The following is a 57,671-nucleotide window of genomic DNA, read 5'->3' on the forward strand; positions in this document are numbered from 1 at the left end:
GGCTCTACCAAAACACCATCACCGGACACATCTACTACGTGAAGGTCCGTTGACCCCCCAGAACAAACAGGGCCACCTCCCACAAGGAGGTGGCCCTGTTTTCTATGTACTCAGCCGAGCAAATCCGAGATCGGCGCTTTGGCAGCGATTTTCGCGCGGGTCTTCATGACCTTGCCGGGGAATCCGCCGCCGACCACCGCGACCACCACGCCGTCGCGCTCGTAGTAGGCGAGGAACTTGCGCCCGTCGTCCTCGACGATGTGCACGGTGTCGGTGGCCTCCGGCTCGCCCAGCGCCTGGATCTTGACGTCGTACTGATCGCTCCAGAAGTACGGAACCGACACCGCCGCAGGCGGTTCCTGACCCAGCATCGCCGGCACCAGCACCCGCGCCTGGTCGGCGACGTTGCTCCAATGCTCAACGCGCACTTGATCTCCGACATGGTCTCGCCACGACGCGACGTCACCGATCGCCCAGACGTGCGGTGCGCTGGCACGTCCGGTCTCGTCACACACCACACCGTTGTCCAGTTCGAGGCCGCTGCCCTCCAGCCATCCCGTGCCGGGATGGCTACCGATACCGACGATCACGATGTCCGTGTCGAGTTCAGTACCGTCGCTCAGTGTCACCTTGCGCACCCGGTCGTCACCGCCGACCTCGGAAACGCCGACGCCGCAACGGACGTCGACACCCTCGGCACGATGCAACCGGGTGACCAAATCGCCGATCTGCTGACCCAGGATCGACGCGAGCGGAGCGGGCTGCGGTTCCACGAGGGTGACCTCGACGCCCAGTTTGCGCAGGCTCGCCGCGACCTCGCAGCCGATGAACCCGGCGCCGACCACCACCGCGTGGCGCGCCGACTTCGCATCCTGGCGCAGCGCGAGGCTCTCGTCGAAGTTACGCAGGACGTGGATGCCCGGCAGGTCCGGGAACGACGGGATGCGCTTGGGCACCAGGCCGGTAGCGATGACGAGTTCGTCGTACGAAAGCTGGGATCCGTCGGCCAGTGTCAGGGTCCTGGAGTCGGTGTCGACCGACTTCGCGCCGTTGCCGAGCAGCACCGTGATGTTGTTCTCGGCATAGAACTCGGCCGGCTTCAGGGTGACGTCGTCGGTCTCGGCGCGCAGCACTTCCTTCGACAGCGGCGGCCGGTCGTACGGCAGATGGTCCTCGTCGCTGACGATGGTGATCGCGCCGGGGTACTCGGCGCGGCGCAACTGCTCGGCCGTCCGCGCGGCGGCCAGGCCGCCGCCCACGATGACGACGCCGGGCCCGGAAACCTCTGATGTGGTCACGTGGGCTTTCTACACGATCCCGCAGTGAGAGTGTGCGCCACCCCGCGGGTACGCGCTCAGCCCGGAGCGCGCTCGATGAGGTTCGAGAGCACGACGATGCTCTCGCTGCGTTCGACGTCGGCGCTCGCCCGGATCCGCTCCAGCGCTTCCTCCAGGTGACGCATGTCGCGCGCCAGCACATGCAGCATCGCGTCGGCGGTCCCCGTCACGGTCGCGGCGCTGACCACCTCCGGGATGTCACGCCAGGCGGCTCTCAACTCGGCGGGGGCGATCGTGCCGTGGCAGAAGACCTGCACGTAGGCCTCGGTGGTCCACCCCAGCGCGCTGCGGTCGATGACCGTGGTGAATCCCCTGATCACACCGCTGTCGAGCATCCGGTCGACCCGCCTCTTCACCGCGGGCGCCGACAGGTTCACGGCCAGCCCGATCTCGGCGAATGTGGCCCGCGCATTGTCGGCCAGTTCGGCGAGAATCCGCTCGTCGGTCTCGTCCAGACGCTCCATACCTCTCCTCGCGCAATAAAACGCTGCCAAACAGCAGATAGCGCAATATACCTAGCGTAGACACGCATGAAACGTCGATTGATTGCGCGAGAGGCCGTTCCTATCGTGGGCTTATGACGATGGACATCGCCGCGACCGAACCGCGGGCCGGCTTCGCCCCGATCCGCACCGCCCGGCCCCGGCGTTACCTCATGACGGCACCGACGTTCTTCACCGTCGAGTACGTCATCAACCCGTGGATGGACGCCTCCTCTCCCGTCGACACCGCCCGCGCCGTCACCCAGTGGGAGACGCTTCGGCAGACCTACCTCGCCCTCGGTCACAGCGTCGAGGTCATCGACCCGATTCCGGGGCTGCCCGACATGGTCTACGCGGCCAACGGCGGGACCGTCGTCAACGGCAGGGCCGCGGTCGCACGGTTCGCGCATGCCGAGCGCGCCGGCGAAGCCGTCGCCTACGCCGACTGGATGCGCCGCAACGGCTACGAACCGTTCGAGACGCGGCACGTCAACGAAGGCCAGGGCGACTTCCTGACCGTCGGCGACGTACTTCTGGCGGGGTACGGCTTCCGCACGGACCGGCGCGCCCACGACGAGGTCGCCGCGCACGTCGGGCTGCCGGTGGCCAGCCTGCAACTCGTGGACCCGCGGTTCTACCACCTCGACACCGCGCTCGCCGTGCTCGACGACGCCACCGTCGCGTACTACCCGCCCGCATTCTCGGAGGAATCCCGCGCGGCGCTCGCGCGGATGTTCCCCGGCGCGATCCAGGTCGCCAGCGCCGACGCGTACGTCCTCGGTCTCAACGTCGTCTCGGACGGCCTCAACGTGGTGCTGCCCGCCGCGGCGACGGGCTTCGCCGAAGAACTGACGCGCGCGGGTTTCCGGCCCGTCGGGGTCGACCTCTCCGAACTGCTCAAAGGTGGCGGTTCGGTGAAATGTTGCACGCTGGAGGTGTTCTCATGACAGCAATGCACACGATGGCCGACGCACTGATCGCCACCGAGAACCGGTATGTCGCACACAACTACGCCCCGCTGCCCGTCGTGGCCGCCAGTGCCCAGGGCGCGTGGATCACCGATGTCGAGGGCCGGCGCTATCTCGACTGCCTCGCCGCGTACTCGGCGGTCAACTTCGGGCACCGCCACCCGGAGATCATCGCGACGGCGCACGCTCAGCTCGATGCGGTGACGCTGGTCAGCCGCGCGTTCCACTCCGATCAGCTCGCACCGTTCTGCGAGGCGCTCGCCGGCTTGTGCGGCAAGGACATGGTGCTGCCGATGAACTCCGGCGCCGAGGCCGTGGAGAGCGGGATCAAGGTCGCCCGGAAGTGGGGTGCCGACGTCAAGGGAGTCGACGGCCCACGCATCCCCAACATCATCGTGGCGCACAACAACTTCCACGGCCGCACCACGACGATCATCAGCTTCTCCGACGACGACACCGCGCGGCGCGGCTTCGGCCCCTACACGCCCGGATTCCGGTCGGTCCCGTTCGGCGACGCCGATGCGCTGGCGCGCGCGATCGACGACGACACCGTCGCCGTTCTGCTGGAACCGATCCAGGGTGAGGCCGGCATCATCGTGCCGCCCGACGACTACCTGCCTCGGGTCCGAGCGCTGTGCACCGAGCGCAATGTGCTGATGATCGCCGACGAGATCCAGTCCGGACTGGCCCGCACCGGCCGAACCTTCGCGTGCGACCACTGGGGTGTGGTGCCCGACGTCTACCTGCTGGGCAAGGCGCTCGGCGGCGGCGTGATACCGGTCTCCGCGGTGGTCGCCGACCGTGACGTCCTCGGGGTGTTGCATCCCGGCGAACACGGCTCGACGTTCGGCGGCAATCCGTTGGCCTCCGCGATCGGGCGCACCGTCGTCGGGATCCTGGAACGCGGCGAATTCCAGAGGCGCTCAGCCGAACTCGGTGCGCACCTGCACGCCAGGCTGACCGCTCTGACCGGCAATGGTGTCCTCGCGGTGCGCGGCCGAGGTCTGTGGGCCGGCGTCGACGTCGACCCCGCGCTGGGCACCGGTAAGCAGGTCGGCCTGCGCCTGGCCGAACGAGGCGTACTCGTCAAGGACACCCACGGATCGACGTTGCGATTCGCGCCGCCGCTGGTGATCACCGCCGACGAAATAGACTGGGCTGTAGACCGATTCGCCGAAGTGCTGAGCTAGTACTTCATGGTGCCGCGGTCCACGGCGATCTGGGATCCCGAGATCGTCATCGACGAATCCCCTGCCAGCCAGGCCACCACGTCGGCGACCTCCTCGACTGTCATGAACTCCTGAAGCCCCGGCTTCCCGTCGCGGGCAACGGGTTTGAACGGCATCGGCGCGAAGCTGTGCAGGTACGTCGGGTATTTCGAGAAGATCTCCATCATCGCGTCCTTCTCGATCATCGGGGTGTCGATCGAGTACGGGTGGATGGAGTTGACGCGGATCCCGAACTCGCCGGCCTCCAGCGCCAGCGCGTTGGTCAGCGCGACCAGGCCGTGCTTGGACGCCGCGTAATGCGCGTTGCCGGGAGTCGCCTTCAGGCCGGCCGAGGAGCTGACGATGACGATCGAGCCGCCGTTGCCCGCCTCGATCATCGCGGGCACCGCGGCGCGAATCGTGCGCCAGGTGCCGTTGAGGTTGACGTCGACGACGGTGTCCCACTGCTCTTCGGACATCTCCCAGATGCGGCCCCAGCTCAGCACCCCGGCATTGGCGACGACGATGTCGAGGCGGCCGAACTGCTCGACGCCGTCGGCGACCACCTGCTGCTGAGCGGCCAGGTCACGGATGTCGACCTCGCGGGCGAGCACCTTGCGGCCCGTCGCCTCGACCTGGCGCACCGTTTCGGCCAGGTCTTCCGAAGTCGGCATCGGGTAGGTGATCGACTCGGCGACCGGGTTGCACACGTCGATCGCGATGATGTCCGCTCCGTCGGCGGCCAGCCGGACCGCGTGGGCACGCCCCTGGCCCCGGGCGGCTCCGGTGATCAATGCGACGCGGCCTTCGAGGGGTGCACCAGAGGACATGGGCACCAGGCTAACAGCAGAACTAGAACGCGTTCTAGATATTCGTCCCGTCCACCGGGTCACGAATGATCGGGCACGTCATGCAGTGGCCGCCCCCGCGGCCCCGCCCGAGTTCGGCACCGACGATGGTGATGACCTCGATTCCGGCCTTGCGGAGCAGCGAGTTCGTGTGGGTGTTGCGGTCGTAGGCAAAGACCACCCCCGGTTCGACCGCGACGAGGTTGTTCCCACTGTCCCACTGCTGACGCTCGGAGTCGTACCGGGATCCCCCGGTCTCCACGACGCGCAGTTCCGCCAGCCCCAGCGCATGCGCGACGACCTCGACGAACGGCTTGGTGTCCTCGACCACCTCCACGCCGACCGGATTGTCCGCCGGCAGCAAGGTGAAAGGCGCGATGCCGTCGACGATCTCGGGATAGACGGTGACGACATCACGGTCGGCGAAGGTGAACACGGTATCGAGATGCATGGCCGACCGCAGTTTGGGCATGCCCGCGACGATGACCTTCTCGGCACCGCCATTTCGGAACAGTTCCGCGGCGACCTGCGTAATCGCCTGGCGCGACGTGCGCTCGCTCATCCCGATGAGCACCACGCCGTCACCGGGAACCAGCACATCGCCGCCCTCGATGGTGGCCAGACCCCACGACCGCTCGGGGTCGCCCCACCACACCGTCGACCCCACGAAGTCCGGATGGAACTCATAGATCGCCTTCATCAACAGCGTCTCGTCGTGGCGGGCCGGCCAGAACAACGGATTCAGGGTCAGGCCGCCGTAGATCCAGCAGGTGGTGTCGCGGGTGTACAGGGTGTTGGGCAGCGGCGGCATCAGATACTCGGTGACACCGTTGTCCTCGCGCGCGAGCGCCCGGTAACCGGCGCCGAGGTCGCCCGGCAGGTCCAGGATCGACATGCCCCCGATCAGCAGTTCGGTCAGGCGCCCGGAGGGCAGCGAGTCCAGGAACCCGCGCGTCTCGTCGACCAGACCCGGCCCCACCTCGTTGGCCACGATCTTGCGGTCGAGCAGCCAGGCCTTGGCCTCGGGGATCTCCATGGTCTCGCCGAGCAGGGCGTGCAGTTCCACCACCTCCACTCCGCGGTCGCGCATCTTGTCGACGAAGTCGAAGTGATCACGACGCGCGTTCTGGACCCACAGCACGTCGTCGAACAACAGATCGTCACAGTTCGACGGCGTCAACCGCTCGTGAGCGAGGCCGGGTGAGCACACCAGCACCTTGCGTAGCCTGCCGACCTCCGAGTGGACGCCGTAGCCGGCTGATGTTCTCGACACGTGGAGTTCCTTCCGTCAGATCTGGATCGAGCCCGTCAGCAGCGACACGACGGCGGCAACCGCCCCGAGGACGACGGCGCCGAACAACGCGGCTTCGGCCGGCCGGAAGACCCGCAGGCCCCGCTCGCGGCGAGCCTTCACGTACAGCGCTGCAGCGGGGGCGTAGAGCAGGCAGGACAACAGCAGCTTGTCCAACCCGGCGGCGAAGACCAGAAAGACCGTGTACGCCGTTGCCACCCCGGCGATGACCATATCGGCGCGGAGTGACCTTCGGTCGTCGTAGGTTTCGCGTGTCACCGTCAACTTCAGCGCATAGGCGGCCGCGAGGAGATACGGGATCAGGGACAGCGCCGCGGTCAGATCGAGCATGAAATCCAGTGCGTTGGCTGCGAAAAGCAAGGCGACGAGCAGAAGCGATGTCAGGCACGCCGCCATCACCAACGCCACCACCGGCGCGTCGTGGCGGTTCGTGCGAGCCAGGAAACGCGGCATATCCTCGGATTTGGCCGGGATGAACAGGACCTCCGCAGCCATCAGCGTCCACGCGAGGTAGGCGCCCAGCACCGAGATGATCACGCCCACCTTGATGAAGATCGAACCCCACGGTCCGACAATCGATTCGAGGACCGCCGCCATCGAGGGCTGCGACACTCCGGCGAGCTCGTCCTGCGGCATCGCCCCGTAGGACACCAACGTGACCAGCGCGAACACACCGAGCACCCCGAGAAAGCCCATCACGGTCGCGCGCCCGACGTCCTCGCGCCTGCGGGCCATCCGCGAGTACACCGCCGCACCCTCGATACCGAGGAAGACGAACACCGTGATCAACATGGTGCCGGTGGCCTGATCCCACACCGCCGCGAACGAGTAACCGCCACCGCCCCAAAGGTTGTCGGTGAACACATCGGCCTGGAAGGCGATGATCGCGATCAGGATGAACACCAGGATCGGCACCACTTTGGCAATGGTGACGATGTAGTTGATCACCGCCGCGTCCTTGACGCCGCGCATCACCAGAAACGCGAACAACCATGCCCCGACGACAGATGCGGCCACCGCGGCACCAGTGTCGCCGTCCCCGAACGCCGGGAAGATCGCCCCCAGCGTCGCGGTGATCAGCACCCAGTACGACACGTTGCCCGCACAAACCGACGCCCAGTACCCGATCGCGGAGTTGAATCCGACATAGTCGCCGAATCCCGCCCTGGCGTAGGTGAAGATGCCCGCGTTGAGGTCGGGCTTGCGGATCGCCAGTCGCTGAAAGACGAAGGCCAACATCAACATTCCGGCGCCGGCGATCGTCCAGGCGATGACCGCGCCCACGACGCCGGTCTCGGTGCCGAACCGGCGCGGCAACAGGAACACCCCGGAGCCGATCATCGATCCGACCACCATCGCGGTCAGGGTGGGCAGGCTGACCGTCTGGTCGGCCTGTCCGGCACGGGCTTCGGTCGCCGTCACGTCCACCCGAACTGGAGAACAGCGGCAGGTATCCGCGGGCCCCGAGCCGCCGGCTGCGCTCGTCCGTCCGTCATCGCAACACGCCGTTTCCGGCTGTGACGCGGCACCCAACGACGGTAACACCGTCGCACGGCCGCTACCAGGATTCAGAGATCGGCGATGATCTCCTGGCGTTTGGCGGCGTACTCGGCGTCGGTGATCGAACCGGTAGCCCGAAGCGTGTCCAGCTGTTGAAGGCGTTGCGCAGCGGTGGGTTCCGTCGCCGGCACCAGCGGCGGATCCTGCGCGGCGGCGCGCCGGACGACGGCCTGCACCTGCTGGCGGGCGGCCGGGTGGGAGTGCAGGTCGATCATGCCGTTCAGGCCGATCCCATGGGTCTTGAGCACCTGCAGGATCTCCATCAGCGGCTCGGCCTGACCCGTCAGATCGTAGGACCGGCCGTCCTCGGCGATGGTGAACGTGGCCGGCATCATTCCGCTCACCAAAGCGCTTCGCTCCCAATCGATCTGGTAGTCGTTGGTGACCGGGTCGACCAGGGCAGCGAGCGTACGGTTCGTGATCATCGGCAGCCGGCTCACCGACGCCACGACCTGATCCTGCGTCGCGAACGGCGTGATCCCGGGCCCGGACACCTGCAGGTCGAGCTTCACCAGCGGTTGATCGTTGATCCGGGTGTTCGTCTCGTGGATACCGACGACCCTGGCCAGCGCCAGTACACCGGTGGCCTCCAGCGCCTGCTTCTTGGCCGCCGAGCGGGCACCGAAGCCCGTGATCAGCAGCGCGATCAGGACGTCGGCCGCGGTGATCAGCAGGCCCGTCCAGAACATCCACTTCATCGTCGGGTCGGCACCCAGCGCGAAGTAGGCGACCAGGAAAATCGGACCGACGAGGCCGCACAGCAGCACGAAGAGCTGAATCTTCACATAGCGCCAGAAGGTGGCCATGCGGTGATTATGGCCGACAGGCGGCCTACGGACCGGCGGTTACCTGCAGCGGAAGCGCGGGATTGGGCGCGGAACGCTGCGTGACGAGCTGGTACAGCGGCGGGGTCCACGCATCCATCGCAGCGACCTTGCGGGCGTAGCTGGTGTGCACGGCCACTGCCGCCGGGTTCATCTCGTCCTCGGCGTCCGGGTCGTAGTCGCACACCGCGTCCCCGATATTGCAGACGCTGATCGTGCGAACACCCATCGTCACCGGCAACGGCGCGGGTGCGTGCGCGAGGATCGGCCAGTCCTGGGCGACGCCCTTGCCGGCGCCCGGCACGTTGACGACCGAGCCGATGTTGATGGTCGGGTCCTGTGGCAACCGGTCGCCGTCGGCGATCAGCAGCGCCGCGGCGAGGTTGGGGCTGGGATCGAGCGCGTGCAGGTTCCGGTGGACGACCATCGCGCCCTGCGAATAGCCGGCGAGCACGACTTGCGAGGTCGGGCACTGCGCGACGAACGCCTGATACTGCTGACCGAGCGCGGCGGCACCGGTGTCGACGCTGCTCATGAAGCCCGCCCAGTCCAGGATTCCGCCGTCTTCGGGGACCTCCACGGCCGGGTAGTTCACGGCCTCTGCGGTGATGGTGCGCCCACTCTGCTGGATCAGCGCGGCGAAGTCGCTGTAGGACTTGGCGACCACACGGCCCATCCCGCCGTCCGCGGCGGACGCAACCGTCCGCTCGCCGGAACCGGCGGCACCGATCCAGTGCACATCCGGGCAGCCGGGTTGCGCAGGCTGCGCCGTCGCGACCCCGGCGGACAGGCCGAGCATTGCCGCGCCGCCCGTCAGAACCGACGCCGCGAGCGCGGCCGCGCCCTTCGCAATAACACTGGTGATGCTTCTCAAAACGTGAACCTTTACTTCCCGGCCGACCCCTCGACAGCCGTCGCCAGGTACATCGCGGCCCTTCCCGAGGCCGTTACAGGGCCGGAAAACGAAAGTGGCGCCCACCCTTTCGGGTGAGCGCCACTTCCTGGCTGAGTACCTAGATCACTTGATGATCTTGGTGACGCGGCCGGCGCCGACGGTACGGCCGCCCTCGCGGATCGCGAAGCGCAGGCCCTCGTCCATGGCGACGGGCTGGATCAGCTTGACGGCGATGTCGGTGTTGTCACCGGGCATCACCATCTCGGTGCCCTCGGGGAGGGTCACCACGCCGGTCACGTCCGTGGTACGGAAGTAGAACTGCGGACGGTAGTTGTTGAAGAACGGCGTGTGGCGGCCACCCTCGTCCTTGGACAGGATGTAGACGCTGCCCTCGAACTCGGTGTGCGGCGTGGTGGTGCCGGGCTTGACCACAACCTGGCCACGCTCGACGTCCTCACGCTTGATGCCACGGACCAGCAGACCGACGTTGTCGCCCGCCTGGCCCTGATCGAGCAGCTTGCGGAACATCTCGACACCGGTGACCGTGGTCTTGGTGACGGTCGGACGGATGCCGACGATCTCGACTTCCTCGTTCACGTTGATCACGCCACGCTCGACGCGACCGGTGACCACGGTGCCGCGGCCGGTGATCGTGAAGACGTCCTCGACGGGCATCAGGAACGGCTTGTCGGTCTCGCGGACCGGGTCCGGGATGGACTCGTCGACAGCAGCCATGAGCTCCTGGACCGACTTGACCCACTTCTCGTCACCCTCAAGCGCCTTCAGGGCCGAAACCTTGACGACCGGGGCGTCCTCGTCGAAGTCCTGGGCGGCCAGCAGTTCGCGGACCTCCATCTCGACGAGCTCGATGAGCTCTTCGTCGTCGACCATGTCGGCCTTGTTCAGCGCGACCAGGATGTAGGGCACGCCGACCTGGCGGGCCAGCAGCACGTGCTCGCGGGTCTGCGGCATCGGGCCGTCAGTGGCGGCGACCACGAGGATTGCGCCGTCCATCTGGGCGGCACCGGTGATCATGTTCTTGATGTAGTCAGCGTGACCGGGGGCGTCGACGTGCGCGTAGTGACGCTTCTCGGTCTGGTACTCCACGTGGGAGATGTTGATCGTGATACCGCGCTGACGCTCCTCGGGCGCATTGTCGATCTGGTCGAATGCGCGCGACTCGTTCAAATCGGGGTACTGGTCATGCAGCACCTTGGTGATTGCTGCAGTGAGAGTGGTCTTGCCGTGGTCAACGTGACCGATGGTCCCGATGTTGACGTGCGGCTTCGTCCGCTCGAACTTCGCCTTCGCCACTTCTGTGTCCTCCTGGACTTGTTGGTGCTTTTACTTAAGCAGGTGTGTTGATGTGTTCAGTTGTGCAGTCTGCGAACTTACCGGTTACTGACCCGTCGCCTTCGCGTCGCTCGTTGCTCGGCTCCGGCTCAGTGGCGCGCCTCGGCCGCAAGCGGCCTTCGATGCTCTACTGACCCGTCGCCTTCGCGATGATCTCCTTCGACACGTTCGCCGGAACTTCTGCGTACGAGTCGAACACCATGGAGTAGTTGGCCCGGCCCTGGGTCTTCGACCGAAGGTCTCCGACGTAGCCGAACATCTCCGACAGCGGAACCTGCGCCTTCACGACACGGGCACCACTGCGCTCCTCCATGGCCTGGATCTGACCACGGCGGGAGTTCAGGTCGCCGATCACGTCACCCATGTAGTCCTCAGGGGTGGTGACCTCGACGGCCATGATGGGCTCCAGGATGACAGGCTGGGCGGCCTGAGCGGCCTTCTTCAGCACCTGAGAGCCGGCCACCTTGAACGCCATTTCCGAGGAGTCGACCTCGTGGAAGGCGCCGTCGAGCAGGGTGACCTTGAGGTTCACCAGCGGGTAGCCCGCCAGCACGCCGTACTGCATCGCGTCCTGGCAGCCCGCATCCACCGACGGGATGTACTCGCGCGGGATGCGGCCACCGGTGACCTTGTTCTCGAACTCGTAGGTCGCACCGTCTTCGCCGATGAACGGCTCGAGGTCGATGAGAACCTTCGCGAACTGGCCGGAGCCACCCGTCTGCTTCTTGTGGGTGAACTCGACCTTCTCGACCTTGCGCTTGATGGTCTCGCGGTAGGCGACCTGCGGCTTGCCGACGTTGGCCTCGACCTTGAACTCGCGGCGCATGCGGTCGACCAGGATGTCCAGGTGGAGCTCGCCCATGCCGCCGATGACGGTCTGGCCGGTCTCCTGATCCAGGTGCACCTTGAAGGTCGGGTCCTCTTCGGCGAGCTTCTGGATCGCGGTGCCCAGCTTCTCCTGGTCGCTCTTGGTCTTGGGCTCGATGGCGACCTCGATGACCGGATCCGGGAACGTCATCGACTCGAGGACGATCTGATCGTTCGCATCCGACAGGGTGTCACCGGTCGTGGTGTCCTTCAGACCGATCACGGCGTAGATGTGGCCGGCCGACGCACGCTCGACAGGGTTCTCCTTGTTGGCGTGCATCTGGAACAGCTTGCCGAGGCGCTCCTTCTTGCCCTTGGTCGAGTTCACGACCTGCGAGCCGGACTCCACGGTGCCCGAGTACACGCGCACGTAGGTCAGCTTGCCGAAGAACGGGTGCACCGCGATCTTGAACGCCAGCGCCGAGAAGGGCTCGTCGGTCGACGGCTTGCGGGTGATGATCTCGTCTTCTTTGTTGGGCACGTGGCCCTGCACGGACTCGACGTCCAGCGGCGACGGGAGGTAGTCGATGACCGCGTCGAGCATGGGCTGCACGCCCTTGTTCTTGAACGCGCTGCCGCACAGCACCGGGTAGAGCTCGCTGGACACGGTCAGCTTGCGGATCGCGCCCTTGATCTCGTCGATCGAGAGTTCCTCGCCACCGAAGTACTTCTCGAGCAGCGCCTCGTCGGTCTCGGCGACGGTCTCGATGAGCTTGGTGCGGTACTCCTCGGCCTTCTCGGCGAGGTCGGCCGGAATCTCCTCGACCTCGTACTTCTCGCCGAGGGCGGTCTCGCCACGCCACACCTTGGCCTTCATCTCGACCAGGTCGATGATGCCGATGAAGTCGTTTTCGGCGCCGATCGGCAGCTGGATGACCAGCGGCCGGGCTCCGAGGCGCTCCTCGATGGTGCGCACGGTGAAGTAGAAGTCCGCACCGAGCTTGTCCATCTTGTTGACGAAGCAGATGCGCGGCACGTCGTACTTGTCGGCCTGGCGCCAGACCTGCTCGGACTGCGGCTCCACGCCCTCTTTGCCGTCGAACACCGCAACGGCACCGTCGAGAACGCGCAGCGAACGCTCCACCTCGACGGTGAAGTCGACGTGGCCCGGGGTGTCGATGATGTTGATCTGGTTCTGGTTCCAGAAACAGGTCACCGCAGCCGAGGTGATCGTGATACCCCGCTCCTGCTCCTGCTCCATCCAGTCCGTCGTGGAGGCACCGTCGTGCGTCTCACCGATCTTGTAGTTCACACCGGTGTAGTAGAGGATGCGCTCGGTCGTCGTCGTCTTGCCGGCATCGATGTGCGCCATGATGCCGATGTTGCGGACCTTGCTCAGGTCGGTAAGCACGTCCTGTGCCACGGCTAGTTTCCCACTCTTTCGCTTGCTTGGTTGGTTTGTTCGGACGCCGGCGCAGCTACTTCACGAACGCCGGCGCCTGTGATCACCAGCGGTAGTGCGCGAAGGCGCGGTTCGCCTCGGCCATCTTGTGGGTGTCTTCGCGCCGCTTGACGGCGGCACCGAGACCGTTGCTCGCATCGAGGATCTCGTTCGCGAGGCGCTCGATCATCGTCTTTTCACGACGCTGCTTCGAGAAGCTGACCAGCCAACGCAGCGCCAGGGTCACCGAACGGTCCGGGCGGACCTCGACGGGAACCTGGTAGGTCGCGCCACCCACGCGGCGGCTACGCACCTCGAGCGACGGCTTGACGTTGTCCATGGCCCGCTTGAGGGTGACCACCGGATCGGTGCCCGTCTTCTCACGAGCCTGCTCGAGCGCGCCATAAACAATGCGCTCCGCCAGCGATTTCTTCCCGTCAAGCAGAACTTTGTTGACCAGCTGGGTGACCAGCTGCGACCCGTAGACCGGGTCGTTGACCAACGGACGCTTGGGCGCGGGTCCCTTGCGCGGCATCAGCTCTTCTCCTTCTTCGCGCCGTAACGGCTGCGGGCTTGCTTACGGTTCTTGACGCCCTGCGTGTCCAGAGACCCGCGGATGATCTTGTAGCGCACACCGGGGAGGTCCTTCACACGACCACCGCGCACCAGCACCATCGAGTGCTCCTGCAGGTTGTGGCCCTCACCCGGGATGTAGGCGGTGACCTCGACCGCGCTGGTCAGGCGCACGCGCGCGACCTTACGAAGCGCCGAGTTCGGCTTCTTCGGGGTCGTGGTGTACACGCGAGTGCACACGCCGCGACGCTGCGGGCTGCCCTTGAGGGCCGCCGTCTTCACCTTGGCGATCTTGTCGCGGCGACCCTTGCGGACCAGCTGGTTGATGGTTGGCATGTACCGGCTTTCTGTGTTCCTCGTCAGTCTGTCGACTGTGGTGCTGCTTGCTTCTTAAGTTCTCTGTACTGCTGTTATGCCCTCGACGGTTCCCCCGCGTCCGGGCGTGTCGCACGCGGCCGCCGCGGTTTCTCGGATAATTTCCAAGGCACCCCACGAGGGCGGGACATGCGAATCAGCCCGGCGTGCAGGCATGCTGATGCCCCGCGAAGGACACAAGCGCCCTATTTGCCAGGCACGAACGTCCACAATACCAGGGCTGCATACCTCAACAAAACCCGCTGACCTGCGGATCCCCGAAAAGTTCAGCGCGAGCGCATGCCGGTGGCAAGTCGCATGACCATATCGGAGAACACCGCATCGGTGTCGATCCCGGCCATCGCGCCCGTCATCTCCAGCAGGACGAATCCGTGCATCGCCGACCAGAACTCCAGCGCGGCGTAGAAGCCGGCTTCCTCATCGAGGCCGTAGCTGGCCAGCACGGCGATGATCGGCGCGGCCGCCGCCCTGGTCGCCTCGGTGAACTCGGGGTCGTCGCCACCCAGCGGCATCCGGGTGAACGCGGAGTACCGCCCGGGGTGGTGATGGGCGTAGCTGCGATACGCCCCGGCCATGACCATCACCGCGTCGTCGGGGCTGCGGCCCTGCCCGACCGTGTTGAGCATGTTGATGATGTCGCCGACGACGCGCATGCGCACCGTGCGGCGCAGGTCGTCGAGGCTGTGCACGTGGTTGTAGAGCGACGGGCCCTTGGTGCCGAGCTGGTTGGCCAGCGCGTTGATCGTCAGCGCGTCCCAGCCTTCGCGGTCGAGGAACGTCAGCGCGGCGTTGACGATCGAGTCACGGCTCAGCTTCGCCGTCCGCGGCGGCCGAGCTGCCATGTATCCGCCCCCCGATCGATGGTGACCCGGTGGCGGGTCAGCGAGTGACTCTAGTTCACGCGGTCCTGGCTGAGCCGTGCCAGTTGCTCGATCATCGGGCACAGGTCGGGCATCGTCTCGGAGTTCATGGTCTGCACCGACCAGGTGATCACGTCCCCGCCCTTGGCGACATAGATGCTGCAGGCGGTGTCGTCGTAGGCCTTGAAGCCCTGGTTGTCATCCATCGACAACTCGACGAGCGTACGGCCGGCGAGCTCCTCGAGTCCGCGCTCGGTGGCCATGTCGCTGCCGCGGTACCACCACGTGGAGATGCCCATCCCGGCGCCGAAGTCGTCGATCATGGTGTCCTCCTGCCAGAAGCAACCGGCGTCGCTGACCACCGCGGACCGGTACAACCCCGGCCCGGCGACATCGGTGATGTCGGCGTCGGTGACCCCGTTGCAGTCCACGCTCCGGAAGCCCTCCCCCGTGGCGCCCGGCCCCGGTGTCGCCGACTCCTCGGCGGTCTCGCCGTCCTCGGCGCACCCGGAGAGCAGCACACCGAAGGCCAGCACCGCGGCGAGGCGGGCGGTGAATCTCGCGGGCATGTCTACAGATCCGAGCGCAACGTGGCCGCGAGAAGTTTCTGGGCTTCGGCACACGGGTCCCCGGCCGCCTGGCCGCGGTACTGCACCCACCAGCTCAGCACGCCGGTGCCTGCGGCGGCGCTGGCCGAGCAGGCCGCTCCGGTGACGTCGCGGCGGGCCAGGAACGCCGGATGGCGCTCGACGACGACGTCGGTGACGACGGCGCCGCGCGCGACGGCGACGTCACGCTCGCGGTCCAGCGCGCCCATGTCGAACCACGAGTAGACGACGTCGACGGTCGCGGCCGGGGATTTACGGGACAGCACGTACTGGCAGACCGCTCCGCTGTAGGGCCGTGTCACCGACTCGGCGCCGATCAACTCCTGCACGGTGGTGTTCTCCAGCAGCCCGCACCGGTCGTCGACGTAGCCGTAGCTGCGGTCCGGATCGGGGACTCCGGCATCGGCCCGCTGCGCGGCCCCGGAGACGGTCTGCGCGCAGCCGGCAGCGGTCGCCGTCACCATGACCGCCACCATGAGGATCCGCATGCGATCCCGTACCACACGTTGACGCATCGACGCTCACGGTACTCGTCCGCGTGATCCCCGACAGCGCGAGCGAGCGACGTCGTAGGCTTCCGGTGTGACTGCTACCGCCGCGAGACGAGTACTGGCCGTGAGCGCATTGGCGGCCTCTGCCGCGCTGATGTCCACGTCACCGGTGGCGCAGGCCGAGAACGGCGACACCCACATCACCGGCGTGGGCGTGGTGCGCACGGTCGACTGCAAGGGCTCGACACTTTTCGTCAACGGTAACGGAAATCAGGTCTTCGCCCTCGGCGACTGCTATGCGGTCACGGTGCAGGGCTCGTCGAACCTGGTCGTCGCCGACAACGTCGTCAACGACATCACCGTCTACGGCTGGGATCAGAAGGTGCTGTACAAGAACGGCACGCCGTTCGTCTGGGACCGCGGGCGCGAGCTGGGGATGACAAACCAGGTGAACCGGGTACCCGCCTAGGCATGACAGCCCGCCCCATCGCCTGTGCCTGCGCAGTGGTCGCATTCACGCTCGCCGGATGCGGTGCGGGCGGTGGCGGCGACAACCCGTCCGCGACGATGGGGACGTCCGGTGCACAGGTCGAGATCGGCAACACGATCAACTACGGGTCGTTGGGCACGACCGCGGAGATCGACTGCGCCGACGGCAAGGCACTGAACATCGGCGGCTCGAACAACGACCTGACGGTGACCGGGACGTGTTCGAACGTCAACGTCGGTGGCGCCGACAACAAGATCTCCATCGAACGTGTCGACGGACAGCTGTCCGTCGTCGGCCTCAACAACACCGTCACCTACCGCGACGGCGACCCCGCGATCAACGACACCGGGACCAACAACAGCGTCACCAAGGGGTAGCGCCCTCTCGTCAGGCCCCGCGTCAGGCCCTGCCGCCGTGTCGCCCCGCGCCCGCGCTGAAGCGCGCCGCGCCTTCGAGCGACTCGGCCGCGACCCGGGACAGGCTGCCGAACTCGACGTCCATCGCATCGGCCTCCGCCATCCCCCACTGGGTCAACGCCGACACCCGGTCCGAGCGCAGGCACTGCTGGGGCAGCTCCGCCAGCTCGGCTGCGAGTTCCTCGGCCTTCTGCCGCCCCTGCCCGGTCGGCACCACCCGGTTGGCCAGGCCGATCGCCAGCGCCTCGTCGGCGTCGACGGCGCGGCCGGTCAGGATCAGGTCCATCGCCCGGCTGTGCCCGATCAGCCGCGGCAACCGCACGGTGCCGCCGTCAATCAGCGGCACCCCCCAGCGCCGGCAGAACACGCCCAACACGGCGTCCTGTTCGACGACCCGCAGATCGCACCACAACGCCAGCTCGAGACCGCCCGCGACCGCGTATCCGCTGATCGCCGCGATCACCGGTTTCGACAGCACCATCCGGCTCGGCCCCATCGGCGCGGGCCCGGTGCGGTGCAGGGGATTCGTCCGGTCGGTGCCCATCGCCTTGAGATCGGCGCCCGCGCAGAAGGTTCCGTTGTCCCCGCACAGCACCGCCACCGATGCGGTGTCGTCGGAGTCGAACTCGTCGAACGCCTCGTAGAGCTCGAGCGCGGTCGGCCCGTCGACGGCGTTGCGCGCCTCGGGCCGGTTCATCACGACCGTGGTCACCGCACCGTTGCGCTCCACCCTGATGCTCATCCGGCCTCCGTCAGCTCGATACCGTCACGCCGCGCGATCATCTCGGCGGCGAAGTCGTGGTAGGCGGCCCGCAACGCCGCCCCGGGCCAGCCGGCGGGCAGCAGCTCACCGGGCAGTACCGGATCGGTCAGCAGGTGCCGCACGATCGCCGCGGCGACGACGAACCGTCCGGGCACGTCCTGCGCGGCGGCCATCTCCGCCAGCATGCGCCGGCCTTTCTCCGCCCACCCGGCCAGGTCCCACAGCGTGGCCGCGAGTTCGGCCGGCGCGACGTCGCGCGACGACAGGACGCGCACCCGGGTGGCGATCTCCTCGCCGAGTTCGACGTCGACGTTGGCCGGCCGCAGCCAGACTCCTTCGCGGAGCTCTCCGAAACGCTTTTCCTGCAGGGCGTTCCGCAGTGCGGACCGGGTGCGTGCATCGCCGCCGACGCTGGTGACGATCAGCGTCGTCCAGCTGCCGTCCCAGTCGCGCGACCGTGGGCTGATGGCGTTGTCCTGGCGGCGCTGCCGGGCCAGCAGGCGCTCCGAGAGCCGGTAGCCGCCCTCGGAGCGCACCAGGTCCCCGGCGGCGACCATCCTGGTCAGCGCGACCCGCACCGTCGGCTCCCGGATACCGAAATCCGCGGTGAGCCTGATCAATTCGGCGGCGGTTGCGCAGGCCGGGTGTGCGCCGAGCATGACACTGAGCACCACCGACCGCGCGGTCATGCGCATGCGATCAGGCCTTGACGAGGGCGCGCTCGATGATCGGGGCGAGATCGAGGCCGGTCGGCAGGGTGCCGAACGCACCACCCCACTGGCCGCCGAGCCTGCTGGCGAGGAACGCCTCCGCCACCGCCGGGTGGCCGTGGCGCACCAGCAGCGAGCCCTGCAGCGCGAGCGAGATGTCCTCGGCGACCTGACGCGCGCGGTACTGGATCGACTCCGGATCGCCGAGCTGCGGCCGGAGGCCGGCGACGTGGCGGTCCAGCCGCGGGTCGTGGCCCGCGGTGGTCTCCAACTCGTCGAACAACACGTCGATGCAGGCGGGGCGAGTGGCCATGGCGCGCAACGTGTCCAGCGCGCTGACGTTCCCGGAGCCCTCCCAGATGCCCATCAGCGGGGCCTCCCGGTACAGCCGGGGCATTCCGGAGTCCTCCACGTAGCCGTTGCCGCCGAGGCATTCCATCGCCTCGGCCGCGTGCGGGGTGGCCCGCTTGCAGATCCAGTACTTCGCGGCGGCCAAACCGATTCTGCGCAGCAGGGTTTCCCGCTCGTCGCCGCGGACCGCGTGGTCGGTGGCACCGGCCATCCGCATCGCCAGCATGGTGGCCGCCTCGGCCTCGACGGCCAGGTCCGCGAGCACGTTACGCATCAGCGGCTGGTCGATCAGATAGGCGCCGAAGGCCGTCCGGTGCTGGGCGTGGTGCACGGCGCGCATCAGGCCGTTGCGCATGCTGGTGGCGCTGCCCAGTGTGCAGTCGAGGCGGGTCAGGTTGACCATCTCGATGATGGTCGGGACGCCGCGCCCCTCCTCGCCGACCAGCCACGCGGTCGCGCCGTCGTATTCGACCTCGCTGGACGCGTTCGCGTGATTGCCCAGCTTGTTCTTGAGGCGCTGCAGAAACATGCGGTTGCGGGTGCCGTCGGGAAGCACCCGCGGCAGGAAGAAACAGCTCAGCCCGCCTGGCGCCTGGGCCAGCACCAGGAACACATCGCACATCGGGGCCGAGGTGAACCACTTGTGGCCCCGCAGCGAGTACGTGCCGTCCCCGTTGGGGGTCGCCTCGGTGGTGCCCGCGCGCACGTCGGAGCCGCCCTGCTTCTCGGTCATCGACATACCCGCGGTGATGCCGGCCTTGGTGGCCGGCACCGTGAGTTCGGGGTCGTAGACGCGGCTGGTCAGCAGCGGCTCGTAGATGGCAGCCAGGTCCTGGTTGTGCCGCAGCGCGGGCACGACGGCGTACGTCATCGAGATCGGGCAGATGTGGCCGGGTTCGGGGGTCCACACCGACGTCTTGGCCGCGCGCACCACGTGCGCACCGGGACGGTCGTCGGCCCACGGCGCGGCGTGCAGGCCATGGCCCACCGCCACCGACATCAACTGGTGGTAGGCCGGGTCGTACTCGACCTCGTCGATGCGGTGCCCGTAACGGTCGTGGGTGTGCAGCACGGGCTGGTTACGGTCGGCGAGTTCGCCCCAGCGCTGGGCGGCGACGCTGCCGCCGAGCGCTCCGAGCTCGGCGACCTCGTCGACCCCCCACTCCCCGCCCTCGCGGATCAGCGCCTCGGCCAGCACCGGGGATGCGGCGAGGTTGAAGTCCTCCAGCGGCGGGACCTGATTGGTGACGACATGCGTGTCCGGCATGCCTCCACTGTTACATCAAACGAACAATCGCACAAGAACTGTAATACGCGAAGCCGCCCGTTATCGGCAGATGTTGGCCAGATCCTTCTGGGCCGCCTCAGCGTCGCGCATCCGGCCGGACTGCAGTTCGTCGTCGTTGGTCGCGCCGGCCAGCGCGTTCACACCGATGAGTTGCAGTGTCGTACCGAACTTGCGGGCCGCTTCGGCGAGCTCCTGCGGGGTGTCGTCGCTGATCTGCCCGAGCAGGTACTCGCCACCGCCGAGCATTGCTAGCCTCGCGTTGGCCGCGACCGCTTCGACCGCCGCCGGTTCCGGGCCCAGATTCGCGTTGGTCTGAAGCTGCACACCCATCGACACGGCGTGGGCGGCGGTGCAGACGCGCTCTTTCGCGTCGCCGGTCAGGGGCGCTCCGGCGGCCGACACCGACTGCTGCTCCGGAATGCTGAGCAGTGCCCACACGGCGAGCCCGACCGCAATCAGCGCAACCAGCAACGCGATTGGGGTAAGCGGGGAAGCCGTACGGGTGACCTTCTGAGGCGTACGCGACACCTTCAGTTCGTCATGGGTATCGGATGTCTGCGCTCTGTGATCGGTCACGACGCGAATGGTAGAGCCATGACCGCGACGGCACGCCGGTACGGCTGAATTGACGGCAGATCGACGACCTGGCCGTCACGTCGACTTTTTATCCCTTTGCAAAGGCTCCGTTGTGTATCCTCAGCCGGCGGGGGCTTTTTCATTCTTACTGGGGGTATTCACATGTCGATCGACACGGCCTACATGCGCGATGCGCTGACGCGGAGACTACTGCGCCGCGGGGTCTCTGGCGGGACGATCACTTTGCCGGCGGTACCGGCCATGGTCGACGAATATGTTTCCATGTGCAACAAGATTTTTGCCGCACTGGGACGCAAGTTCAACAACGACGAGCTCGCTCACCTGCGCACGTTGCTCGCCAAAGAGCTGGCTAATGCATTCGACGGATCGAACCGGTCCAACATCATCATCACCTACGACGCGCCGGTCGGAACGGTGCTGAACTACCACATTCAGCCGCAGTGGACTTCGCTCGCGGACGCCTACGACAATTGGGTCGCCACCCGCAAACCGCCGCTGTTCGGCACCCATCCCGACGCGAGGGTCACGGCGCTGTCCGCCCAGATTGCCGATCCCTCGACGGCCCGAGTGCTCGACATCGGTGCCGGAACCGGACGAAATGCACTGGCGCTGGCCCGTGCCGGCCATCCGGTCGACGCGGTCGAGCTGACACCGAAATTCGCCGAGATCCTCCGCGAGGACGCCTACAAGCAGCTGCTGAACGTGCGGGTCATCGACCGAGACATCTTCGAGACGCTCGACGACCTACAGAAGGATTACCAGCTGATCGTCCTGTCGGAGGTCACCCCGGATTTCCGCAGCCCCGACCAGATCCGTGCTGTCTTCGAGCTGGCCGCCGAATGCCTCGCTCCGGGTGGACAACTGGTGTTCAACGTCTTCATGCCGAAGCCGTTCTACATGTCCGACGACGCGGTGAACGCGCTGGCACAGTCGGCGCGAGAACTGGCCCAACAGTTGTATGCCGCGATCTTCACCGGCGAGGAGATCGACACCGCATCCGCGGGGCTGCCGCTGCGACTGATGACCAACGACTCGGTCTACGACTTCGAGAAGGAGAACCTCCCGGCTGGTGCGTGGCCGCACACCGGTTGGTATGCAGACTGGGTCAGTGGCCGGGATGTATTCGACCTGCCGCGTGAGCAGTGCCCTGTCGAGATGCGTTGGCTGGTCTACCAGAAGACGGCGTAGCCTTTCATGTCTGACCGCCGGCCCACGATCTGCCTGAACATGATCGTGCGCAACGAAGCACACGTCGTCCACGAAGTCCTCGATTCGGTCGCCCCGTACATCTCCTCGTGGGTGATCGTCGACACCGGTTCGAATGACGGCACCCAGGACAAGATCCGGAACCACATGGCGGCTCTGGGCATTCCCGGCGAGCTACATGAGCGCCCGTGGCGGAACTTCGGCCACAACAGGTCCGAAGCGCTCGAGCTCGCTCGCGCTCGCGCCGACTACATCTGGGTGATGGACGCCGATGACATCGTGGTCGGCACACCGGACTTCGGCGACTTGACCGCGGACGTCTATCAGCTTCACTACGGCCCTGGAGTCTTCTACTGGCGGCGGCAACTCTTCCGCGACGGTATGCCGTGGCGCTACGTCGGCGTGCTGCACGAGTACGCCGACTGCGACGCGCCTTTCAATGAGCTACGGCTCGACGGGGACTACTACATCGAGTCACGCCGCCTGGGCGGGCGGAATCTCGATCCGGAGAAGTACGCACGCGACGCCGAAATCCTGTTGGCTGAGGTGAACCGCAATCCCGAGGACGCACGGTCGGTGTTCTACCTCGCCCAGAGCTATTTCGACTACGGCGATGTCGAGAGCGCACGCCATTGGTATTCGCGCCGGGCCGAGATGACCGGCTACGACGAAGAGACGTACTACTCCCTTGCCCGTGTGGCGGAATGCATGCTGCGACTCGGCGAGCCCTGGCCGGAGGTACAGGATGCCTACCTGCGCGCGTGGGAGTACCGGCCGACGCGGGCCGAGCCGCTCTATTCGATTGCAAGTTGGTACCGAGGCCAACAGCGATACCAGCTGGGGTATCTCTTCGCCAAGCGTGCGGCCGCCATCCCTGTTCCAGAGGCCGACGCGCTGTTCGTCGCCACCAATGTGTATACCTGGCGCGCGGCCGACGAGCTTGCCGTCTGCGGTTCGTGGGTCGGCGAGCACGAGGAGTCCTTTGCCCTCTGCCGAACAATGCTCGCGCGCGACGACATCCCCGAGGAGGACCGCCAACGGATCGCCGGAAATCGGGACGTTTCAGTGCCGGCACTGGTGGACAATTTCGTCACCTATCCCGAGAACCGGATCTCAGAACTGGGTTCTGCCCCGTTCGGCGCGGATGTCACTGTCACAGTCGTGGCCGGGCCAGACCGCAGCGCGGTCGAGCGCACACTGAACTCGTTCATACGGTGCGCCTCGGACATTTCACGGATCACACGGATTCTTGTCGCCGATATGGGGTTGTGGCCAGAAGACAGGTCCGCGTTACGTGAACTCTACCCGGCCATTGAGTTCCGACCGGTCCCGCCGGGCGCACGTCCGATGCAGATTCGCTCCGAGGTGTCGACGCGATACTGGCTGTATCTGGGTATGGGTTACCGGTTCTTCGCCGCGGACGACTACATCAGGCGACTCAGCTCGATCCTCGATGCCGAACCCGACGTGCAGCAGGTCGGTATCAACTTCCGCGACGCCAGCAAGCCTGAAGGAGCTGTCGCCGCGCTGGATTCCGTGCGCCGCAGCGAAGGAACCGGCCGCTATGTGCTGGCGGAGTCGCCGGTGGAAGGCCCCGCGATGTTCGACTGCGCGCGGTGGCCAGGCCCTCAGACTCCCCGGAGCGCCGCGACATTGGACGAAGTCCTCTGCGTCCTGCAAGGCTGAGGTGATGTCGGAACACACTGGTTCGGTCCTGCACGGACCGAAAGACATCGGCCGGCTGCTGCTGCGGTGCGCCGACCGGCCCGGACTCGTCGCGGCCGTCAGCACCTTCCTCGCCGACGTCGGCGCCAACATCGTGTCCCTCGACCAGCACTCCACTGAGCGCACCGGTGGAACGTTCATGCAGCGCACAATCTTTCACCTTCCTGGCCTCAGCGCAGCCCGCGACAACCTGGAACGCGACTTCACCGAGCGTGTCGCCGATCCATTCGAGATGCATTTCCGTCTCACCGAGGCGGCGAAGCCGAAACGTGTCGCGATCATGGCCTCGAAGGAAGACCACTGCCTGCTCGATCTGTTGTGGCGCAACCGCCGTGGGGAATTGGATATGTCGGTGGTGATGGTCATCGCGAATCATCCCGACCTGGCCGATGCGGTCCGCCCGTTCGGGGTTCCGTTCCTTCATGTGCCGGCGCGCAAGGACATCCGTGACGAGGCCGAACGGCGGCAACTCGATCTGCTGCGTGGCAATGTCGACCTGGTGGTCCTCGCCCGCTACATGCAGATCCTGACGCCGGGATTCATCGAGGAGGTGGGCTGCCCGATGATCAACATTCACCACTCGTTCCTGCCGGCCTTCATCGGCGCGTCACCGTACCGGCGGGCCAAGGAGCGCGGCGTCAAACTCGTCGGTGCGACAGCGCATTACGTCACAGACGATTTGGACGAGGGCCCGATCATCGAACAGGACGTGGTGCGGGTCGACCACCGGCACAGCGTCGATGATCTGGTCAGGCTGGGGGCCGACGTCGAGCGCGCCGTTCTGTCGCGAGCGGTGTTGTGGCACTGCGAGGACCGTGTGATCCGGCACGGCAACCAGACCATCTGCCTCTAACCTCGATTCGCCGACGACTCGCCGGCTTTTCCGCGTGTATCGCGCGCCTCACAAGGGGAAGGCCCCCCTCCCGAAGGAGGGGGGCCAACCCGATCGGTTGTCGGACTAATCGTCGGTCGAGCCGCCGCTGCCGCCGGCACCGCCGGCACCACCGCCGCCGCCGGACCCGCCGGACCCACCGGACCCGCCGGACCCGCCGCTCGAGCCTGAAGCGCCACCGCCTGAGGCACCTGCCGAACCGGCCCCGCCGGACTTGCCGGAGCTACCGGCGCTTCCGGTCTTGCCTCCGGCACCGGACGCACCGGTCGCGCCGGTCGCGCCCGCCTTACCGTCGGCGCCGGTCGCACCGACCGCGCCCGTGGCGCCCACGGTGGTCCCTGCCTTACCGGTCGCACCGGTAATGCCCTGAGCTCCGGTTGCACCCTTGGCGCCTGTCGCACCCTTGGCGCCGCTTGCACCCGCAGCACCGCTGGCGCCTGTCGCACCCGCCTTACCGTCGGTGCCGGAGCCTCCGACCGAACCGAGGATGCCGCCGCTGCCAGCGGATCCGGCCTTGCCGCCGGCGCCGCCTGCACCACCGGCGCTACCACCGGGGCCGCCCTTGCCGCCTTCGCCGCCTTCGCCGCCTGCGCCGCCGTCACCGCCGAGGCCACCGGGGCCGCCGTCACCACCGGGGCCGGGATCGCCGCCCTCGCCGCCGACACCGCCGGTGCCACCTGCGCCGCCCGGGCCACCTTCGCCACCGGGTCCACCGGTGCCACCCGCACCTGCAGCGCCACCCGTGCCGCCCGTGCCGCCCGTGCCGCCCGTGCCGCCCGTGCCGCCCGTGCCGCCCTGGCCGCCTGGGCCCTGCGCGCCAACACCGAGGTCGCCGACGCCACCCGGGCCGCCAACGCCACCGGTACCACCCGTGCCACCCGTGCCGCCAACGCCACCGGCGCCGCCGGTGCCGCCCGTGCCACCCGTGCCACCCGTGCCACCCGTGCCACCGGTACCGCCGGCGCCACCCGTGCCACCCGTGCCACCCGTGCCACCCGTGCCGCCCGTGCCACCGACGCCACCGGTACCGCCGGTGGCGCCGTTTCCGCCCGTGCCGCCCGTGCCGCCCGTGCCACCCGTGCCACCCGTGCCACCCGTGCCACCCGTGCCACCAGCGCCGCCGTTACCGCCGTTGCCGCCGTTGCCGGCATTACCGCCCCTACCGAACAGGCCGCCGCTGCCACCGTTTCCACCGTTGCCGGCATTGCCGCCGGTGCCGCCGGTGCCGCCGATGCTCGTCGAGTCGCCACCCTTGCCGCCGGTGGTACCCGGAGTGCCGGTGCCGCCCTGGCCACCGGACAGACCCGTGAGGCCCTTCAGACCTGTAAGGCCTTTGAGCCCGGTATTGCCGGTCGCGCCATCACCGCCCTGACCTCCGGCGGTGCCGGCCCCACCGCTGGCGCCCGCGCCGCCGGTGGCACCAGTGCCGCCGACTTCACCGGCCCCACCGGCTTCACCGGCTCCACCGACACCACCGATGCCGCCGATACCGCCGGTACCACCCACGCCGGTGCCGCCCGCGGCCCCTGGCTGACCCGTCTGGCCGACTTCGCCTTCTGCGCCTGCCTTGCCGGCTGCGCCTGTGGCCCCTGCGTCGCCGGCCTTGCCCGCTTCGCCGGCCTTACCGGCGTCGCCGGCCTTGCCTGTTTCGCCCACGGTGCCCGGATCAGCCGCATCCGGGTAGTCCGGCAGGTCCGGGAGTCCGGTCTGAGGCCCAACCTTGCCGAAGGCGTTCGCGCCCTGATCGCCGATTCCGCCGGCGCCGCCGATCGACCCTGCCTGACCCGGGGTACCGATGGCGCCGATCGCGCCGGTGGCGCCGTTGCCACCGTTACCGCCGTTGCCGCCACGACCGAACAGGGCGAACGTGCCGGCGTTACCACCGTGGCCGCCGTCCGCACCGAGCCCGCCGTTACCACCGTTGCCGCCGTTGCCGCTGAAGAGGCCGCCGTTGCCGCCGCTACCACCGGCGACACCAGCGACCGTGCTGTTCCAGCCGTTGCCGCCGTTGCCGAACAGGATGCCGCCGGCCTGGCCGTTCGGGTTGTCGGCGGTGCCGTCGGCGCCGTTGCAGATCAGGCCGCAGGCGCGGCTGTAGTCGACCGCGTTGGCCAGTGCGTTGGTGGTCGGGGTCGCCCCGCCACCGAGGTTGAGCAGGTACCAGGGATCGGCCGAGTCCGTCGACGTCAACTGAATGGCGGCGGTCACGGGACCCGGGCCCCCTGGAGGCGCCAGGAACATCATCCCGGCGGCCAACATGCCCGCACCGGCGAGGCCGGTGGTGATTACTGGGCGGACCACACTCTTGGTACCGCCAGACTTTTGCTTACGTCGATTGGACAAGGCGAACAACCCCCTACTGAGAAACCCGATCGGTGCCTGCAGGAGCGCAGACGCTGGGAAATTAGCATTGGGAAATGCCTGCTAGAAGGTTTTCAGACCGGTCAATCCGGGAGCTTTTGCATAGGCAAAAAGATTGCCTCCGCCAGTTTGTGCATATGCAAATATTTTCTCCTGCGTAAGTTTGCTAGGTCGCCTCTGCATCCGTAGAGAACGGGCAGGTCACAAGCTATGGACAACCGGAGGGCGGCGTGCATTGTCTGGACAACCCCCACTCCCGGACGCCCCCGTTTGACAGAGTGTCAAGAAGTTCCGGATGGGCAAATTCGTTTGGCGTTGCGAACCGGCGCTGAGCCGCCCTTCTCGCACACGTTCCTTCGGATGCCCGGCCGTGACCGCAGGCGCGCCCCGTTTCCGCCGAAATCCCCCGTGCGACAACGCTGTCCATAATCCGAAACGACGTCAGCCGTTTGGATGACGATAGCGAACAGCAAACGCAGGAATACTTCATGCAAGGTTGCCTACCGGCCGTGAGTCACCCTGGAACGTCCAGGAAACGAACCGTGGTGAAGCATGATTCCGCGCGCTTTCTGCGCGGCGCGATAGATTCGTCGCGCACCGCCACCGTTCTGCATCACCGCATGAAGGCGAATCCCACAATGAGCACCACACAATGAGCACTGCGTTCCGCGATCTCTTGTCACCCGAGCGGCTCACCGACGTGGTCGACATCGGCGCCAACCCGATCGACGGTCAGCCCCCGTACCTGCCGATGTTGACCGCCGGACTGTGCCGGGTGACCGGCTTCGAACCCCAACCGGACGCGCTGCGAGTCCTCCAGGACAAGAAGGGTCCCTACGAGCGCTATCTCCCGCACGCGGTCGGTGACGGAGACCAACACACGCTCAACATCTGCCGCGGCTCAGGGATGACCAGCCTGTTCGAACCCGACCCGGCCACCCTTGCGCTGTTCGACGTGCTCCAGCCCTACGCCGAGGTGCTCGACCGGGTGCCGCTGGACACCCGCCGTCTCGACGACATCGACGAGATCGAGCACCTGGACTACCTCAAGATCGACATCCAGGGCGGCGAGCTCGCGGTGTTCAGCAGCGGCAGCGGCAAGCTCGCCGAGGCCGTCACGATCCAGACCGAGGTCTCCTTCGTGCCGCTGTACAAGGACCAACCGACGATGGGTGACATCGACGTCGAACTGCGCCGCCAGGGCTTCATCCCGCACTGCTTCGCCGCCATCAAACGGTGGCCCATCGCGCCGTATGTCGTCAACGACGATCCCCGGTGGGCGCTCAACCAGCTCCTGGAGGCCGACATCGTCTATGTACGAGACTTCTCCAGGCCGGACTCGTTGAGCGATGAGCAGCTCAAGCATCTCGCGCTCATCGCCCACCACTGCTATGGCTCGTTCGATCTGGCGACGCGGTGCGTACTGCTGCTCGAAGAGCGCGGAGCCCTGGAACCCGGTGCCCGGCAACGGTTTTCACAGATCCTGGCCGGCTGACTCAGCGGCCGAGATGTTCGCGCAGGAACGCGATGTCGTCCTTGCGCCCCTCGTCGGACGTCTCGCAGATGACCGGTGCGCCGGCGGCCTCGACCACGGCGACCAGCAGCTGCGGATCGATCTGTCCGGTGCCGAAATTGGCGTGCCGGTCCGCACCTGAGCCCGCCGCGTCCCGGGAGTCGTTGCAGTGCACCAGGTCGATGCGCCCGGTGATGCCCTTGATCCGTTCGACGGAGTCGATCAGCGCCTCCCCCGCGGCCCAGGCATGGCAGGTGTCCAGGCAGAAGCCGATGCCGGTGTCGCCGATGTGGTCCCACAACCGGGCGATCGTGTCGAAATGCCGGGCCATCGCATGGTCGCCGCCCGCGGTGTTCTCCAGGTAGACCGGGACATCGGTGTTCAAGCTGGCGAGAGCTTTCACCCAGCGTTCGAAGCCGGCGTCCATGTCGTTGTCGTCGGCGTGGCCGCCGTGCACGATGACCGCGGTGGCGCCGATCGCCGACGCGGCATCGCAGGTGTCCTGCAGGATCTTGCGGGACGGGATGCGCACCCGGTTGTTGGCCGATGCGACGTTGATCAGATACGGCGCGTGCACGTAGATCGGCAGCGACGACGCTTTGAGTACCTCCGCGTCGTCGCGCGGCGGCGGCTTCTTCCAGCTCTGCGGATTGCCGAGGAAGAACTGCACCACGTCGGCGCCGTCTGCCTCCGCCGCGGCCAGGGGATCGTCGCCGTGGACATGCGAACCAATGAGCACGCCGTCGAGTCTAGGCGGGACTCAGAGGGTCATCGACAGGGTGACCGTCGGCCGCGGCATGAAGCTGTCGAACAACGTCGTCGCGATCGCCGCGACATCATCGGACAGCGGGTACATATGCCGGTACTGCAGCACCTGCTTGCCGATCAGGCCGAGACGCTCAGTGAACGTCGGCATCCGGCCCGGGTCGAGCAGCGGGTTGTTGAACGGCGCGCGGTCGCCGCGCTGGAACTCGAACGCGGCGCTGATCCGCGGTGCGGTACCCAGGCGGCTGCCCCGGCTCCCCCAGTGCAGGACCGCCTGGTTCCACGCGAGCAGGCTGCCCGCGGCGGCAGGCAGCGCACGGATGTCCTGCGGGTTGAGCACGACGTTGTTGCCGTCACCGTCCCAGCGACGCTCCATGAATCGCGGGTCATGGTGCGCCGGAAGCACATACATGCATCCGTTGAGCGGCGTCGCGTCGGTGAACGGAAGCCAGACGGTCAGCGTATGCGGGGAGTTGTCGGGCTCAAGCGTCGGCTGCACACGGTCGCGGTGCGGCCCCCAGCCGGCGGCGTTCTCGTTGGGCTGCACGTACCAGACCCAGAAGTCGGGCAGCGCCCGATAGTCCTCACCGAGCACCGTGGTCAGGAACGCCGCCAGACCCTGGAACGCCAGCCACAGCTCGTCGTAGACGAACGCGAACGGCAACGGGATCCCGCGCTGCGCCAGCGTCGTCACCGCCTGGCTGATCGGGGCGGTGCTGAGCTCGGAGAACGCATCCGGGACCTGGATGTAGCCCTCGCGCTTCAGGATCGACATCAGCGCGTCGGTGTCGCCGACGGCCGCGGGTCTCGCCGCGCCGCCGCCGTCGATCGTCATGTGCGAGCAGAGTCCGTGCCAGAACTCGCGCCGCTGCACCTCATCTGCGGAAAATGCGCTGAACATCCCGATACGGTATCGCAATCCATTTGCTGGGGGGGCGACCTTTGCAGCAGCGAGCAGGCACCTCCGCAGCGGTGCTCGCAGTTCAGCGTTACTTGCGAATGCAACCAACTCTAAGCCGAAACGTTTGCCAGCCTAACTCTGGGTGGTCAGCACGAACACCAGATACGACAGGTAGGCGCCGACCATGAAGGTGCCCTCGGCACGGCTCACCCGCCGCCCCGACAGGAAGATCGGGATGCACAGTGCCGCAACGGCGACCATGATCGGGATGTCGACCCGGACCAGGCTGTCCGGCAGCGCGAGACCGTTCGCGGGCACCAGACAGGTGACGCCGAGGATCAGCACGATGTTGTAGATGCTGCTGCCGATCAGGTTCCCGATCGCGATGTCACGGTCTCCCCGGATGGTGGACACCACCGTCGTCACCAACTCCGGCGCCGACGTCCCGATCGCGACCACGGTCAGCCCGATCAACGCGTCGCCGACCCCGAACCCGCGCGCCAGTCCCACCGCGCCGTCGACGAGCCACTCGGCCCCGATGACCACCACCGCGATCCCACCGACGGTCATCACGACGTGCAACCAGGTGCGCGACGGCTCGGGAGCGGAGAACTCATCGGCGAATTCCGCGGCGATCTGCCGTGATTCGCGTCGCGCCGTCCAGAGCACGCCGGCGGTATAGACGACCGCACACGCGACCAGGATCGCTCCGTCCGTCCGGGACAGCACGCCGTCGACAGACAACAACCACATCAGCAGCGCCGCCAGCGCCATGAAGGGCAGCTCGAACCGGATCGTCCGCATCTGCAGAGCGAGCGGCACGAGCACCGCGCTCAGCCCGAGGATCAGCAGGATGTTGACGATGTTGGTGCCGGCGATGTTTCCGACCGCCAGAGCGCCGCTGCCCTCGGCCGCCGACACGACGCCGATCGCCAGTTCGGGCATGCTCGTGCCGATCGACACGAAGGTCAGCCCGATGACGATCGGGCTGACCCCCAACCGCGCCGCGAGCTGGGAACCACCGCGGACCATCACCTCGGCACCGACGACCAGCGCTGCCAGTCCTGCCAGGAACCACAGCGCATTCGTCATCATCGAGGTCAGACTACGAAAAAGCCCCCGGGACCGAAGTCCCAGGGGCAGTTTCGTTTCGACTTACCGGTAGTCGGAGTAGCCGTAATCGTCCAGCGGCACCGCAGCGCCGGTGGCCTGGCCGAAGTCCGGGCTGTAGTACTGATCCTCGTAGGACGGGATCGTGTACGCCGCGGCGCGGGCCTCTTCGGTCGGCTGAACCTGGATGTTGCGGTACCGGTTGATGCCGGTACCGGCCGGGATCAGCTTGCCGATGATCACGTTCTCCTTCAGACCCTGCAGCTTGTCGCTGCGGCAGTTGATTGCCGCATCGGTCAGCACGCGGGTGGTCTCCTGGAACGACGCCGCCGACAGCCACGAATCGGTGGCCAGCGACGCCTTCGTGATACCCATCAGCACCGGGCGGCCCGCCGCGGGCTCGCCGCCCTCGGCGACGACCCGACGGTTCTCGGTCTCGAACTCGCCGCGCTCGGTCAGCGAGCCGGGCAGGAACTCCGTCGCACCCGAATCGATGATCGTGACGCGACGCAGCATCTGCCGGACGATGACCTCGATGTGCTTGTCGTGGATCGACACACCCTGGGCGCGGTAGACCTCCTGGACCTCCTTGACGAGGTGGATCTGCACCTCGCGGGGACCCTGGATGCGCAGCACCTCGTGCGGGTCGGCCGAGCCTTCCAGCAGCTGCTGTCCGACCTCGACGTGGTCGCCGTCGGTCAGCAGACGCTCCGAGCCGTCCTCGTGCTTGAACACCTTCAGGCGCTGACGACGCGAGAGCTTGTCGTACACGACCTCCTCGCCGCCGTCGTCGGGAACGATGGTGATCTTGTAGAACTTGTCGCTCTCCTCCAGCCGGACCCGGCCGGACACGTCGGCGATCGGGGCACGGTTCCGCGGAACACGCGCCTCGAACAACTCCTGCACGCGGGGCAGACCACCGACGATGTCGGCACCGCCGGTCACACCACCCTGGTGGAAGGTACGCATGGTCAGCTGCGTGCCGGGCTCACCGATGGACTGGGCGGCGACGATGCCGACGGCCTCGCCGATGTCGACCAGCTTGCCGGTGGCCATCGAACGGCCGTAGCACATCGCGCACACGCCGGTACCGGTGCCGCAGGTCAGCACGGAGCGGACCTTGACCTCGGTGATGCCGGCGGCCAACAGCGCATCGATCGCCGGGTCGCCGAGATCGTGTCCACGCTCGACGACAACGTTGCCGTCGGCGTCGACCGCGTCGGTGGCCAACGTCCGCGCGTAGGCGGAGGTCTCGATGTGCTGATCGCGCACCAAGGCATCACCCTGCAGCTCGGCCAGCGTGACGGTGATGCCGCGCTCGGTCTCACAGTCGGTCTCGCGGACGATGACGTCCTGCGACACGTCGACCAGACGACGGGTCAGGTAGCCCGAGTCGGCGGTACGAAGCGCCGTGTCGGCCAGACCCTTACGAGCACCGTGGGTGTTGATGAAGTACTCCAGCACCGTCAGGCCCTCGCGGAACGAGGACTTGATCGGACGCGGGATGAACTCACCCTTCGGGTTGGTCACCAGACCCTTCATGCCCGCGAGCGTGCGGGTCTGGGTGAAGTTACCCGTGGCGCCGGACTTCACGATCGTGATGATCGGGTTGTCGGCCGGGTAGTGAGCCTCCAGCGCCTTACCGACCTCTTCGGTCGCGTCCTGCCAGATCTTCACCAGCGCTTCGTTGCGCTCGTCCTTGTTGAGCTTGCCGCGCTGGTACTGCTTCTCGATGCTGTCGGCTTCGCTCTCGTAGCGCTCGAGGATCTCCTGCTTCTGCGGGGGAACCAGCACGTCGGCCATCGACACGGTGACACCCGAACGGGTGGCCCAGTAGAAGCCGGCGTCCTTGAGCTTGTCGACGGTCTGCGCGACGACGATCATCGGGTAGCGCTCGGCCAGATCGTTGATGATCCGGGCCTGCACCTTCTTGTGCATCTGCTCGTTGACGAACGGATAGCCCTTGGGCAGCAGTTCGTTGAACAGCACACGGCCCAGCGTGGTCTCGGCGGTCCAGGCGTCGCCCGGGTTCCAGCCGTCCGGGAACCGCTCGGCCTCGATGTCGGCGGGCGGACGCTGGTTGGTCAGCCGCACCTTGATCTTGGCCCGCACACTCAGCGCGCCGCGGTCCATCGCCATGATGGCCTCGGCCGGGCTGCTGTACACACCCGTCTCCGCCTGATCCTTGCCGGCAGGAGCGAATTCGCCCTTGTCGCCGTCGATCTCGGTGGTCAGGAAGTACAGACCGGTGACCATGTCCAGACGCGGCATGGCCAGCGGGCGGCCCGACGCCGGCGACAGGATGTTGTTCGAGGACAGCATCAGGATGCGGGCCTCGGCCTGCGCCTCCGCCGACAGCGGAAGGTGCACGGCCATCTGGTCGCCGTCGAAGTCGGCGTTGAACGCCTCACACACCAGCGGGTGCAGCTGGATGGCCTTGCCCTCCACCAGCTGCGGCTCGAAGGCCTGGATTCCGAGGCGGTGCAGCGTGGGTGCGCGGTTCAGCAGCACCGGGTGCTCGGCGATGACCTCTTCGAGGACATCCCACACCTGGGGACGCTGACGTTCGACCATCCGCTTGGCGCTCTTGATGTTCTGCGCGTGGTTCAGGTCGACCAGACGCTTCATCACGAACGGCTTGAACAGCTCGAGAGCCATCAGCTTCGGCAGACCGCACTGGTGCAGCTTCAGCTGCGGGCCTACGACAATAACGGAGCGACCGGAATAATCGACGCGCTTGCCGAGCAGGTTCTGACGGAACCGGCCCTGCTTGCCCTTGAGCAGATCCGACAGCGACTTGAGCGGACGGTTACCCGGCCCGGTGACCGGGCGGCCGCGGCGGCCGTTGTCGAACAGCGCGTCCACCGACTCCTGAAGCATGCGCTTCTCGTTGTTGACGATGATCTCGGGGGCGCCGAGGTCGATCAGTCGCTTGAGGCGGTTGTTGCGGTTGATGACGCGGCGGTACAGGTCGTTCAGATCGGAGGTCGCGAAGCGGCCACCGTCGAGCTGAACCATCGGGCGCAGCTCCGGCGGGATCACCGGAACGGCGTCGAGGACCATGCCCATCGGCGAGTTCCGGTTGGTCTGGAACGCCGCGACGACCTTGAGTCGCTTGAGCGCACGCAGCTTCTTCTGGCCCTTGCCGTTCTTGATCGTGTCGCGCAGCGAGTCGGCCTCGGCGTCGATGTCGAAGGTCTCGATGAGCTTCTTGATCGACTCGGCACCCATGGCGCCCTCGAAGTACTCGCCGTAGCGGTCCTGCAGCTCGCGGTAGAGCATCTCGTCGACGATCAGCTGCTTGGGAGCGAGCTTGGTGAACGTCGTCCAGATCTCGTCGAGCCGGTCCAGCTCGCGCTGGGCCCGGTCACGCAGCTGCCGCATCTCGCGCTCGCCGCCGTCGCGGACCTTGCGCTTGACGTCGGACTTGGCGCCCTCTTCCTCGAGCTCCTTCATGTCGGCTTCGAGCTTCTGGGCCCGGGCCTCCAGGTCGGCGTCGCGCTGATCCTCGATCGCCTTGCGCTCGACGGCCATCTCGGCCTCCAGCGTGGAGAGCTCGTTGTGGCGCATCTCGTCGTCGACGGAGGTGATCACGTAGGCCGCGAAGTAGATGATCTTCTCGAGATCCTTCGGCGCCAGGTCGAGCAGGTAGCCCAACCGGGACGGCACGCCCTTGAAGTACCAGATGTGCGTGACGGGTGCGGCCAGTTCGATATGGCCCATCCGCTCACGGCGCACCTTGGCGCGAGTCACCTCGACGCCGCAGCGCTCACAGATGATGCCCTTGAACCGGACACGCTTGTACTTGCCGCAGTAGCACTCCCAGTCGCGAGTCGGTCCGAAGATCTTCTCGCAGAACAGGCCGTCCTTCTCGGGCTTGAGCGTGCGGTAGTTGATGGTCTCCGGCTTCTTGACCTCACCGAAGGACCAGTTGCGGATGTCGTCCGCGGTCGCGAGACCGATGCGGAGTTCATCGAAGAAGTTGACGTCGAGCACGTAACTCCCTTTCCCCTTGCGGGTGTTGAAACTTAACTATCAGGCCAGGTCTTCGACAGATGCGGATTCGTTGCGGGACAGGTTGATTCCGAGGTTGGCAGCGGCACGCTCCAGGTCCTCGTCGTCACCGTCACGCATTTCGATCGCCGCACCGTCCGAAGACAGGACCTCGACGTTGAGGCACAGCGACTGCAGTTCCTTGAGAAGCACCTTGAACGACTCCGGGATGCCCGGCTCGGGGATGTTCTCGCCCTTGACGATGGCCTCGTAGACCTTCACGCGACCGACCGTGTCGTCGGACTTGATGGTGAGCAGCTCCTGCAGCGTGTACGCCGCGCCGTAGGCCTGCATGGCCCAGCACTCCATCTCGCCGAATCGCTGACCACCGAACTGCGCCTTACCACCGAGCGGCTGCTGGGTGATCATCGAGTACGGACCGGTCGAGCGGGCGTGGATCTTGTCGTCCACCAGGTGGTGCAGCTTCAGGATGTACATGTAGCCGACCGTCACCGGGTACGGGAACGGTTCACCACTGCGGCCGTCGAACAACGTCGCCTTGCCGTCGGCGTTGACCATGACCTCACCGTCGCGGTTCGGCAGGGTCGAGCCGAGCAGGCCGGCGAGTTCGCCTTCCTGCGCACCGTCGAACACGGGGGTCGCGACCGTGCTGTTCGACGGAGCCGCGTACAGCTCCTCGGGCAGCTTGGACGCCCAGTCCGGTACACCGGCGGCGACGTCGATGTTCCAGCCCGCCTTGGCCACCCACCCGAGGTGGGTCTCCAGGATCTGGCCGATGTTCATACGACGCGGCACACCGTGGGTGTTCAGGATGATGTCCACCGGGGTGCCGTCAGGCAGGAACGGCATGTCCTCGACGGGCAGGATCTTGCCGATGACGCCCTTGTTGCCGTGGCGTCCGGCGAGCTTGTCGCCGTCGGAGATCTTGCGCTTCTGGGCCACGTAGACGCGGACCAACTCGTTGACACCGGCCGGCAGCTCGTCGTCGTCCTCACGGGAGAACACGCGGATGCCGATGACCTTGCCGGACTCACCGTGAGGCACCTTCAGCGACGTGTCGCGGACCTCGCGGGCCTTCTCACCGAAGATGGCGCGCAGCAGGCGCTCCTCGGGGGTCAGCTCGGTCTCGCCCTTCGGGGTGACCTTGCCGACCAGGATGTCGCCGTCGCGGACCTCGGCGCCGATGCGGATGATGCCGCGCTCGTCGAGATCGGCCAGCACCTCATCGGAGACGTTCGGGATGTCCCGGGTGATCTCCTCGGCGCCCAGCTTGGTGTCGCGGGCATCGATCTCGTGCTCTTCGATGTGAATCGAGGTGAGCACGTCCTCTTCAACCAGACGGTTGGAGAGGATGATCGCGTCCTCGTAGTTGTGGCCTTCCCACGGCATGATCGCCACGAGCAGGTTCTTGCCGAGCGCCATCTCACCGTTCTCGGTGCACGGGCCGTCGGCGAGGACCTGGCCGGCCTCGACACGCTGGCCGGCGTCCACGATCGGACGCTGGTTGGCGCAGGTGCCGTGGTTGGAGCGGGCGAACTTGCGCATCCGGTAGGTGTGCCGGGTGCCGTCGTCGGCCATCACGGTGATGTAGTCGGCCGAGACCTCTTCGACCACACCGGCCTTCTCGGTGACGACCACGTCGCCGGCGTCGATCGCGGCACGCAACTCCATGCCGGTGCCGACGAGCGGGGCCTCGCTGCGGACCAGCGGGACCGCCTGACGCTGCATGTTCGCACCCATCAGGGCGCGGTTCGCGTCGTCGTGCTCGAGGAACGGGATCATCGCCGTCGCGACCGACACCATCTGGCGCGGCGAGACGTCCATGTAGTCGACCTCGGAGGCCGAGACGAACTCGACCTCGCCACCCTTACGGCGGACCAGGATCTTCGCCTCGGTGAACCGATTGTCGGCGTCGATCGGCGAGTTGGCCTGCGCCACGACGTGGCGGTCCTCCTCGTCGGCGGTCAGGTACTCGATCTCATCCGTGACCACACCGTCGATGACCTTGCGGTACGGCGTCTCGATGAAGCCGAACGGGTTGACCCGGGCATACACCGACAGCGAGCCGATCAGGCCGATGTTCGGACCCTCAGGGGTCTCGATCGGGCACATCCGGCCGTAGTGGCTGGAGTGCACGTCGCGGACCTCCAGGCCGGCGCGCTCACGGGACAGACCGCCGGGGCCCAGCGCCGACAGACGGCGCTTGTGGGTCAGACCCGACAGCGGGTTGTTCTGGTCCATGAACTGCGACAGCTGGCTGGTGCCGAAGAACTCCTTGATCGCCGCCACGACGGGACGGATGTTGATCAGGGTCTGCGGCGTGATCGCCTCGACGTCCTGGGTGGTCATGCGCTCACGCACGACGCGCTCCATACGCGACAGGCCGACCCGGATCTGGTTCTGGATCAGCTCGCCGACGGTACGCAGGCGGCGGTTGCCGAAGTGGTCGATATCGTCCACCTCGACGGGAACCTCGACCCCGCCGGGCGCGGTCATGACCGTGTCGCCCTGGTGCAGACGCACCAGGTACTCGATGGTCGCGACGACGTCCTCTTCGGTCAGCGTCGAGCTGGTGATCGGCTGGCCGGCGTTGAGGCCGAGCTTCTTGTTGACCTTGTAGCGGCCGACGCGAGCCAGGTCGTAGCGCTTCTCCTTGAAGAACAGGTTCTCCAGCAGGGTCTGCGCGGACTCCTTGGTCGGCGGCTCGCCCGGGCGCAGCTTCCGGTAGATGTCCAGCAGCGCCTCGTCGGTGCCGGCGGTGTTGTCCTTCTCCAGCGTGCTCATCATGATCTCGGAGAAGCCGAAGCGCTCCGTGATCTGCTCGTTGGTCCAGCCGAGCGCCTTGAGCAGCACGGTGACGGGCTGGCGGCGCTTGCGGTCGATGCGGACGCCGACGGTGTCGCGCTTGTCGACGTCGAACTCCAGCCATGCACCGCGGCCGGGGATCACCTTGACGCTGTGCAGCGTCTTCTCGGTGGACTTGTCGATGGTCTCGTCGAAGTACACACCGGGCGAACGGACGAGCTGGCTCACGACGACGCGCTCGGTGCCGTTGATGATGAAGGTGCCCTTTTCGGTCATCATCGGGAAGTCGCCCATGAAGACCGTCTGGCTCTTGATCTCGCCGGTGTTGTTGTTGATGAACTCGGCCGTGACGAACAGCGGAGCCGCGTACGTCATGTCCTTGTCTTTGCACTCGTCAACCGGCGCCTTGACCTCGTCGAAGCGCGGATCGGAGAACGACAGCGACATCGAGCCGGAGAAGTCCTCGATCGGCGACAGCTCTTCGAGAACCTCCTGCAGCCCACCCTTGGGGTCAACGTCCCCGCGGTCGACCGCGCGCTGGAACCAATCCTCGGAACCGATCAGCCATTCGAACGACTCGGTCTGAACGTCGAGAAGCCCCGGAACCTCAAGAGGCTCACGGAGCTTGGCGAAGGAAATTCGATTTGGTGCTCCGGGAACGGAGTTGTTAGTGGTTGACTCGATCTGGCGGGACCCTGCCAAGATGCATCCTTCCAGCACCTCACGCGACTCTGCCGGAAGCCATTCGGGATCCGCTTCGTCGCTTATCTGCGTCGGTTCGGCTGGCTTTGGCCAGCCACCCGGACGCACGGCACACGACTAGATCGCTGAGCAGGACTCAGAGACGATCAGGCGGTTGATGCGGATGAGGATGGGCAGGGCGCAGCCAGCGCAACGTCCAACGATAGCGCAAGACGGCGCATTCCTCAACCTTGGAGGCAGCCCTGTGTGCCAGGGAACCGTGGGCGCTGGCTGGCGTCCGCTTTCATCACTGTCACCCGTGCACACATTGCTGGCCAATAGATTGGCCCGCTTTCGCCCTTCCGTCAAGAGATAGGAGCGTGTCTCGCGCAGAAAATGCGGACTTTTCTGTGAGCAAATCGACGGTTTGACCGGTGCAGGTGGCGAAGTCGATCCCGAACAGGATCTTGGCCCCGAAGGTGAACACCCAGTCGATCAGCGTCGGGCGGGTGACCGGCACCGGAAGCACGTAGGCGCTCGCGGTCCCTTTGCTGGTCTCGATCCGCAGCGTCTCATCCGGCTGGCCGTAGAACCCGGACGCGGCCGTGCCGGTGAACATGTCGTCGAGCCAGCCGGCGCTGATCATCTCGGCGGCCCTGGCGTTCGCGGGCTTCGGCCACCCGGTGACGAGATTCATCGAGGCCTGCACGAGTGGGTTGCCGCCGGTCATCGCGTCGCCGTGCGAGCTGTCGGTCAGCATCACGCCGTTGAAGCCGTCCGGCCGCCAGGTCTGCAGCGCGGTGTTGGTCGTCCCGGACAGGTTCCAGTAGTAGGCCCGCGCGGCGAGGTTGTAGATCGGGAAGTCGCGCGGCAGCTTGGCCAGCGCGTCGGGGGTGACGGCGCCGAATCCGACACCGTCGAGCATCACCACTCCGGCGAGCCGGTCGAAGGAGCCGTTGGCGGTCATGTGCCCGGCCGCGCCGGCGGACAGGCCGCCGCCTGCGGAGTGCCCGATCAGTGCGACCTTCTCGACGCCGTCGAGCAGGGTCGCGCTGTAGCCCGCGGCGAGCGCACTGCGCGCGAGCGCGCCGTTGCCGTCGACGAACAGGTCGGCGACGGCCTTGTGCATCGGGTCGCCGCCGACCCAGCATCCGTCGCAGGCCAGGAAGTTCGACGTCAGCGTGGTCGCGACGACGATGCTGTGGGTGGCTTCGGCCAGCCGGGCGGCGGTGTAGCTGTAGAACGGCCCGGTCGCCATGAACCCGTGCTGGAAGTAGATCAGCCGGGTCGGGGTGACGCCTTCGGGCACATACCAGTCGGCGGGCACCTGGTAGCCGTCTCCGCAATCGATCAGCAGCTTCGAGCTTCGGACGGTGACGGTGCTGTTGGCCGGCAGGATCGCCGGTCCGCCGAGCACGCGGATCGCGACCGAGTAGATGTTGAAGATCACCGTGCCGATGACGCTGAGCAGCGTCTGGCGGCGCGGGGCGGCGAGCGCCTCGTAGGGGACGGAAACGGAGGGGACGGACACAGAGGGGACGGCCACGGCCGCGACGACGGGGTGGGCGAGGACGGGTTCGGGCGCCGCGGTGGGCACGGTGTCGGGGGTGGGCTGGACCTCGGTCTCGGCGGCCGTTTCCTCGGCGGCCGTTTCCTCGGCTGCCGCTTCCTCGACCGCGTCGACTTCCGGGGCGTCCTCGTCCGCTACCGCATCAGCAGGGTCCGAGTCGGCGGTGTCGGTGTCGGTGTCTGCGTCTGCGTCCGCGTCTGCGTCTGCGTCTGCGTCTGCGTCGACTGTGTCTTCGGCGGGCGCTTCAGCGGTGCTGTCGTCGGTCCTGGTGGCACGCGGGTTGTCCGGCTTCGACGGTGTGTCGGCAGACCGGGTCTCCCCCGCCGACGTCGGCGCGCCGGCGTCGTCGGACGAAGCAAGGGCCACACCGGCACCCGCCAGCATCGCGGCCGAAACCCCGGCCGTGACCATCCCGGCACCCACCCACACCGACCACCGGTCGTGCATCACAGACCCTTTCGCCGAAACCTGGCAAACGGTATCTCAGCAGCGGAGCACCCGGGACCGATCGCCGGAATCGACCCTAAAGACGACTGTGGGGCCTATGCACGCGAATCCGGTGAATCACGTACATAGGCCCCACAGTCGAAGTCGAGCTAACTCAGCGCTCCTCGCTGACCGGAATGCGGCCGGTCGGCGTCTCGTCGTCGTGGCGCACCGAGCGGTTGCTGGTCCCATCGAGGTCAGCGCGGATCGCTTCCTGCGCGGCCGGCGGCAGCGTGTGCATGATCTCGCGCACGCGGGCCTGACGGCGGGCGACGGCCTTGCGCTCGGGCATCCCGGGCGTGGCCGCGACCTGCGGCGGCACACCCTCGATCTCCTCGGTGCCGCCGTCGTGGTGGCCGGCGTCGACCATGGCCTGTTCCTCGGCCATCGTCGACTCGTCCTTCTCCTCGGACATACCGATCGGGCCGATGCGGCGGCCGTTGAGGAACTGCTTGACGACCGGCTCGTCGGAGGTCAGCAGCACCTCACGGGGGCCGAACATGACCAGGTGCTTGCGGAACAGCATGCCCATGTTGTCGGGCACGGTGCGGGCGATGTTGATGTTGTGCGTGACGATCAGGATCGTGCAGTCGATCTGCGCGTTGATGTCGATCAGCAGCTGTGACAGGTAGGCGGTACGGACCGGGTCCAGACCGGAGTCGGGCTCGTCGCAGAGGATGATCTGCGGATCGAGCACCAGCGAGCGGGCCAGACCGGCGCGCTTGCGCATACCGCCGGAGATCTCGCCGGGGAACTTCGTCTCGTCTCCACCCAGACCGACCAGGTCGAGCTTCTCCATGACGATCTTGCGGATCTCGGATTCCTTCTTCTTCGTGTGCTCACGAAGCGGGAACGCCGTGTTGTCGTAGAGGTTCATCGAGCCGAACAGCGCGCCGTCCTGGAACATGACGCCGAACAGCGTGCGGATCTCGTAGAGCTCCTTGGCCGAGCACTCGATGATGTTGGTGCCGTCGACGATGATCTTGCCGCGCTCGGGGCGCAGCAGACCGATCAGCGACTTCAGGAACACGGACTTGCCGGTACCGGACGGCCCCAGCAGAACGCTCACCTCACCTGCAGGAAGATCGAAGGTGACGTCCTCCCAGATTCGCTGGGACCCGAAGGACTTGGTCAGTCCCTCAACTTGAATACCGATGCCCACGCGATTCCTTCCGCTGGTGCCGAACAGTCATCACCACACGCATCCCGCCTGTGGCTTGAGTCACTGTAACCTACTCCCCTTCGGCCCCACACTCGGTCCGCCGGAAACGACTGTGGGGCCGGTCTGTTTGCCAGACCAGCCCCACAGCTGACGTGCCGGTTGGTACCGGCGTCGATACGTCTTACTTGACGGTCACCGAAGCGCCGGCGGCCTCGAGCTTGGCCTTGGCGTCCTCGGCGGCTTCCTTGTTGACCTTCTCCAGCAGCGGCTTGGGGGCGCTGTCGACGAGGTCCTTGGCTTCCTTGAGACCCAGGCCGGCGACGATCTCGCGGACGACCTTGATGACGCCGATCTTCTTGTCGCCGGCGCCTTCGAGGATGACGTCGAACTCCGACTGCTCCTCGGCGGCCTCGGCAGCGCCACCACCGGCGGCGGGGCCGGCAGCGGCCACGGCGACCGGAGCGGCCGCGGTGACGTCGAAGGTCTCCTCGAACTGCTTCACGAACTCAGAGAGCTCGAGCAGGGTCATTTCCTTGAACGCGTCGAGCAGTTCGTCGGTGGACAACTTGGCCATGGTGATTCCTTATCTGTTTTCGGGTTGGTGGTCTGGTTACGCGGCGTCGGAGTTTTCCGAAGCCTTCTTTTCCTGCAGAGCTGCGGCCAGGCGGGCAACCTGGGACGCGGGCGCAACGAACAGCGCCGCGGCCTGGGACTGCTTTGCCTTGAGTGCGCCGGCCAACTTGGACAGCAGCACCTCGCGCGATTCGAGATCGGCGATCTTGTCGACCTCGGACACGGACAGCGCCTTGCCGTCCATGTAGCCGCCCTTGACGACGAGCGCCTTGTTCTCCTTGGCGAACTTCTTCAGCGCCTTGGCGGCGTCGACCGGCTCACCCTCGATGAACGCGATGGCGGTCGGGCCGGTGAAGAGCTCGTCGAGCCCCTCGATGCCCGCTTCCGCCGCGGCACGCTTCACCAGGGTGTTCTTGGCGACGGTGTAGGTCGTGGACGAACCCAGCGACCTGCGCAGCTCGGCAAGATGGGACACCGTCAGGCCGCGGTACTCGGTGACGACGGTGGCCGTCGCCTCCTTGAACTTCTCGGCGATGTCGGCGACCGCGGTGGCCTTGTCAGCCTTGGCCATGCTTGCCTCCTCGTGATGGTTGGATGCCCACCAACCGACGCTCGCGAGGGGCCGGAAAACACGAACGCCCCGACACAGAAAGGTCGGGGCGCACTTCTCTCTAAGTACTGAGCACATCATCTGTGCTGGCCTCGTCCTCCTGCGTGGGCCGCCGGGATCTGATGAGCCGCTTGCGCGAAGAACAACAGATGTATCCGGACCTTCAACCGATACGAGTGCTCATCGCGCGAGCGCTCATCGGTGACCGACGGTCTTCGGTGAACCGAGCAAGAATAGCCTGCCGCACCCCGGTCAGCCAAAACGCGGCATCACCAAGGCCGCGGCACCGACCAACCCGGCGTCCCCGCCGAGCTCGGCGGGGACCACCTGGAGCCCGGCCAGGAAGTCGAGGCCGGCGTACGTCGCCAGCGCCGCGCGCAGCGGATCGAACAGCAGCGCCCCGGCTTTGGCGACGCCGCCCCCGATCACGACGAGGTCGAGGTCGCAGACCGCCGCGACCGACGCGATCATCCGCGCGATCGCATCGGCCCCGTGGCCGAACGCCCGCAGCGCGACCTCGTCGCCGCGGCCGGCGGCGTCGGCGAGTTCCCGGGCGTCGGCGCCGCGCCAGCCGTGCGCCCGCGCCCACGCGGCGATGTGCGGTCCCGAGGCGACGGTCTCCACGCAGCCGCGGCCACCGCAGGTGCACGGGGCACCGCCGGGTTCGACGACGACGTGGCCGACGTGGCCGGCGTTGCCGGTCCTGCCGTGAAACGGTTCGCCGTCGAGGATCAGCCCGCCCCCGATCCCGGTCGACACGACGATCCCGAGCAGGAACGGCGCCCCTCGGCCCGCGCCGCGCCACCACTCCCCCAGCGCCATGCACAGGCCGTCGCCGCCGAGGCGCACCGGCAGCCCGGTGGCGGCCGCGACCCGTTCGACGATCGGGAAGCGCTGCCACGCGGTGATGTTGATCGGGCTCACGGTGCCCCCGGGTACGTCGACCGGCCCGGCCGACCCGATCCCGACGGCGGTGACCTGCGCGTCGGCCGTCGACAACGTGTCCGACAGCAGTGCCGCGACGGCGTCCCACACCGCGTCTGCGTCGCCGGTCGGGGTCGGGGTCTGCGCGCGGTGGACCAGGGTGCCGTCGGCGTCGACGAGTCCCGCGGCGAGCTTGGTGCCGCCGATGTCGAGGGCCAGGGTCACATCACTCATCATCAGTGCCTCAGTGCCGGTGCACATTGCACGTTCAGTGCCGGTGCACATTGTCGGGCTGCCTCGGATCCCCGGGATGCTCGTATCCCGGGGCGAGCGTGACGAGTTCGGCGCACCGCGCGTCCAGCCACCGCCGGTACTCCCGGCGGCGGGCCGCGGCCAGCAGGTGCGCGGCGACGTCGGCAGGCCGCGCGAACCAGTTCGGGTTGCGGCGCCGATAGTCGGCGACGGTGTCGTCGGAGATCTCGACGTGGGCGGTGACCTCTGCATAGACCGCCCGGCCGTGCGCGGTGGCCAGGGTCGCCGCGGCGACGCTGCCGAGTTCCAGCCGTGCGACGGTGTCGGGCAGCACCTCGACCTCGGCGGGCACGGCTGCACCGCTGCCCGGGGTCGCGGCCACCACGCGTTCGGCGACCAGCACCTGGGTCAGCCACCGGCGCAGCTGCCTGCCCTCGCTGGTGCCCGGCCGGGGCAGCGCGTCCCTGCGGTCGCCCGCCCGGACGGCCCGTTCCCGCGCGTCGACCTCGGCGACGGACACCACGTCCGCGCCGACCGTCGCCGCCCACCCGCTCATCGCACCGTCACCCGCACCGACGGGGAGTACAGCAGCTCCCCCGCGCCCGCGACGCGGACCAGCGCCCACCACCGGCCGGGTCCGGTGCCCACCGGCGGGGCCACCTCGAAGGTCAGCTCGACGCTGTCGCGGGCCGGCGCGATTCCGCCGATGACGTTGGGGCGCAACCATTCCCAAGTTCCCCATGGTGAGATCACGTGCGCCTCGATCGTCAGGTCGGTGTGGCTGCCGTTGCCGATCGCGACCCGCAGCGACGCGCTGTCGCCCGCGGCGACCTCGATGTCGTGCGGCTCGGTGACCCACCGCAGCAGTGCGTCGTCGTGGGCACCGACCGAGATCACCGCGACGTCCTCGACCGTCTGGTGCCACGCCGCCGGGATCGCCGCGCCCGTCACGGCGAGCTCGGCGAGCACGGGGTACAGGCCGGGGGCCGTCTGCGCGGGAATGCGCACCTCGACCGTCGAGTCCAGGTGCTCGCCGGGCGGCAGCACGAACGGCAGCTCGTCGGTGTCCGGCGCCCATCCCGGCGGCACGATCAGCCGGACCCTGCCGTGCAGGGTGGTGTCGGTGGCATCGCTGGCGGCGGTGAGCCTCAGCGCGACGACGTCTCCGCCCGCGGCCTCGGCCCGGTGCGGATGCAGGTGGGCCACCGCGGGCAGCCCGCCCAGTGGCGCGGGGCCCCGGTTGTGCAGCCAGTAGCGGGCGTAGAGCGGCTGTACGGCCTCGGCGTCGGGCGCCAGCGGCGTCCGGTCGGCGTCCAGGATTCGCGGGAAGTTCAATTCTGTTCGCAGCGTGGCGATCTCGTATCCCTGCAGCCGGGTGCTGCGACTGTCGGCGGGCAGCGGTTCCTCGATCAGGTTCAGGTGCTGCGGCGCCGCGAGGTGCCGCAGCCCGGACTGCACCGACACGTCGGTGCCGCGGCCCAGGGTCTCGACGAGGCGCAGCGCCACACCGTCGGCCGGATCGGCCCGCCGTGCACTGCCTTGCGGCGTGGGGTTACCCAGCGATTTCAGCGCCGCCACCCGCACCGCCCGTTCGGGCTGTACCTCCAGCAGCGAACCCCACGGCGGCAGGCCACCCCGACCGGGAGCGTGCCCGGCCGTCGACGGCAGCAGGGGCTGGTTGAATTCCGCGCCGCGCGCGGGCATCTGGAGGTCCCGCCAGTCCCCGGCGCCGGATACCACCGCGTAGTCGAAGGTGTGGGTCCAGTGCTGCAGCTGGAAGTTCGAGCCGTCCGGTGCGGTGCGCCGCGGCGGGTCGATCCAGGTACCGGACGGCCACCCCGTGCACGAGCGCATCAGCGACGCGTTCAGCGTGCCGTCGGCCTCGACCGCGAAACCCGGGATGCCGCGGGTGATCAGCGCGACGGTGTGTGCGTCGAACGGTTCGGAGGTTTCCTGGCCGACATCCTGGTCGATGTAGACCTCGGCGTCGGCGAGCCCGGCGATCAACCCGGCGATCGGCTCCTCGCCGCTTCCGTCCGCGCCGACCAGCAGCACCGGCAGCGCCGCCGGGTCGCGCAGGTCGGCACCGGGCACCCAGACCTCACGCAGCGGCCGCGAGGCCGGGATCCAGGTCAGCGGGCGTGCCGGCGCCCCGGCGAGAACTGTTGCGGTGAAGGCGTTGTCAGCGACACTGCCGATACTGATCCGAAGGTCGGGCAGGTTCGAGTCGACGGCCAGGTCGCCGTAGCGCGGTGCGCCGGCGGCGCTGCACGTCGCGGTGACCCCGGCGCGGGCCAGCGCGGCGACGAGCTCACGTACCGCAGGCTCGGCCCCGGTGGGCGAGATGACCTCGGCGACCGAGACCGCGCGCGCGGCGCCGCCGCGGAAGCGCACCCGCAGCGCGCTCGACAGCCCGAACCAGCCGTAGGCGGGGTTGTCGAGGGTGTACGGGTGCACCGCGCTGTCGACGGAGTCCGGGCCCGGGCCCGGTTCGGTCAGCAGTGCGAAGCCCCGTCCGATCACGGCGTCACCGACCTCGCTGACCGGCATCGCCCCGGCGACCGGGCAGGGCCAGCGCAGCCGCACCAGTCGGTCGGCGCCGGTGAACTCGTCGACGACGGTTCGGCAGTCGAGCCGGTCGACGCCGTCCCAGAGAGTGAGCGTCTGGGTGTAGCGCAGCACGCCGGGGATCTCACCGGTGACGACCAGCCGTTCACCGACTGCGCTGCGGTATCGGTTCACCGCGGTAGCCGGGTGCTGTGACGACGTGACCACCGGCCCCTTCGGGAGCAGGTGCCAGGGACCTTCGCCGGCGGTGGGATGCGCGGGGTACTCGTCGAACACGGCGAGTTCATTGCCGACCCGGCCGGCGGCGATCAGCTCGCGGCCGCCGGCGAGCAGGGACGCGACCCCGCCGCCGCGGTCGGGGTCCACCGCGGCGCGCAGATGCGAGTTCGCGATCTCAGTGCCCGGTACCGCTTCCCACCGCGAGGCCGGCTCGCCGGGCACCAGGCGGTAGGACTGCCAGCCCAGCGACGGGACGTCGCGGGCCGCCCAGGTGAGGCAGTGCCCGCCGTGTTCGGTCAGCGCGGGCACGGCGGCGCCGTGGCAGTCGACGACCTGCCCGGCGAACGGCTCGTCGAGCCGCACGGTGACGATGTCGCAACGGTTGTGCGCCAACGGGTTCCACACCACCACCGACGCGTCGACGCTGCCGGACAACAGGGCCAGCGCGGTGTCGCGGGCAGTGACGCCCAGCTGCCAGGCGTCGCGCCAGCCGGTGAGCAGGTCGAGGTACACCTGGTCGGATTCCGATCCGGTGATGGCGTCGTGGTGGGCGCCGTAGGCCAGTTGCACCCAGGCCTTGGCCAGCGCGGCCTCCGGGTAGGTGGCGCCGGTCAGCACCGCGGCGAACACCGCGAACGTCTCGGCTTCCAGCGTCGCGTTCTCCGCGCCGCGGTTGGCCTGCTTGGTGTCGATGTAGGAGACGTCCTTGCCCGTGTATATCGGGTTCATGTCGCGGGTCTGCGGTGACGGCGCCGCGCCGCGACCCTCGAGTTCGGCGCGCACCGCCGCGAAGAACTCGCGGGGCAGCGCGCAGACGAACCGGGGCCAGGTGTAGCGGCTGTTCCAGTCGCGGTGGATGTCGGTGACCCACTTGTTCGGCGGGGTGTAGTCGGTGCCGACCGGCAGCAGCACGTTGCGGGTCAGCGCGACCTTCTTGAGCGCGGTGAACAGCTCGTAGGTCGCGGCCTCGGCCTCCTGCAGGGTCGCCGCCGAGTCCATCCACCAGCCGGCCGCGTAGTGGGCGGGCATGTAATGGGTCAGCAGTCCGCGGCCGGACGGCGCCATCCATTCGAACTCGCTGGCGAACTGCATGCGCGCGGGGTCGCCCTGATCGGCCATCGGACCCCACTGGTGGTGCGGTCCGCGCGCCCACGAACTCGACGTCAGCCCCGCGTCGGCCGCCATTCCCGGGAACTGCGGGTCGTGTCCGAACACGTCGAGTTGCCACGCGGTCGCCGGTTCGGCTCCGAGGATGTTGCGCTGGAATCCGATGCCGTGGACGAAGTTGCGGATCGCGGTCTCGGGGCTGGTCAGGTTCGTGTTGGGTTCGTTGTACGTGCCGCCCATGATCTCCACGCGACCCTCGGCGATCATCCTGCGCAGGTCGGCGCGCTCCCACGGATGGGTGTCCCAGAACGGTTTGAGGTAGTCAACCTCGGCGAGCACGAACTTGTATTCCGGCTCCCGCCGAGCCATCTCCAGGTGCGCGCTGACCAGGTCGAAACCGTTGGTCTGGCGGCAGCGTCCCGGCGGATCCTCGGTCCATGCGCTGGTGTAGGCCCCCTGGGTGTTCCACCACACCGGGTCGTAGTGGAAGTGGCTGACCATGTACATCGTCCAGCCGGTCTCGGCGACGGTGAACCGGAACGGCACCGAACTCTCGCCCGCGGCGGCCGTCGCATCACGTTGCTGACCAGGGACGGGATCGGTGACGTCGACGGCGACCTCGACCGATTCCCGACCCGGTTGCGCGACCGCGTCGCCGACGGTGTGCAGTCCGGGACCCTCGATCCGCACCGGCGCGGGGGCGGTGCAGTCCCGGTAGAACACCCGCACGACCTGCAGCGGCGCATCCGAAGGCCCACTGAACAGCTCCGTCGATTCGGCGGAGGTGACCTGCACGGAGTCAACCCTACGGCGTGGGCGGCGGGAAGTGTGGCGATCCGGACCAGCTAGGGTGGGGTGGACTCCCAGCGAATTCCCAGCAACGCACCCGCGGGCGAGTTTGCTGTGCAATGATCGTCGGACCAGCAGCCAGAGCACGAAACCCAGCCGAAGGAGATCTGATGACCGCCCGCTCCCGCATCCTCGCACGCTCTGCGAAGGTGCTCGGAATCGCCAGCATCGGCGCGTTCGGCGCCGTCGCGTTCATCAGTGTCGGCGCAGGTACGGCCACCGCGGACGTCAAGCGCATGGCCCCCACGCCCAACGTGACCAGCCGTCAGGCGTCGCAGAACTCGGTCATCCGGATCAACGACATGGGCGTGGCCCGCGGTATCTCGGAGGCCCGCCTCGGCGATGCCGGCGTCGTGCACGCCCAGGGCGAGATCCGTGACAGCGTCAAGGCCGTCCAGGGCACCAAGTCCCGTCCGTTCCGCGGGGGCTTCCCGTCGGGTCCGGCCATCGGCGACTGGTGACCCGGGGGTAATCCCCGCTCACGGGCGCCCACTTCACGGACGCACCGCCCGCCCGATCCGGTCGGCGACCACCTTCACCGCGTCGACGACCTCGGGCGGTTCCAGCACCTCGAAATCGCATCCCGGCATCGCCAGCCACGGGATCATCCGTTCCGGGTCGTCCGCACCGACGGTGACCAGGCACGCGTCGGGGCCGTCCGGTTCGATGTCCGCCGACGCGGCCGAGAACGTCTGCGCGACGACGTCGTGGGGCGCGAAGTACCGCACCTTCGCCACATAGGGATACGGCGACGACGTGATCGCGCGCCGGACGTACGATGCGGCGTCCGGGGTGTCGCGCGGCACGAACGTCGTGCCCACCGCGCGCACCTCCGACATCCGGTCCAGCCGCAGGCTGCGCCAGTCGTCGCGGTCGCGGTCGAAGCACATCAGGTACCAGCGCCTGCCGGTGGTGACCAGCTGGTAGGGCTCGAGGCGGCGCTCGGTCGCGGTCCCACGGATGTCGACGTAGCCGGCGGTGACGTGCTCGTGGTCGCGGCACGCCCGTGCCAGCGTCATCAGGACCTCGGGTTCGACCGGGGTGGCGGTGGCCGCCCCGAGGGTCACCGTCGCGTCGTGTACCGCGGCGACCTGAGACCGAAGCCGCGCCGGCATCACCTGATCGAGCTTGCTCAACGCCCGCAATGCGGATTCCCCGACGCCGGCGACGCTGCCGCCGGCCGCGACCCGCAGGCAGACGGCCATCGCGACGGCCTCGTCGGGGTCGAGCAGCAGCGGCGGCAGCGCGGCGCCCGCCCCGAGCTGGTAGCCGCCGCCGTGCCCGGTGCTGGCGTGCACCGGATAGCCCAGCTCGCGCAGCCGGTCGACGTCGCGGCGCACGCTGCGGGTCGTGACCCCGAGCCGCTCGGCGAGTTCCTCACCGCTCCACACCCGGCGGGACTGCAGCAGGCCGAGAAGCTGCAGGACTCGGCTTGTCGTTTCGGACATACCCGAAGTCTGCCGCACTTCTAGGACAGAAACTGTCCTAAAGAGGTGCGAGAGTCGGAGTCATGAGCACCGACCTCGTCTCCCTCCTCACCGATCAACTCGACTGGCACTGGACCCATCAGTTGCGGCCGCGGCTGGCTGGGCTCACCGATGACGAGTACTTCTGGGAGCCCGTCGCGAACTGCTGGACGCTGCACCGCGACGGCACCGTCGACTTCGCCTATCCCCCACCGCAACCCGAGCCGGTGACCACGATCGCGTGGCGGCTCGCGCACGTGATCGTCGGCGTCCTCGCGGCGCGCACCCACTCGCATTTCGGTGGACCTCCCGCCGACTACGAGAGCTGGGATTACGCGCTGGACGCCGAGACTGCCCTGACCCAGCTCGACGCTGCCTACGCGGCGTGGACGACCGGTGTGCGCGGCCTCAACGATGCCGGACTGGCGCGGCCGTGCGGCCCTGCCGAGGGACCGTACGCCGCCGAACCGATGGCGGTGCTGGTCTTGCACATCAATCGGGAAGTGATCCACCACGGCGCCGAGATCGCTTTGCTCCGTGACCTTTACATCCACCAGAAGGAGAACTGAACCATGCCCGCCATGCCCCCACCCATCGCCGACGAACGTGCCGGACTCAAGGAGTACCTGGCCGCGCAGCAGTATGCGTTCCACGCGATCGCATACGGGCTCACCGACGAGCAGGCGCGCTCGACGCCGTCGGTCAGCGCGCTGTCGATCGGCGGTCTGATCAAGCACGTCACCCAGTGCCAGCAGGGCTGGATGGAGCGTGTCGCCGCCGCCCCCGAGTTGTGTGAGCGGGACAAACGCCCGATGGCTGATCAGGCGCAGGAGTACGGCGACCAGTTCGTGATGCGCGACGACGAGACGCTGGCCGACATCCTGGCCGCGTTCGAGCGGCAGAACGCCGAGACGATCCGGTTGGTGGAGACCGTCGATCTGGCTGCGGCGGTGCCGGTACCGCCGGGGGTGCCGTGGTTCCCGCAGGATGTGCCGGCCTGGTCGGTGCGATGGGTGCTGTTCCACCTGATCGAAGAACTCGCCCGGCACGCCGGCCAGGGCGATGTCATCCGCGAAAGCATCGACGGGGCAACGCTTTACGAGCTTCTCGCGGGACTGGAGGGGTGGCCGGCCACCGAATGGCTCACCCCGTTCACCCCAGCGGCCGGTTGACGCGGGACGTCAGCGCAGGACGAGCCTCAGCGCGTGGTCGACGACGGCGTCGAGGTCGTCGCCGAGGTGGCCGGCCAGCCACTGCTGGGCCAGTTCTGCCATCGCGCCGGTGTACATCGCCGCGCCGGTCGCCGCCGCGATCGGGTCGGTGTCGGGCTGTAGCCGCCACCCCTCGGTGAGCACCGCCTCGCGCAGCAGGTCCTGCGTCGCGGCGCGCCGTTCGGTGAGCACCGGATTGGACCGGGCGTCGGTGAACAGCACCCGGCCCCGGCGGGGGTCGGCGGAGCTGTAGTGCAGGACCGCGGCCATTCCGGCCCGGGTCCGCGCCCGCAGCGAGTCTCCGGCGCCGGCCATCGCCTCCTCGACGACGGCGGCGAGTTCGGCGCTCACCCGGTCGTAGACGGCGCCGAGGAGATCGTCGGTGCCGTCGAAGCTCTCGTAGAAGTAGCGGGTGTTCAACCCGCACTCGCGGGACACCGAGCGCACCGACACCGCGGACTCGCCGCCGTCCCCGAACAGCCGGTACGCGGCGTCGACCAGCAGGGCGCGGCGTTCGGCGCGGCGATCCGTCAGCGGCACACCCGCCCACCTGGTCGGATTCGACGCCGCACCGGACATCGCTACAGCGTAAGTCGTCCAGGAGATGTTCTGGCCACATCCGTAGCCAAAGGAGTTATTCTGGCTACAGCCGTAACCACTCCTTGGAGGTTTCGATGCTTCTGCCGCACCAGATCCTCGGTGACCAGCTCAACAAGCAGTTCGACGCGCGGGTACGCACGCAGTTCTTCCGCGGCATGGATTTCGCGAACCCGGTCGGCGACCCGGGGTGGTTCGGTCCCGGCAGCGCCGTCTGGCACGTGCACTCCCACATGCCTGCGCTGGTGTTCGGGCTGCAGTGCGCCGCGTTCATCGAACGGCTCGACCCGTCCATCTACTGGATGGGCGTGCATCACTCGCGGCTGGTCAAACAGGACACCAAGAACAAGCCGATGCCCGAGATCGACCCCGCGGGATTCTGGGCGCGGCTGGGCCATTCGGTGGCGTTCTTCACCGGAACCGCGTACGGACCCACCCCGACCGCGGAGAAGCTCGCGCTGACCGTGCGCTCGATGCACCACACCATCAAGGGCACCCGGCCCGACGGCGCGCGCTACGACGCCGACGACCCCGAGTGGCTGCGCTGGAACTACGCCACCGTGGTGTGGGGCATCGCGACCGCGCACGAGCTCTACCACCCGCAGCCGCTGCGCGGGAAGAAGCTCGACCGCTACTACGCCGAATTCGTCAGGGTCGGCCACGCGCTGGGCGGCACGGATCTGCCCGCCACCAAACAGGACACGCTGGACTGCCTGAAGTCCTATCTGCCGAAGCTCGCCGTCACCTACGGCGCGGCGATGGCGACCGGGCCCGACCTGCCGCTGCCGTTGGCCGCGCTGAACTGGGCTGTGCGCGACACCATGCCGCCCTGGGCGAAGGGCCTGATCCAGCACCGCGACCCGAACATCGTCGAACGCACCGCCCGGCGCGCGACGGTGTGGTCGGTGCTCAACGGCTGGCACGCCGCGATCGGGCCCCTGCCGGAGTTCGTCGAGGCCCGCAAGCGTGTCGCGGGCGGCGTCGACCCCACGCTGGCTCCGCACACCCTGCCGACCCACCGGCCGGGCACCGATCCGGTCCGCAGCCGCTCCGAGCTCGAAGACGCGTTCGGGTAGCGGTGTTGTGACCCGGTGCACAGCTTTTCCCACAGCCCTCGGCTTTTGACACACTGCATTACATGAGTTCCACCCAGAAAAACCAGCGAACACCACACCGCGCGGTTGCCAGGTTGGACCGTGTCCCCCTTCCGGTCGAGGCAGCGCGCGTCGGCGCGACCGGCTGGCAGATCACCCGCACCGGCGCCCGCGTCGCCGCAGCCCTCGGCACGCGCGGCTCCCTGCAGCAGAAGATCGTCAAGCAGATCCCCCAGACCTTCGCCGACCTCGGGCCCACCTATGTGAAGTTCGGCCAGATCATCGCGTCGAGTCCCGGCGCGTTCGGCGAACCGCTGAGCCGCGAGTTCCGCGGCCTGCTCGACCGGGTTCCGCCCGCCGACACCGATGCGGTGCACAAACTCTTCCGCGAGGACCTCGGCGACGAACCGCAGAACCTGTTCAAGTCGTTCGACGAGAAACCGTTCGCGTCGGCGTCGATCGCACAGGTGCACTACGCGACGCTGCACTCGGGCGAGGAGGTCGTGGTCAAGATCCAGCGCCCGGGCATCCGGCGCCGGGTCGCCGCGGACCTGCAGATCCTCAAGCGCGGTGCGCGCCTGGTCGAGTTCGCCAAGCTCGGGCAGCGGCTGTCCGCCCAGGACGTGGTCGCCGACTTCGCCGACAACCTCGCCGAGGAACTCGACTTCCGGCTCGAAGCCCAGTCAATGGACGCGTGGGTGTCGCACATGCACGCGTCGCCGCTGGGCCGCAACATCCGGGTGCCGCAGGTGTACTGGGACCTGACCAGTGAACGCGTGCTGACGATGGAGCGGGTGACCGGCGTGCGCATCGACGACGTCGCCGCGATCCGCAAGAAGGGGTTCGACGGCACCGAGCTGGTCAAGGCGCTGCTGTTCAGCCTGTTCGAGGGCGGTCTGCGGCACGGCCTGTTCCACGGCGACCTGCACGCGGGCAACCTGTACGTCGACGACGACGGCAAGATCGTGTTCTTCGACTTCGGCATCATGGGCCGCATCGACCCGCGCACACGGTGGCTGCTGCGTGAGCTCGTCTACGCGCTGCTGGTGAAGAAGGACCACGCGGCCGCGGGCAAGATCGTGGTGCTGATGGGCGCCGTCGGCACCGTGCGGCCCGAGGCCGAGGCGGCCAGGGATCTGGAGAAGTTCGCGACGCCGCTGACGCTGAAGTCGTTGGGAGACTTGAGCTATGCCGAGATCGGCAAGCAGCTCTCGGCGCTGGCCGACGCCTACGACGTGAAGCTGCCGCGCGAGCTGGTGCTGATCGGCAAGCAGTTCCTCTACGTCGAGCGCTACATGAAGTTGCTGGCGCCCAATTGGCAGATGATGAGCGACCCGTCCCTGACCGGGTACTTCGCGAACTTCATGGTGGAAGTGTCGCGCGAACATGGCACCGGTACCGAGCAGCTGGATTCGTAGTGCAGATCCGCCACGGCACCGCGCGCTCCGGTGAGCTGGAGATCCACTACGAGGAGATGGGCGAGCCCGACGATCCGGCGGTGCTGTTGATCATGGGTCTCGGCGCGCAGTTGCTGTTGTGGCGCACGGCTTTCTGCGAAAAGCTGGTCGATCAGGGATTGCGCGTGATCCGGTTCGACAACCGCGACGTCGGGCTGTCGTCCAAGCTGGCCGGCAGGCACGCGGGCGCTGCGCTGCTGCCCCGGATGGCGCGGTCGTTCGTCGGACTGCCCAGCCCGGCTCCGTACACCCTCGAGGACATGGCCGAGGATGCGGCGGCGCTGCTGGACCATCTCGGCATCGACACCGCCCATGTGGTCGGCGCGTCGATGGGCGGGATGATCGCGCAGGTCTTCGCGGCCAGGCACCATCCCCGCACCAAGACCCTCGGGGTGATCTTCTCCAGCAACAACCAGGCGGCCCTGCCTCCGCCCGGGCTGCGCCAGCTCTCGGCGATCCTGCAGCGCCCCGACGGTTCGTCGCGCGAGGCGATCATCGACAACGCGGTGCGCGTCGCCCGCATCATCGGCAGCCCCGGCTACCCGGCCGACGAGCAGCGTCTGCGCGCCGACGCGATCGAGGGTTATGACCGTAGTTATTACCCGGCCGGGGTCGGCAGGCACTTCGCCGCGATCCTGGGCACCGGCAGCCTGCGCCGGTACGACCGCCAGATCACCGCGCCGACCGTGGTCCTGCACGGCAAGGCCGACAAGCTGATGCGGCCGTCCGGAGGGCGCGCGATCGCCCGGGCCATTCCCGGTGCGCGCCTGGTGCTGTTCGACGGTATGGGCCACGAACTGCCCGAGCCGCTGTGGGACGACATCGTCGGCGAGCTCAAGACCACCTTCGCCGAAGCCCCCTGACCCGGAAAACTCCTACTCCGGCGTCAATTCACAGGGTCACAAACCCACGTAGCATCGCCGGAGTCGGGCACTTTTCGCCGCCGTTTCAGGAGAACCTCTTCGGGCTGTGCCCAACGGGAAGGCCGCCATGGCCTCGACGAAAAAACGCGATCTCAAACCCCACTTCCAGGACGTCCAGGCGCACTACGACCTGTCGGACGACTTCTTCCGGCTCTTCCTCGACCCGTCCCAGACCTACAGTTGCGCCTACTTCGAGCAGGACGAGATGTCCCTTGAGCAGGCCCAGCTCGCCAAGGTCGACCTGGCGCTGGGCAAGCTCGGCCTGCAACCGGGCATGACCCTGCTCGACGTCGGCTGCGGGTGGGGGTCGACGATGTTGCGCGCGCAGGAGAAATACGACGTCAACGTCATCGGCCTGACACTGAGCGAGAACCAGAAAGCCCATGTGGAGCGCGTCTTCGCCGAATCGGCGAGCCCGCGGGACAAGCGCGTGCTGCTGCGCGGCTGGGAACAGTTCGACGAGCCCGTCGACCGCATCGTGTCGATCGGGGCGTTCGAGCATTTCGGCAGGGACCGGTGGGACGACTTCTTCGCCATGGCGTATCGGGCGCTCCCCGACGACGGGGTGATGCTGCTGCACACCATCACCGCGCTCACCGTGCCGCAGATGGCGGAACGGGGAATGCCGCTGACGTTCTCGGTGGCCAGGTTCGTCAAATTCATCCTCACCGAGATCTTCCCGGGCGGATATCTGCCGACGATCGAACTGGTCGGCGAGCATGCCGCGATACCGGGGTTCGAGTTGACGCGCACCCAGTCGCTCCAGCCCCACTACGCGCGCACCCTGGACTGCTGGGCGCAGGCTCTGGAGTCTCGCCGCGACGACGCGATCAGGATCCAGTCCGAGCAGGTGTACGACCGGTACATGCACTATCTGACCGGCTGCGCCGCCGGATTCCGGGTCGGCTACATCGACGTCAACCAGTTCACGCTGGCGAAGTGACCGATCGGCAGGATTGGATCGGGCAGGTCGCCGAACGCTACGCTGAGGCCTTCGAGACGCGTGTTTGCAGAAGGCCGAACCGTGTCTTAGGTAACGTCTCGTTCGTCTTGACAACGATGGCGTATTGACCCAAAAGCGCGAAGCAGAGGAAACATGTCTGACAACTCCGCCGGCACGAAGGACCTGACTCCTCATTTCGAGGACATCCAGGCCCACTACGACCTGTCTGACGATTTCTTCGGCGTCTTCCAGGATCCGACCCGCAAGTACAGCTGCGCGTACTTCACCGGCCCGAACGTCACGCTGTCGGAGGCGCAGGTCGCCAACGTCGACCAGCACCTCGACAAACTGGACCTCAAGCCCGGGATGACGCTGCTGGAGGTCGGTTGCGGCTGGGGTCTGACGCTGCAGCGTGCGATGGAGAAGTACGACGTCAACGTCATCGGCCTCACGCTGTCGAAGAACCAGAAGGCGTACTGCGATCAGCTGCTCGGCAAGCTCGACACCGAGCGCACGTTCGATGTCCGGTTGGAGGGCTGGGAGCAGTTCGGATCCCCCGTCGACCGCATCGTGTCGATCGAGGCGTTCGAGCATTTCGGGTTCGAGCGCTACGACGACTTCTTCAAGATGTGTTTCGACGTGCTGCCCGAGGACGGCCGGATGACCATCCAGAGCAGCGTCGGGTACCACCCGTACGACCTCGCCGAGCGCGGCAAGAAGCTGACGTTCGAGCTGGCCCGCTTCATCAAGTTCATGATCACCGAGATCTTCCCCGGCGGCCGACTGCCCACCACCGGAATGATGGTCGAGCACGGTGAGAAGGCCGGCTTCGTGGTGCCGGAAGCGGTCTCGCTGCGCAACCACTACATCAAGACGCTCGGTATCTGGGCCGACCGGCTCGAAGCCAGCAAGGATGCGGCGATCGCGGCGACCGACGAGGAGAACTACGAGCGCTACATGCGCTACCTCAAGGGCTGCCAGTACTACTTCATCGACGAGGCCATCGACGTCAGCCTGGTCACCTACCTGAAGCCGGCCGTCTCCGCCTGACCCAGCTGAAACGAAGAATCCCCCGCACGCCTGAATGCGGGGGATTCTCCATGTCGGCCCGAAGGCCGCGGCTCTTCGGT

Annotated in this window: 49 protein-coding genes; 16 read left to right on the plus strand and 33 right to left on the minus strand. The window is 67.5% G+C overall.

What is annotated here, in order from left to right:
* Positions 1-110 precede the first annotated feature (110 nt).
* Together BST38_RS23630 and BST38_RS23635 are read right to left on the minus strand one after the other, a co-directional pair.
* Positions 111-1,298, minus strand: coding sequence for an NAD(P)/FAD-dependent oxidoreductase (locus BST38_RS23630; RefSeq protein ID WP_083145931.1), 1,188 nt, complete (start codon positions 1,296-1,298; stop codon positions 111-113).
* Positions 1,299-1,354: 56 nt separating this feature from the next.
* On the minus strand, positions 1,355-1,801 hold the full coding sequence (locus BST38_RS23635; RefSeq protein WP_083145932.1) for an Rv2324 family transcriptional regulator: 447 nt from the start codon (positions 1,799-1,801) through the stop codon (positions 1,355-1,357).
* A 119-nt stretch (positions 1,802-1,920) separates the two neighbouring features.
* Here BST38_RS23635 and ddaH point away from each other — a divergent pair, with 119 nt between their 5' ends.
* Positions 1,921-2,766, plus strand: a complete 846-nt coding sequence (gene ddaH, locus BST38_RS23640; RefSeq protein ID WP_083145992.1) for a dimethylargininase — start codon at positions 1,921-1,923, stop codon at positions 2,764-2,766.
* A complete protein-coding gene (rocD, locus tag BST38_RS23645; protein WP_083145933.1) occupies positions 2,763-3,977 on the plus strand; it encodes an ornithine--oxo-acid transaminase in 1,215 nt (404 codons plus the stop codon). The genes ddaH and rocD overlap by 4 nt, the downstream gene beginning before the upstream one ends.
* On the opposite strand, the gene BST38_RS23650 is transcribed toward rocD, so the two are convergent.
* The 12 genes from BST38_RS23650 to BST38_RS23705 all read right to left on the minus strand — a co-directional run bounded on the left by BST38_RS23650 (position 3,974) and on the right by BST38_RS23705 (position 15,966).
* On the minus strand, positions 3,974-4,825 hold the full coding sequence (locus tag BST38_RS23650; RefSeq protein ID WP_083145934.1) for a mycofactocin-coupled SDR family oxidoreductase: 852 nt from the start codon (positions 4,823-4,825) through the stop codon (positions 3,974-3,976). The genes rocD and BST38_RS23650 overlap by 4 nt on opposite strands.
* A 34-nt stretch (positions 4,826-4,859) precedes the next feature.
* A complete protein-coding gene (locus BST38_RS23655) occupies positions 4,860-6,116 on the minus strand; it encodes an arginine deiminase (protein ID WP_083145935.1) in 1,257 nt (418 codons plus the stop codon).
* A gap of 15 nt (positions 6,117-6,131) precedes the next feature.
* Positions 6,132-7,577, minus strand: coding sequence for a basic amino acid/polyamine antiporter (locus BST38_RS23660; protein WP_083145993.1), 1,446 nt, complete (start codon positions 7,575-7,577; stop codon positions 6,132-6,134).
* A 146-nt stretch (positions 7,578-7,723) separates the two neighbouring features.
* A complete protein-coding gene (locus BST38_RS23665; RefSeq protein WP_083145936.1) occupies positions 7,724-8,521 on the minus strand; it encodes an SHOCT domain-containing protein in 798 nt (265 codons plus the stop codon).
* 25 nt (positions 8,522-8,546) lie between these two features.
* Positions 8,547-9,338, minus strand: a complete 792-nt coding sequence (locus BST38_RS23670) for a cutinase family protein (protein WP_083145937.1) — start codon at positions 9,336-9,338, stop codon at positions 8,547-8,549.
* 219 nt (positions 9,339-9,557) lie between these two features.
* On the minus strand, positions 9,558-10,748 hold the full coding sequence (tuf, locus tag BST38_RS23675) for an elongation factor Tu (protein WP_011895899.1): 1,191 nt from the start codon (positions 10,746-10,748) through the stop codon (positions 9,558-9,560).
* Positions 10,749-10,914: 166 nt separating this feature from the next.
* Positions 10,915-13,017 (minus strand): elongation factor G, encoded by a 2,103-nt coding sequence (fusA, locus tag BST38_RS23680; RefSeq protein WP_083145938.1) that lies wholly within the window; start codon positions 13,015-13,017, stop codon positions 10,915-10,917.
* A gap of 82 nt (positions 13,018-13,099) precedes the next feature.
* The gene (gene rpsG / locus BST38_RS23685; protein WP_083145939.1) at positions 13,100-13,570 is read right to left on the minus strand and encodes a 30S ribosomal protein S7; all 471 of its coding nucleotides are present in this window, start codon (positions 13,568-13,570) and stop codon (positions 13,100-13,102) included.
* Positions 13,570-13,944: a 30S ribosomal protein S12 gene (gene rpsL, locus BST38_RS23690; protein ID WP_003929602.1), complete on the minus strand. Its 375-nt coding sequence runs from the start codon at positions 13,942-13,944 to the stop codon at positions 13,570-13,572. Before rpsL ends, rpsG begins: the two co-directional genes overlap by 1 nt.
* Positions 13,945-14,249: 305 nt before the next feature.
* Positions 14,250-14,825 (minus strand): TetR/AcrR family transcriptional regulator, encoded by a 576-nt coding sequence (locus tag BST38_RS23695; RefSeq protein ID WP_083145940.1) that lies wholly within the window; start codon positions 14,823-14,825, stop codon positions 14,250-14,252.
* A gap of 50 nt (positions 14,826-14,875) precedes the next feature.
* Positions 14,876-15,412, minus strand: coding sequence for a DUF3558 domain-containing protein (locus tag BST38_RS23700; RefSeq protein WP_083145941.1), 537 nt, complete (start codon positions 15,410-15,412; stop codon positions 14,876-14,878).
* Positions 15,413-15,414: 2 nt separating this feature from the next.
* Entirely contained in the window at positions 15,415-15,966 is a 552-nt protein-coding gene (locus tag BST38_RS23705) for a DUF3558 domain-containing protein (protein ID WP_083145942.1), read from the minus strand.
* A 130-nt stretch (positions 15,967-16,096) separates the two neighbouring features.
* On the opposite strand from BST38_RS23705, the gene BST38_RS23710 reads away from it, so the two are divergent.
* Both BST38_RS23710 and BST38_RS23715 read left to right on the plus strand, forming a co-directional pair.
* The gene (locus BST38_RS23710) at positions 16,097-16,411 is read left to right on the plus strand and encodes a DUF3060 domain-containing protein (protein ID WP_110781904.1); all 315 of its coding nucleotides are present in this window, start codon (positions 16,097-16,099) and stop codon (positions 16,409-16,411) included.
* A gap of 2 nt (positions 16,412-16,413) precedes the next feature.
* Positions 16,414-16,809 carry a DUF3060 domain-containing protein gene (locus tag BST38_RS23715; RefSeq protein ID WP_083145944.1) on the plus strand — a complete coding sequence of 132 codons (396 nt, stop codon included), beginning with the start codon at positions 16,414-16,416 and terminating at the stop codon, positions 16,807-16,809.
* A gap of 22 nt (positions 16,810-16,831) precedes the next feature.
* Here the strand turns inward: BST38_RS23715 and BST38_RS23720 are convergent, their stop codons facing one another.
* Genes BST38_RS23720 through BST38_RS23735 form a run of 4 tightly spaced genes read right to left on the minus strand, consistent with a single transcriptional unit; the run spans position 16,832 to position 20,536 of the window.
* Positions 16,832-17,590 (minus strand): crotonase/enoyl-CoA hydratase family protein, encoded by a 759-nt coding sequence (locus BST38_RS23720; protein ID WP_181792005.1) that lies wholly within the window; start codon positions 17,588-17,590, stop codon positions 16,832-16,834.
* Complete coding sequence (locus BST38_RS23725) at positions 17,587-18,306, minus strand: PaaX family transcriptional regulator C-terminal domain-containing protein (protein ID WP_083145945.1); 720 nt, start codon at positions 18,304-18,306, stop codon at positions 17,587-17,589. The genes BST38_RS23720 and BST38_RS23725 overlap by 4 nt, the downstream gene beginning before the upstream one ends.
* A 4-nt stretch (positions 18,307-18,310) precedes the next feature.
* Complete coding sequence (locus BST38_RS23730; RefSeq protein WP_083145946.1) at positions 18,311-19,939, minus strand: acyl-CoA dehydrogenase family protein; 1,629 nt, start codon at positions 19,937-19,939, stop codon at positions 18,311-18,313.
* Between the two features lie 60 nt (positions 19,940-19,999).
* Complete coding sequence (locus tag BST38_RS23735; RefSeq protein WP_083145947.1) at positions 20,000-20,536, minus strand: hypothetical protein; 537 nt, start codon at positions 20,534-20,536, stop codon at positions 20,000-20,002.
* A 162-nt stretch (positions 20,537-20,698) separates the two neighbouring features.
* On the opposite strand from BST38_RS23735, the gene BST38_RS23740 reads away from it, so the two are divergent.
* From BST38_RS23740 to purU, 3 genes are read left to right on the plus strand one after another with little or no spacing between them, the layout of a single operon-like run.
* Entirely contained in the window at positions 20,699-21,745 is a 1,047-nt protein-coding gene (locus BST38_RS23740; RefSeq protein WP_083145948.1) for a class I SAM-dependent methyltransferase, read from the plus strand.
* Between the two features lie 6 nt (positions 21,746-21,751).
* Positions 21,752-23,449, plus strand: coding sequence for a glycosyltransferase (locus BST38_RS23745; RefSeq protein WP_083145949.1), 1,698 nt, complete (start codon positions 21,752-21,754; stop codon positions 23,447-23,449).
* Between the two features lie 4 nt (positions 23,450-23,453).
* Positions 23,454-24,341: a formyltetrahydrofolate deformylase gene (purU, locus tag BST38_RS23750; RefSeq protein WP_083145995.1), complete on the plus strand. Its 888-nt coding sequence runs from the start codon at positions 23,454-23,456 to the stop codon at positions 24,339-24,341.
* A gap of 105 nt (positions 24,342-24,446) precedes the next feature.
* Here purU and BST38_RS29455 read toward each other — a convergent pair whose 3' ends face one another.
* Complete coding sequence (locus BST38_RS29455) at positions 24,447-26,624, minus strand: PGRS repeat-containing protein (protein WP_113971684.1); 2,178 nt, start codon at positions 26,622-26,624, stop codon at positions 24,447-24,449.
* 769 nt (positions 26,625-27,393) lie between these two features.
* Here BST38_RS29455 and BST38_RS23765 point away from each other — a divergent pair.
* Positions 27,394-28,236 carry an FkbM family methyltransferase gene (locus BST38_RS23765; protein ID WP_083145950.1) on the plus strand — a complete coding sequence of 281 codons (843 nt, stop codon included), beginning with the start codon at positions 27,394-27,396 and terminating at the stop codon, positions 28,234-28,236.
* A 1-nt stretch (position 28,237) separates the two neighbouring features.
* Here the strand turns inward: BST38_RS23765 and BST38_RS23770 are convergent, their stop codons facing one another.
* The 12 genes from BST38_RS23770 to BST38_RS23825 form a co-directional block, all read right to left on the minus strand.
* The gene (locus BST38_RS23770) at positions 28,238-28,993 is read right to left on the minus strand and encodes a deoxyribonuclease IV (RefSeq protein ID WP_083145951.1); all 756 of its coding nucleotides are present in this window, start codon (positions 28,991-28,993) and stop codon (positions 28,238-28,240) included.
* Between the two features lie 21 nt (positions 28,994-29,014).
* Positions 29,015-29,920 carry a phytanoyl-CoA dioxygenase family protein gene (locus BST38_RS23775; RefSeq protein ID WP_083145952.1) on the minus strand — a complete coding sequence of 302 codons (906 nt, stop codon included), beginning with the start codon at positions 29,918-29,920 and terminating at the stop codon, positions 29,015-29,017.
* A 132-nt stretch (positions 29,921-30,052) separates the two neighbouring features.
* Positions 30,053-31,015 carry a calcium/sodium antiporter gene (locus tag BST38_RS23780; RefSeq protein WP_083145953.1) on the minus strand — a complete coding sequence of 321 codons (963 nt, stop codon included), beginning with the start codon at positions 31,013-31,015 and terminating at the stop codon, positions 30,053-30,055.
* Between the two features lie 60 nt (positions 31,016-31,075).
* Positions 31,076-35,026, minus strand: coding sequence for a DNA-directed RNA polymerase subunit beta' (locus BST38_RS23785; RefSeq protein WP_083145954.1), 3,951 nt, complete (start codon positions 35,024-35,026; stop codon positions 31,076-31,078).
* Positions 35,027-35,065: 39 nt separating this feature from the next.
* Complete coding sequence (gene rpoB, locus BST38_RS23790) at positions 35,066-38,569, minus strand: DNA-directed RNA polymerase subunit beta (protein WP_083145955.1); 3,504 nt, start codon at positions 38,567-38,569, stop codon at positions 35,066-35,068.
* 274 nt (positions 38,570-38,843) lie between these two features.
* On the minus strand, positions 38,844-40,547 hold the full coding sequence (locus BST38_RS23795) for a hypothetical protein (protein WP_083145956.1): 1,704 nt from the start codon (positions 40,545-40,547) through the stop codon (positions 38,844-38,846).
* A 154-nt stretch (positions 40,548-40,701) separates the two neighbouring features.
* The gene (locus tag BST38_RS23800; protein ID WP_083145957.1) at positions 40,702-41,748 is read right to left on the minus strand and encodes an ABC transporter ATP-binding protein; all 1,047 of its coding nucleotides are present in this window, start codon (positions 41,746-41,748) and stop codon (positions 40,702-40,704) included.
* Positions 41,749-41,929: 181 nt separating this feature from the next.
* Positions 41,930-42,322, minus strand: coding sequence for a 50S ribosomal protein L7/L12 (rplL, locus tag BST38_RS23805; protein ID WP_083145958.1), 393 nt, complete (start codon positions 42,320-42,322; stop codon positions 41,930-41,932).
* A gap of 36 nt (positions 42,323-42,358) precedes the next feature.
* Entirely contained in the window at positions 42,359-42,892 is a 534-nt protein-coding gene (gene rplJ / locus BST38_RS23810) for a 50S ribosomal protein L10 (RefSeq protein WP_083145959.1), read from the minus strand.
* A gap of 291 nt (positions 42,893-43,183) precedes the next feature.
* A complete protein-coding gene (locus BST38_RS23815) occupies positions 43,184-44,089 on the minus strand; it encodes an ROK family protein (RefSeq protein ID WP_083145996.1) in 906 nt (301 codons plus the stop codon).
* 34 nt (positions 44,090-44,123) lie between these two features.
* Entirely contained in the window at positions 44,124-44,663 is a 540-nt protein-coding gene (locus BST38_RS23820; protein ID WP_083145960.1) for a DUF7158 domain-containing protein, read from the minus strand.
* Positions 44,660-48,796 (minus strand): glycoside hydrolase family 38 N-terminal domain-containing protein, encoded by a 4,137-nt coding sequence (locus BST38_RS23825; protein WP_083145961.1) that lies wholly within the window; start codon positions 48,794-48,796, stop codon positions 44,660-44,662. The genes BST38_RS23820 and BST38_RS23825 overlap by 4 nt, the downstream gene beginning before the upstream one ends.
* A gap of 164 nt (positions 48,797-48,960) precedes the next feature.
* On the opposite strand from BST38_RS23825, the gene BST38_RS23830 reads away from it, so the two are divergent.
* Positions 48,961-49,311 (plus strand): hypothetical protein, encoded by a 351-nt coding sequence (locus BST38_RS23830; protein WP_083145962.1) that lies wholly within the window; start codon positions 48,961-48,963, stop codon positions 49,309-49,311.
* 33 nt (positions 49,312-49,344) lie between these two features.
* Here the strand turns inward: BST38_RS23830 and BST38_RS23835 are convergent, their stop codons facing one another.
* Complete coding sequence (locus BST38_RS23835) at positions 49,345-50,298, minus strand: helix-turn-helix transcriptional regulator (protein ID WP_083145963.1); 954 nt, start codon at positions 50,296-50,298, stop codon at positions 49,345-49,347.
* A gap of 62 nt (positions 50,299-50,360) precedes the next feature.
* Here BST38_RS23835 and BST38_RS23840 point away from each other — a divergent pair, with 62 nt between their 5' ends.
* Together BST38_RS23840 and BST38_RS23845 are read left to right on the plus strand one after the other, a co-directional pair.
* Positions 50,361-50,885, plus strand: coding sequence for a DinB family protein (locus BST38_RS23840; protein WP_083145964.1), 525 nt, complete (start codon positions 50,361-50,363; stop codon positions 50,883-50,885).
* 3 nt (positions 50,886-50,888) lie between these two features.
* Positions 50,889-51,488: a DinB family protein gene (locus BST38_RS23845; protein ID WP_083145965.1), complete on the plus strand. Its 600-nt coding sequence runs from the start codon at positions 50,889-50,891 to the stop codon at positions 51,486-51,488.
* A 9-nt stretch (positions 51,489-51,497) separates the two neighbouring features.
* Here the strand turns inward: BST38_RS23845 and BST38_RS23850 are convergent, their stop codons facing one another.
* Entirely contained in the window at positions 51,498-52,106 is a 609-nt protein-coding gene (locus tag BST38_RS23850) for a TetR/AcrR family transcriptional regulator (protein ID WP_083145966.1), read from the minus strand.
* Positions 52,107-52,201: 95 nt separating this feature from the next.
* Between BST38_RS23850 and BST38_RS23855 the strand changes: the two genes are divergently transcribed.
* The 5 genes from BST38_RS23855 to BST38_RS23875 all read left to right on the plus strand — a co-directional run bounded on the left by BST38_RS23855 (position 52,202) and on the right by BST38_RS23875 (position 57,591).
* Entirely contained in the window at positions 52,202-53,200 is a 999-nt protein-coding gene (locus BST38_RS23855; protein ID WP_083145967.1) for an oxygenase MpaB family protein, read from the plus strand.
* Positions 53,201-53,262: 62 nt separating this feature from the next.
* Positions 53,263-54,636, plus strand: a complete 1,374-nt coding sequence (locus tag BST38_RS23860) for an ABC1 kinase family protein (RefSeq protein WP_083145968.1) — start codon at positions 53,263-53,265, stop codon at positions 54,634-54,636.
* Complete coding sequence (locus BST38_RS23865; RefSeq protein ID WP_083145969.1) at positions 54,636-55,538, plus strand: alpha/beta fold hydrolase; 903 nt, start codon at positions 54,636-54,638, stop codon at positions 55,536-55,538. The genes BST38_RS23860 and BST38_RS23865 overlap by 1 nt, the downstream gene beginning before the upstream one ends.
* Before the next feature lie 127 nt (positions 55,539-55,665).
* Positions 55,666-56,541, plus strand: a complete 876-nt coding sequence (locus BST38_RS23870) for a cyclopropane mycolic acid synthase family methyltransferase (RefSeq protein WP_083145997.1) — start codon at positions 55,666-55,668, stop codon at positions 56,539-56,541.
* 153 nt (positions 56,542-56,694) lie between these two features.
* On the plus strand, positions 56,695-57,591 hold the full coding sequence (locus tag BST38_RS23875) for a cyclopropane mycolic acid synthase family methyltransferase (RefSeq protein WP_083145970.1): 897 nt from the start codon (positions 56,695-56,697) through the stop codon (positions 57,589-57,591).
* Positions 57,592-57,671: the final 80 nt, after the last annotated feature.

The sequence above is a fragment of the Mycolicibacterium parafortuitum genome, assembly GCF_002086815.1.
In the GTDB taxonomy this organism is placed as follows: Bacteria; Actinomycetota; Actinomycetes; order Mycobacteriales; family Mycobacteriaceae; genus Mycobacterium; species Mycobacterium parafortuitum.

Coding starts and splice junctions, on each gene's coding strand:
- BST38_RS23635 (WP_083145932.1), bottom strand. CDS start 1,801: ATGGAGCGTCTGGACGAGACCGACGAGCGGATTCTCGCCGAACTGGCC.
- ddaH (WP_083145992.1), top strand. CDS start 1,921: ATGGACATCGCCGCGACCGAACCGCGGGCCGGCTTCGCCCCGATCCGC.
- rocD (WP_083145933.1), top strand. CDS start 2,763: ATGACAGCAATGCACACGATGGCCGACGCACTGATCGCCACCGAGAAC.
- BST38_RS23650 (WP_083145934.1), bottom strand. CDS start 4,825: ATGTCCTCTGGTGCACCCCTCGAAGGCCGCGTCGCATTGATCACCGGA.
- BST38_RS23665 (WP_083145936.1), bottom strand. CDS start 8,521: ATGGCCACCTTCTGGCGCTATGTGAAGATTCAGCTCTTCGTGCTGCTG.
- BST38_RS23670 (WP_083145937.1), bottom strand. CDS start 9,338: ATGCTCGGCCTGTCCGCCGGGGTCGCGACGGCGCAGCCTGCGCAACCC.
- rpsG (WP_083145939.1), bottom strand. CDS start 13,570: ATGCCGCGCAAGGGACCCGCGCCCAAGCGTCCGTTGGTCAACGACCCG.
- rpsL (WP_003929602.1), bottom strand. CDS start 13,944: ATGCCAACCATCAACCAGCTGGTCCGCAAGGGTCGCCGCGACAAGATC.
- BST38_RS23695 (WP_083145940.1), bottom strand. CDS start 14,825: ATGGCAGCTCGGCCGCCGCGGACGGCGAAGCTGAGCCGTGACTCGATC.
- BST38_RS23700 (WP_083145941.1), bottom strand. CDS start 15,412: ATGCCCGCGAGATTCACCGCCCGCCTCGCCGCGGTGCTGGCCTTCGGT.
- BST38_RS23705 (WP_083145942.1), bottom strand. CDS start 15,966: ATGCGTCAACGTGTGGTACGGGATCGCATGCGGATCCTCATGGTGGCG.
- BST38_RS23710 (WP_110781904.1), top strand. CDS start 16,097: ATGTCCACGTCACCGGTGGCGCAGGCCGAGAACGGCGACACCCACATC.
- BST38_RS23715 (WP_083145944.1), top strand. CDS start 16,414: ATGACAGCCCGCCCCATCGCCTGTGCCTGCGCAGTGGTCGCATTCACG.
- BST38_RS23720 (WP_181792005.1), bottom strand. CDS start 17,590: ATGAGCATCAGGGTGGAGCGCAACGGTGCGGTGACCACGGTCGTGATG.
- BST38_RS23725 (WP_083145945.1), bottom strand. CDS start 18,306: ATGCGCATGACCGCGCGGTCGGTGGTGCTCAGTGTCATGCTCGGCGCA.
- BST38_RS23730 (WP_083145946.1), bottom strand. CDS start 19,939: ATGCCGGACACGCATGTCGTCACCAATCAGGTCCCGCCGCTGGAGGAC.
- BST38_RS23740 (WP_083145948.1), top strand. CDS start 20,699: ATGTCGATCGACACGGCCTACATGCGCGATGCGCTGACGCGGAGACTA.
- BST38_RS23745 (WP_083145949.1), top strand. CDS start 21,752: ATGTCTGACCGCCGGCCCACGATCTGCCTGAACATGATCGTGCGCAAC.
- purU (WP_083145995.1), top strand. CDS start 23,454: ATGTCGGAACACACTGGTTCGGTCCTGCACGGACCGAAAGACATCGGC.
- BST38_RS29455 (WP_113971684.1), bottom strand. CDS start 26,624: ATGATGTTCCTGGCGCCTCCAGGGGGCCCGGGTCCCGTGACCGCCGCC.
- BST38_RS23765 (WP_083145950.1), top strand. CDS start 27,394: ATGAGCACTGCGTTCCGCGATCTCTTGTCACCCGAGCGGCTCACCGAC.
- BST38_RS23775 (WP_083145952.1), bottom strand. CDS start 29,920: ATGTTCAGCGCATTTTCCGCAGATGAGGTGCAGCGGCGCGAGTTCTGG.
- BST38_RS23780 (WP_083145953.1), bottom strand. CDS start 31,015: ATGATGACGAATGCGCTGTGGTTCCTGGCAGGACTGGCAGCGCTGGTC.
- BST38_RS23795 (WP_083145956.1), bottom strand. CDS start 40,547: ATGCACGACCGGTGGTCGGTGTGGGTGGGTGCCGGGATGGTCACGGCC.
- rplL (WP_083145958.1), bottom strand. CDS start 42,322: ATGGCCAAGTTGTCCACCGACGAACTGCTCGACGCGTTCAAGGAAATG.
- rplJ (WP_083145959.1), bottom strand. CDS start 42,892: ATGGCCAAGGCTGACAAGGCCACCGCGGTCGCCGACATCGCCGAGAAG.
- BST38_RS23815 (WP_083145996.1), bottom strand. CDS start 44,089: ATGAGTGATGTGACCCTGGCCCTCGACATCGGCGGCACCAAGCTCGCC.
- BST38_RS23820 (WP_083145960.1), bottom strand. CDS start 44,663: ATGAGCGGGTGGGCGGCGACGGTCGGCGCGGACGTGGTGTCCGTCGCC.
- BST38_RS23830 (WP_083145962.1), top strand. CDS start 48,961: ATGACCGCCCGCTCCCGCATCCTCGCACGCTCTGCGAAGGTGCTCGGA.
- BST38_RS23835 (WP_083145963.1), bottom strand. CDS start 50,298: ATGTCCGAAACGACAAGCCGAGTCCTGCAGCTTCTCGGCCTGCTGCAG.
- BST38_RS23840 (WP_083145964.1), top strand. CDS start 50,361: ATGAGCACCGACCTCGTCTCCCTCCTCACCGATCAACTCGACTGGCAC.
- BST38_RS23845 (WP_083145965.1), top strand. CDS start 50,889: ATGCCCGCCATGCCCCCACCCATCGCCGACGAACGTGCCGGACTCAAG.
- BST38_RS23850 (WP_083145966.1), bottom strand. CDS start 52,106: ATGTCCGGTGCGGCGTCGAATCCGACCAGGTGGGCGGGTGTGCCGCTG.
- BST38_RS23855 (WP_083145967.1), top strand. CDS start 52,202: ATGCTTCTGCCGCACCAGATCCTCGGTGACCAGCTCAACAAGCAGTTC.
- BST38_RS23860 (WP_083145968.1), top strand. CDS start 53,263: ATGAGTTCCACCCAGAAAAACCAGCGAACACCACACCGCGCGGTTGCC.
- BST38_RS23870 (WP_083145997.1), top strand. CDS start 55,666: ATGGCCTCGACGAAAAAACGCGATCTCAAACCCCACTTCCAGGACGTC.
- BST38_RS23875 (WP_083145970.1), top strand. CDS start 56,695: ATGTCTGACAACTCCGCCGGCACGAAGGACCTGACTCCTCATTTCGAG.